Genomic DNA, 56006 nt, shown 5'->3' with positions numbered 1-56006 from the left:
TCGCGCGGCGGCACCGGCTGTGGCTGGTCCATGACGCGGCCCATGCGTTCGGGGTGACGCTCGATGGCCGGCCGATCGCCGCTTTCGGCGATGCCAGTGCCTTCTCGCTTCATGCGACCAAGGTGCTTCATACCGGCGAGGGCGGCTTTGTCGTCACCGGCGAAGCGAGGGCGGCGGAAAGATTGCGGCGGCTGAGGAATTTCGGGCTCGAGGCCGGGCGCATGGCAGGCCCCGGCATCAACGGCAAGCTGTCAGAGATGCAGGCGGCGATGGGACTGGCGCTGCTGCCGGATCTGCCGGCCGAGATCGCCGCCCGCCATGCCCTGCGCGCCCGCTATGACGCGGCGCTGGCCGGGCTTTCCGCGATCCGGGTGCCCGAGGGGCGGGCAGGGGCCAGCCCGGCGCTGACCACCTATGCCCTGCGGATGGATGCCGGGTTGCGCGCCCGGCTGCACTGGACGCTGGCCGAGGACCGGGTGCTGGCGCGGGACCATTTCCCGTTGCTCTGCGGTCCGGGCACGGCCTGGCCCGACGCGCCGATCGTGACCACCGCCCCCGCGCCGGTCGCGCCGCTGGTCGGGCCAGAGGTGCTGTGCCTGCCCTTTTATGGCCGGGTTTCGGACAGGGATGCCGACAGGATCGCCGCAATCGTCCGGCGTGTCGCTGATGAGGAGGAACGCGCATGAAATCCACCACCGAATTCGACGAGATCACCGTCTTCGGCGCACGGGGCCACAGCCTGATGATCCTGCGTAACATGGAGGAATACTGGCGCGGCCGGGTCCGTATCCGCGCGCTGATCGACGATATCGAGAACGGTTTCAGTCATCCCGGTCTCGGGGTGCCGGTGATTTCCTCGGCCACGCGCCTGCGGGACTATGCTGACCTGCCGGTATTGCTGACCGTCACCAGCACCTCGTTGCGCAAGCGCGTGGCAGCGCAACTTGCTGACGAAGGCGCGACGCTTGCCACCGCCATCTGTCCCGAACGGCCGCTGGTTGATCCGGTGGTGGATTATGGCGCGGGCTGCGTTTGTCTTCCCACCACCCGTATCGGGCCGGATGTCCGCATTGGCGCGGGCACGATCGTGCTGTCATCCCTGATCGCGCATGATGTCGAGATCGGCGATTTCTCTACGCTGGCAGGGGAATCCTTTGTATCTGGGCATGTAAAGATTGGCGCACAGGTGAACATCGCGCCGCGCGCGGTGATTTCCAACGGGCGCCGGACACGCCCGTTGCGGATCGGCGATGGCGCAGAGATTGGAACCGGCGCCGTCGTCGTGCGGGATGTCGCCTCCGGAGAACGGCTGATCGGGAACCCGGCCATGCCGATCCGCAACTGGGTCAAGTTGCAGCGGCTGTTGTCGTCTTCGCAAGGCGGCTGAGCAACGCATCGGCATAGGGCGCGAAGGCGGTCTCGGCCTTGATATGCCTGCGCAGCGCGCGGCGGCGGGCCGCGCTTGATGTGACGGCGCGCCCGGCAGCCGCCACGAAGGCCCCGACATCGCCCGGCGGCACGAAGTCGCCTATGCCATCGGTCATGCCGATGATGCCGATATCGGCCGCATAGCCGACAAACGGCGTGCCGGTGGCGGCGGCATGGATCACCGTGGTCGGCCCCGGATCCTGCCGCGAGGTCAGCAGATAGACATCCGCCGCGCGATACCAGGCCAGCGAATCCGCCACGAAGCCCGGCAGGGTCAGCTCCAGCCCAGCCGCCAGCGCCTGGTCGGCCAGTTCCCGCGCCCAGCCGTCCAGCGCCCCCAGCCAGATGAAGCGCGCCTCTGGATGGGTCTCGGCCAGCCGCGCCGCGGCTTCCAGAAACAGGTCGAAGCCCTTGCGCCGGTCCGCATGGCCCCCGCCGATGAAGACCGGCCCGCCTTGCCGTCCGCGCCATAGCCGCATCCGGCGGAAATCCCGCAGCGACGCCTTCGGCAGGATCAGGCCGGGGCGCACAGCTTCCAGCGGGCCAAGCTCATCCGCCAGGGCCTCGGCCATGCGCGGCATCGAGGCGATCAGCCGCGCGCCAGCGGCCTGTGCGGACCGCAGATGAGGCACGAATCCCTGGTCACGGATGTATTCCGCCATTTCATGCATCAGCAGCAGCGCGGGATGCCCGGCGCGGGCCGGCGCCGCCGCCATGTCCGCTGCCGCGGCAGTGTTCACCAGAACCGGGCTGCGCGGGGGAAGCCCTTCGACCAGCCCCTCCCAGTCCCAGCCTTCCGCCAGGATCAGGGCCGGGCCCAACTGGCGGAACCTGTCGATCAACGGCCCCGCCCTGTGCAGGGCAAAGACCGGCTGCCAGCCGCGTTCCGCGAAGGCCCTCGCCAGATCAAGGGTCAGGATCGGCACCCCGGCGGGCTGCGCATCGTGAAGGCAGAACAGAACGGATCGTGTCAGGCCCCCGGTCAGCCCGGCCATCGTTTCGCATGACAGGGACCGGCTGCGCGGATGGGGCAGGGGCAAGAGCCCGAGGCCCTGACCGGTGGTCACGAAATGCCGGAAGGGATGGCGCTGGTCCAGCGCAAGATAGCAGCGCTGATAGAAACCGGCATCGAACCCGGCCGAGGGCGAGCGCACTTCGGCATCTCCATGCTCGATGAAATGCAGCGCGGCGGCTGCCCCCAGGCCCGCCAGGTCGGGATATGTCGAGAGGTAGTATCGGGGATCGATCAGCGGATGCGGCTGCCGCAGCCTGCCGCGCCCGACCTGCCGCAGAAAATCCTCGGCCGCGGTGCGGGCCCCCTCCGCCTGCCATTGCGGATAGCGCTGTTTATAAAAGCAGGTCGAGAAATACGGGCCGGGATCGAAGCCCATCCGGTCGCCCTCGGCGATGAAATGGCGCAAGGCGTCCTTCTCGCCCACCGCGTATCTCTGCCGGTAGAATTCCGCATCGAAAAGAAGGTCGTACATGGCTGCTATCCTGTCCCAGGCCAGGACATGTCCGAGGCGCCCCGGCCGGGAAGGCGGATGATCAGGCGCCGCGTCCTGCTGCGGGGCGGATGGTTGTGCCGCGGGACCATTCCCAAGATAGAACCCTCCACGAATCGTTGTCCCTTGATAGAAGAAGGATGTTTGCAATCAAAGGTCTAGCCGCGACTTATTCTCTGGTGGCGCCTTGGAGATTCAGGACTTCGGCAACCGGGGTGGCCTGGGCGCTTTCGGGCGTGTTCCTGCTGCGCCAAGGCCTCGGCGGATTATCGCGACCCTGCGGCCACAGCGGGAACCCGCCAAGCGCAATTCAGGCAAGTGGCTTGTTTTCGCTTGGTGATTTTCCGGGGGTGGCCATCGTGCCGAGGATCGAGCAGATCGGGTTGGCCGTCCCGCGCTGTTCACCCTCCTTCGGGTCAGGGCGGAAGGCGAAACGAAATTGCAATGGAGTTTGAACGCAATGTCCATTCAACGCAAACCCCTGCGTGCCTTTGTCGCGATCGCCGCGCTTGCCACCACCACGGCTCTGGGCGCGTGCAAGGAAGAAGGTGCCGGGGGCGACGCCGCAATCAGCGATCCTGCCGCCACGGAAGCCCCGGCTCCGGCCCCGGTCGAATAGGTTTTCGCCTTGGCGGAAAACGCCCCGAGTTCAAACATGGCTGAGTGCCGGGGTCGCTGACAGATCGTCAGCGGCCCTTTTTCCTGGGATCGAGGGCCATCCCAGCCCTGCGCCGGATCATACGCAACTGAGTTGCGCAACGCTGATCCTGTCGGAGAACATTTTCCAACCCGTCAAGATGGGCAGGCTGCGACAGGTTGGTGAGGCAGCTGGCCCGCGCGGCTTTGCATTCCGGCGCGGCCGCCACCATATCGGCGAAGATGCAGACCCATGATGCGGAGGTCACCATGCTCAGGGCCATCTGTCTGTCCGCCGCGCTCGCGCTGCCCGTGCTGGGGATCACGCCGCTTCCGGCCGCGGCCGAGGTCGCCGTCACCTATGCCGCCCCCGACAGGTTCCGTGATCGCGAATTCCGGCAGGCGCGCAGCCGCGCATCGGCGCTGGCCGAGTTCGACAGGGAATTCGCGCGGCTGGCGGCGCGCTATCTGCCCGCCGGGCAGGATCTGGCGATCGAGGTGCTGGACATCGACCTTGCCGGGGATTTCGAGCCCTGGAACGTCGATCATCGCGATGTCCGCATCCTGCGCGACACGACCCCGCCGCGGATCCGCTTGCGATATACCCTTGCCAAGGGCGGGCGGGTGCTGGCGCAGGACGAGGTCCGTCTGACCGATCTGAACTACCTCTCCGACCCGGCCGCGCGCAACAGCGGCAAGCGCTTCGCGCATGACAAGCGCCTGCTGGAGGACTGGTTCAGGAAGACATTCGCCATCGCGCCCGCGGACCGCTCGCCTTCCCGAACCCCCGGCGCATAGCGGCCGCCCCGTCTCACTCGGGCCCGTCTCGCTCGGGATCGGCCACGCTCACCTGCGCCTCGCCCGATCGCGATCCGCAAATGAACGCTGCCCAGGGCGTGCCGTCGCACGTTCCTGGCCGGGCCAAGGAAGGGCATTGCGGCGCTTTCTGATTCCCGTTATCAGTAACGTAATAACATTACGTAAATGAGGATGCCATGCCCGCCAGCCAGCAAAAGCGCGACCAGCGCCTGCCCGTCACCGTCCTGTCCGGTTTCCTGGGGGCGGGCAAGACGACGCTGCTGAACCATGTCCTGAACAACCGCGAGGGCCGCCGGGTGGCGGTCATCGTCAACGACATGCCCGAGGTGAACATCGACGCGGACCTGGTGCGCGACGGGGCGGAACTGTCGCGCTCCGAGGAAAAGCTGGTCGAGATGACCAATGGCTGCATCTGCTGCACCCTGCGCGACGACCTGCTGGTCGAGGTGCGCCGCCTGGCCGGCGAGGGGCGCTTCGACTATCTGCTGATCGAATCCACCGGCATCGCCGAGCCGCTGCCCGTGGCGGCGACCTTCGATTTCCGCGATGCGAATGGCGACAGCCTCTCGGACGTGGCGCGGCTGGACACGATGGTCACGGTGGTCGATGCGGTCAACCTGACGAAGGATTTCTCCAGCCACGACTTCATCGCCGACCGGGGCGAATCCTTGGGCGAGGGTGACGAGCGCACGCTGGTCGACCTGCTGACCGACCAGATGGAATTCGCCGATGTCGTCGTGCTGAACAAGATCACCGAGGCCGGCCCCCAGCGGCTGGACCAGGCGCGCCGGATCGTGCGGGCGCTGAACCCCGACGCGAGGCTGATCGAGACCGATTTCAGCCGCGTCGATGCCGGGGCGATCTTCGACACCGGGCTATTCGACTTCGACCGCGCGCATCTGCATCCGATGTGGGCCAAGGAGCTTTACGGTTTCGAGGACCATGTGCCCGAGACCGAGGAATACGGCATCTCCTCCTTCGTCTATCGCGCACGGCGGCCGTTCCATCCGCAGCAGATCCACGCCGTCCTGAACGGCGATCTGCCCGGCGTGATCCGCGCCAAGGGGCATTTCTGGATCGCGAGCCGCCCGAACTGGGCGGTGGAGTTCAGCCTTGCCGGGGCGATCTCCAGCGTCAGGCCCCTGGGCGGCTGGTGGGCCTCGGTGCCGCGCGATCGCTGGCCGACCCACCCGGACTCCCTGAAGGAGGTCGCAAAGCTGTGGCAGGAACCCTGGGGAGATCGCCGGCAGGAACTGGTGTTCATCGGCGCGGGCATGGACAAGGCGGCGCTGACCGCCCGGCTGGATGCCGCCCTGGTCGAGGCCCGGGACTTCACGCCGCAGGCCTGGGCAAGCCTGCCCGACCCCTTCCCGCAATGGGGCCAGCGCCGCGTCGCCTGAGCCCGCCGCGGTGTCAGACATTGGGATGAAAGGCGGCAAAGGGGTCTTGCAAGACTGATAGGTAATAACATTACTGTTTGTGATCCACGCTGCCCCCAGAGACGCCCCAACTGACAGGAGAACCGCCATGAAGACCCGCGCCGCCGTTGCCTGGGAACCGAACCGCCCGCTGGAGATCGAGGAGATCGACCTCGAAGGCCCCAAGGACGGCGAGGTCCTGGTCCGCATCGTCACCACCAGCCTGTGCCATACCGACATGTTCACGCTCTCGGGTCGCGATCCCGAAGGGCTGTTCCCCGCCGTCCTGGGCCATGAGGGCGTCGGCATCGTCGAGGAGATCGGCCGCGGCGTCACCTCGGTCAGGCCGGGCGACCATGTCATCCCGCTCTATACCCCCGAGGACCCGGACTGCCCCTATATCAGGTCCGGCAAGACCAACCTGTGCCAGACCATCCGCGAGACGCAGGGGCGCGGCGTGATGCCCGACGGCACGTCGCGTTTTTCCTGGAAGGGCAGGATGATCCATCACTACATGGGCACCAGCACCTTCAGCGAATATACGGTCCTGCCCGAGATCGCGGTGGCGAAGATCTCGCGCGAGGCGCCGCTGGCCAAGGCCAGCGTGATGGGCTGCGCGGTGCCGACCGGCATGGGCGCGGTGCGGAATACCGCGAAGGTCGAGCCCGGATCGACCGTGGCGGTCTTCGGCCTCGGCGCGGTCGGCATGGCGGTGATCCAGGGCGCGAAGATGGTCGGCGCCGGCCGCATCATCGGCATCGACACCAATCCGAACAAGTTCGCGCTGGCCCGCAGCCTGGGCGCGAATGACTGCATCGACCCCGCGGATTTCCAGCAGCCGATCCACCAGGTGGTCATCGACATGACCAATGGCGGCGTGGACTATTCCTTCGAGTGCATCGGCAATGTGGGCGTCATGCGCTCGGCGCTGGAATGCTGCCACAAGGGCTGGGGCGAATGCACCGTGATCGGCGTCGCCGGCGCGGGCGAGGAAATCTCGACCCGGCCCTTCCAGCTGGTCACCGGGCGGGTCTGGCGCGGCTCGGCCTTCGGGGGCGTGCTGGGGCGCAGCCAGCTTCCCGGCATGGTCGACGAATGGCTGCGCGGCGATTTCGACGTCGATCCCTATATCACCCACAACATGACGCATGAGCAGATCAACACGGCATTTGATCTGCTACACGCGGGAAAGTCGATCCGCTCGGTCATCCATTATCAGCCGCAGGAGACGATGCGGGTCAACACGCTGGCGGGGATCATCATAGACGCATGACGGAAACCGATATCGCCATCCCGCAAGACCCCCATGGCATCGAGGCAGGGGACATCCGCGAATCCGCCAGCGGGCTGGTCCTGCAGCAGGTCGCGCAGCCGGGGGTCGGCGCGGCGGTCTGGCGCCGCCGCCGCTCGCCCGCCTTCGCCGAATGGGTCGAGACCATTCCCGCCGGACAACTGCCGGCGCTGCGCGCGCTGGTGGATGTCCGGGTGGTCGAACGCTGCATCCATGCCGCCTGCGACCTGTCCGGCTTGCCCGGCGGGACGATGCGCGACCTGCTGGCCAGCGACGTGGCGGCGCTGGCGCTGGTCTTCGCGCAGATCATGGGCAATCCGCTGCTGCATATCCGGCTTGAGGCGGTGACGACGGATGCCTGCCGGAAGTTCCACATCGACCAGATGCCCGCGCGGCTGCTGTGCACCTATCGCGGGCCGGGGACGCAATTCGGGCTGGCCGACGGAAGCGGCCAGGTCGTGCCGGCCGGAGAGATGCGGACCGGAGAGGCGGCGATCCTGCGCGGCGCCCTGTGGCCCGGCAAGGAGGTCACGCGGCTGCTGCACCGCTCGCCGCCCATCGCCGACAGCGGCGGGGTGCGGCTGCTGCTGGTGCTCGACCCCGCCATGGAGCCCGCCGACCGGGCGCGCAGGCTGCACTGATGCGCAGAAACCTTGTCACCTCGCTGCGCCGCCGGCGCAGGCCCTGTCCGATCGAGGAATATGACCGCCTGCCGCCCGAGCTGCGCAACTGGCTTGCCCAGGCGGCGCTGCCCTGGAGCCCGCATTCCGCGCTGCGCCTGTGGCGGAAGTACCTGCGCGAGAGCGCGGGAAACACCAGCGCCGCGCGCCAGCGCCTCGACATGATCGAGGCGCGGATGCTGGCGAAGGACGCCCCCCGGATCTGGGGCCTCGCCCCGCCCCCGGCGCGAAGCGGCCCGCCCGCGCCTGCCTGATTGCCCGCCCGCGACGGCCTTCGCGCATCCCAGGTCATTACGGATGCGGCCCCGATCCAACCCGTCGATGACCGGCGCAGACGGCCGAAAAGCCGGCCTCATTCGGGCCTTGCGCGCTACGGCGCGGGCGATAAAGGGTCATGGATCGGCACAAGTGACTTGGACAGCGGCAAACCGCAGGATAAATATGGTGCATTAGATCTGGATCGGCCAGCATCCTCGTCCGTCGTTCCGCGTGAATTGAAAGGATCAAGTGAAGATCATGTCGAAGCGCCCGAATATCCGATCTGGAGTTGTGTCTCCGCCGACTTCCAGCATCCCGGAGGGGGGCGATCGTGCCGCTTCCGGCGACGGCGGGGACCAGAACCACATACGGCTTGGCATCGCGCCGCTGGCGGCGAATCCCAGCCTGCGCGACCTTGCATATGAAGCCATCAAGAACGCCATCACCGGCATGGACATCTATGGCAGCCCCGAGGAATTCCGCCTGGACGAACGGCAGCTTTCGCAGGACCTGGGGGTCAGCCGCACGCCGATCCGCGAGGCGCTGACCATCCTCGAACAAGAGGGCTTCGTGCGGACGGTGCCGCGCCGCGGCGTCTTCGTCGTGCGCCTGTCGAAGCAGCAGATCATCGAGATGATCACCGTCTGGGCCGCGCTGGAAAGCATGGCGGCCTATCTGGCCGCCGACCGGGCCAGCAGCCGGGAATTGCGCATGTTGCGCAAGCTGTTCGAGGAGTTCGAATGCGCGCCGGATTCGGAGCATATGCACGAATATTCCGAGGCGAACATCAAGTTCCACCAGATGATCATCCGCCTGGGCGACTGCCAGCTGCTGGCCGAGATGTCGGCGAATCTGCTGATCCACGTGCGGGCCATCCGCAACGTCTCGCTGCGTCAGGACAACCGCGCCGAGCGGTCGCTGACCGAGCATATGCAGATCATCGACGCGCTGGAGGCCCGCGACGGCGAACTGGCCGCGCGGCTGGTCCGCCAGCACACGCTGGGGCTGGCCGCCCATGTCGACAAGCACGGACTGTTTTCCTAGCACGACTCGCGCAATGCCCCGCGGCGACGGCATCCGCCCGGCCGGCAGGACGGTGCATGGTTGACCGTTTGTGAAATCTGGTGTACCAAATACCAATGCATCTGCAGCCGCGAGACGGGCTCGGGCAGCCGGATGGACAGGGGGGGTACGCCGATGGACTTGCCGGAATACCAGGCCAAGGAAATACTGGCCCGCTATGGGGTCGCTGTCCCCGAAGGCGCCCTGGCGCGCAACGCCATCGAGGCCGAGGACCGCGCGCGGGCGCTGAGCTGCGAGAAATTCGCCGTCAAGGCACAGATCCATGCCGGCGGCCGCGGGCTGGCCGGCGGCGTCCGCTTCGCCGCGACGCCAAGCGCGGTCAGGGACGCGGCCGACGCGCTGATCGGCACGCATCTTGTCACCGAGCAGACCGGGCCGGCAGGCGAGGAGGTCGACCGCGTCTGGGTCGAGGCGGCGGTGGACGACCGGCGCAGCCTCTACATCGCCTTCGTGATCGACGCGCGCGAGCGCAGGGCACAGCTGTTCGGCGCGCGTGACGGCGGGGTCGCCTTCGAGGCGAGGGCGCAAAGCGATCCCGGCCTGATCGAGTCGCTGGAACTGCCGCCCGACGGCGATCTCTCGGGCGTCGATGTGGCGGGCTTCCTGGATCGCCTCGGCCTCGACGGCGCGGCCGCGCCGAATGCCGCGGCGCTGGTCGCGAAGCTGGTGCGCGCGGCGATGGAAACCGACGCGCTTCTGGTCGAGATCAATCCGCTGGCCATCCTTCCCGACGGGCAGGTGGTGGCGGTCGACGCGAAGATGGTGATCGATGACAGCGCGCTCTATCGCCACCCGGAATTCGAGGACATCGCCCGCGCGGCCCCACGCGACAGCTATGAGCGGGTGGCGCGCGAGAACGACATCAATTTCGTCAAGATGGACGGCGATATCGGCGTGGTGGTCAACGGCGCCGGGCTGGGGCTGGCCACCAACGACATGCTGATCGACGCGGGCGGCCGGCCGGCGAATTTCATGGACATCCGCACCACCGCCACCAGCCTGCAGATCGCCCGCGGAATCGGCGTGCTGCTGGGGGATCCGGCCGTCCGGGCGATCCTGGTCAACGTCCATGGTGGCGGCATGACGGTCTGCGACACGGTGGCCGAGGCGATCTGCATCGCCTATTCGCGCAGCGCCCGCAAACCGCCGATCGTGTTCCGCGCGGCGGGACAGAACGCGGCCTGGGCGCGCAGGATCATGACGGACCGCCGCCTGCCCGTCGAGCCTTTCGACGACATCGGCGGCGCGGTGAGGCGCGCAATCGCGCTGGCGAAAGGAGCAGGGTGATGGCGGTGCTGCTGGGCAAGGATACCCGCGTCCTGGTGCAGGGGATGACCGGGCGGGCAGGGACCTTCTATACCGATCTGGCGATGCGCTACGGCTCGACCTATGTGGCCGGGGTCCGGCCCGGCAAGGCCGGCACGACGCATCTGGACCTGCCGGTCTTCGACGGGGTGCGCGAGGCCGCCGAGGCGACCGGGGCCAATGCCAGCCTGGTGCTGGTGCCGCCCCACAAGGCGGCGGCGGCGATGATCGAGGCGATCGAGGCCGGCATCGGCCTGGTCGTCTGCGTGACCGAGCGGGTGCCGGTGCATGACATGCTGCGGGTGCGGGCGGCGCTGAACGGCTCCGAGACCCAGCTTGTCGGCCCGAACAGCCAGGGCGTGCTGGCGCCGGGCCTGTGCAAGATCGGCGTCATGTCGACTGCCGATGCCCAGCCGGGCCGGGTCGGCATCGTGTCGCGATCAGCCTCGCTGACCAGCGAGATCGTCGCGCAGACCACGGCCGCGAAGCTTGGCCAGTCGACCACGATCGGCGTCGGCGGCGACCCGATCCACGGCATCGGCTTCCGCCGCTGCCTGGAGCTGTTCAAGGACGATCCGGCCACCGAAGGCGTCATCCTGATCGGCGAGATCGGCGGCAGCGAGGAGGAGGCCGCCGCGGATTATCTCGCCTCGGTCGATTACGGCAAGCCGGTCGTCGCGCTGGTCGTCGGACGCCATGCCCCGGCGCAGCGCCGGATGGGCCATGCGGGCACGCTTGCCGTGCTGGGCGGCGGCACGGCCGATGCCAAGCTGCGGCGCCTGCAAGAGGCCGGCGCGGTGATCGCGCGGAACGCCGACGAGGTCGCCGGGCTGATGCGGAAGGCCCTCGGCCCCGCCTGACCGGCCCAGGAGCAGAGGGAGAGCGATATGATTCCAGAGACTATGTCCGCCATCGTCGCGCGCGAGCCGGGCGGGCCCGACCTATTGCAGCCCGCCCGCCGGCCGGTGCCGGTGCCCGGTCCGGGCGAGGTGCTGATCCGCGTCGCGGCCGCCGGCGTCAATGGCCCGGATCTGGTCCAGCGCAAGGGCCAGTATCCGCCGCCCAAAGGCGCCTCCGACCTTCTGGGCCTCGAGGTTTCGGGCGAGATCGTCGCGGTGGCAGAGGGCGCCGGCCCCTGGACCAGGGGCGAGCATGTGACGGCGCTGACCAATGGCGGCGGCTATGCCGAATATGTCGCGGTCGACGCGCGGCATTGCCTGCCGATCCCCGATGGCCTGGACAGGATCGACGCCGCCGGCCTGCCAGAGGCCTGTTTCACGGTCTGGAGCAACATCTTCCACGGCGCGGCCGTCGCGCCGGGCAAGCTGTTCCTGGTTCACGGCGGGGCGGGCGGCATCGGCTCGATGGCGATCCAGCTGGGCGCCGCGCTTGGCCTGCGGGTCCTTGCGACCGCCGGCTCGGCCGAGGATTGCGCCTTCTGCCGGGATCTGGGCGCCGAGCGCGCCATCGATTTCCGCGACGAGGATTTCGTCGGGATCACCCGCGAGGCCGGGGGCGCGGATATCATCCTCGACATCATCGGCGGCGACTATGTCGCGCGCAACATCAAGGCGGCGCGCCACGATGCGCGGATCGTCCAGCTGGCCTTCAACAAGGGCTCGAAGGTCGAGATCGACCTGATGCCCGTCATGCTGAAGCGGCTGGTCTATACCGGCTCGACGCTGCGCAGCCGCGCGCCCGAGTTCAAGGCCGAGGTGGCCGAGGCGCTGAAGGCGCGGGTCTGGCCGCTGTTCGCGCAAGGGAGGCTGCGGCCTGTCACCCATACGGTGCTGCCCTTGGCCCAGGCGGGGCAGGCCCATGCGATGATGGAAGCCGCCGGCCATCGCGGCAAGATCCTGCTGCGACCCTAGGCCGGGACGGCTTCCCGGCGTTCCGCCCCGGCGCAACCGCCGGGGCGGAGCGGTTTTCAGGCGCGCCCCATGGCCTTGAGCACCGCGCGGCCCAGATCGGCGGGGCTTTCGGCGACGGTGATGCCCGCCGACCGCATCGCCTCGATCTTCTCCTCGGCGCCGCCCTGACCGCCCGAGACGATGGCCCCGGCATGGCCCATGCGGCGCCCCGGCGGCGCGGTGCGCCCGGCGATGAAGCCGGCGGTGGGCTTCGAGCGCCCGCGCTTCGCCTCGTCCTGCAGGAACTGCGCCGCCTCCTCCTCGGCCGAGCCGCCGATCTCGCCGATCATGATGATCGCCTCGGTCTCGGGATCGGCGAGGAACCGTTCCAGCACGTCGATATGCTCGGTGCCCTTGATCGGGTCGCCGCCGATGCCGACGCATGTGCTTTGCCCCAGCCCGACATCCGAGGTCTGCTTGACCGCCTCGTAGGTCAGCGTGCCCGAGCGCGAGACGACGCCGACCGCGCCGCGCCTGTGGATATGGCCGGGCATGATGCCGATCTTGCAGGCGTCGGGGGTGATGATGCCGGGGCAGTTCGGCCCGATCAGCACCGCGCCGGATCCCTGCAACGCCCGCTTGACCTTCATCATGTCCAGGACCGGCACGCCTTCGGTGATCGCGACGATCAGCTCGATCCCGGCATCGATCGCTTCCAGGATCGCGTCGGCAGCAAAGGGCGGCGGGACATAGATCGCGCTGGCATTGGCGCCGGTCCGCGCCCGCGCCTCGGCCACCGTGTCGAAGACCGGCAGGCCGATATGCGTGTCACCGCCCTTGCCCGGCGTGACGCCGCCGACCATCATGGTGCCGTAGGCAAGCGCCTGCTCGGAATGGAAGGTGCCCTGAGAGCCGGTCAGGCCCTGGCAGATCACGCGGGTGTTCTCATCGACGAGAATGGCCATCATGCATACTCCTTCACTGCCGCGACGACCTTTTTCGCCGCATCCGCCAGATCGTCGGCCGCGATGACGTCGAGGCCGGATTCGTTGAGGATCTTCTTGCCCAGCTCCACGTTGGTGCCCTCCAGCCGCACCACCAGCGGGACCTTCAACCCCACCTCCTTCACGGCGGCGATCACCCCCTCGGCGATGACGTCGCAGCGCATGATGCCGCCGAAGATGTTGATGAGGATGCCCCTGACCTGCGGGTCCGAGGTGATGATCTTGAAGGCTTCCGTCACTTTCTCGGTGGTCGCGCCGCCGCCGACATCCAGGAAGTTCGCCGGCTCGGCGCCGTAGAGCTTGATGATATCCATCGTCGCCATGGCAAGGCCCGCGCCGTTGACCATGCAGCCGATCTCGCCGTCCAGCGCGATATAGTTCAGGTCGAATTTCGAGGCGGCCAGCTCCTTCGGGTCCTCCTCGGTCTCGTCGCGTAGGGCAAGGATCTCGGGCTGGCGATAGAGCGCGTTCGAATCGAAGCCCATCTTCGCATCCAGGCAGCGAAGCTCGCCCTTGTCGGTGACGATCAGCGGGTTGATCTCCAGCATCTCGGCGTCCTTCTCGACAAAGAGCCGGTAGAGCCGGCCGACGAGATCCACGCATTGGCGCACCTGCCGCCCTTCCAGACCCAGCGCGAAGGCGACGCGCCGGCCGTGGAAGCCCGAGATGCCGCTTGCCGGATCGACGGTGAAGGTGACGATCCGTTCCGGGGTTTCGGCGGCGACCTCCTCGATGTCCATGCCGCCCTCGGTCGAGCAGACGAAGGCGATGCGGCTGGTCTTCCGGTCGATCAGCATCGCCAGGTAGAGTTCGCGCGCGATGCCGGCGCCTTCCTCGATATAGATGCGGTTGACGGTGCGTCCCGCCGGCCCGCTCTGATGGGTGATGAGGGTGCGGCCCAGCATCCGCTGCACCTCGTTGGCGGCCTCCTCGACCGATCGGGTCAGCCGCACGCCGCCCTTCTCGCCCGCCGAGGCTTCCTTGAACCGCCCCTTGCCGCGTCCGCCGGCATGGATCTGCGCCTTGACGACCCAGACCGGCCCGTCGAGTTCGCTGGCCGCCGTCTTCGCCTCGTCCGCCTTCAGCACGACGCGCCCGTCCGAGACCGGCGCGCCATATTCGCGGAGCAGCTGCTTGGCCTGATATTCGTGAATGTTCAAGGCTTTCCTCCCTGATGTTCGGCACCGCCGCAGCCCGTCACCTGACGGATTGCGTCATCGCGGCACCAGCGGTGATTCAGCCCGCGGCGGGGCGGGCGAGGGCGGGCTTGGCTTCGCGGAATGGCGCCGCTTTCGCCCTGATTTGCATTGTTGGTATTCCAGATACCACATGGTAAGCTCTCGATCAAGCGCCATGGCATCGCGTCATAAAGTCCATATGAATTATGTTATATATCAATATATTGACTAGTGGCACTCATTGCCAATCTCGGGGCGCTCCGGCCATCCTCGAAAAGATGTTGCAAGCCAAATTTGTCTGGTCTATGGTATGCCAGATGGCAGAAGCAATGGGACAGGCCCATTGCCGAAAAGGGAAGGTCGGCTCGTGCGTGAGGGGCGTCACATGGCCAAAAGCATTCGGCTGAAGCCGCTGGCGGTCAGTTCCACGCTGAAGGACCGCATCTATGACGCGCTGCGCGACGCCATCCTGAAGATGAACATCTATGGCGAGGGCACCGACCTGCGGCTGGACGAGCGCAGGATGGCCGCGGAACTGGGCATCTCGCGCACGCCGCTGCGCGAGGCGGTGGCCCGGCTGGAACAGGACGGCTATGTCGAGATCCGGCCGCGCAAGGGCGTCTATGTCAGGCGCAAGTCGCTGGAAGAGGTGCTGGAGGTGATCGTGGTCTGGGCCGCGCTGGAAAGCATGGCGGCCCGGCTGGTGGTCGAGGTCGCCGACGATGCCCAATTGCGGGCGCTGCGCGAGTTCGGCACGGCCTTCGGCGGCGACGCGGCACGCGCCGATATCGGCGAATATACCGAACACAACATCCGCTTCCACCAGCGGATCCTGGATCTGTCGGGCTGCGCCATGCTGTCGACCATCGCCCAGGGGATGCTGCTGCACATGCGCGCCGTCCGGCAGCGGGCGATGGGGGAAAGCGACCGCGCGGGACGCTCGGTGGTCGATCACATGGCGATCATCGAATCGCTGGAACGCCGGGATGCCGATCTCGCCTCGCAACTGGTGCGCGAGCACACGATGCGGCTGCACGACCACGTCCGGCGCACCTGGACGAGACTGGAAACCCAATCGAGGGCGCGCGGCATGTCGGCGTGACGCCGGCAAGCCGCGGCACGAGGCCCCGGACATTTAGGATGCGAGAGGAGAGGTAGCATGAATCTGACAATCCAAGCGCGGCCCGCCGATGAGATCGAAGGCCAGGATGCGCCGCAGGCACTGACCGACGGCTTCCACCTGATCGTCGACGCCCTCAAGCTGAACGGCATCACCAATATCTACAACGTGCCGGGCATCCCGATCACCGATCTGGGGCGGCTTGCCCAGGCCGAGGGGATGCGCGTCATCTCGTTCCGCCACGAACAGCACGCCGGCTATGCCGCCTCGATCGCCGGCTATCTGACCCAGAAGCCGGGCATCTGCCTGACCGTGTCGGCGCCGGGCTTCCTGAACGGCCTCACCGCGCTGGCGAACGCGACGACCAACTGCTTCCCGATGATCCTCATCAGCGGCTCGTCCGAGCGCGAGATCGTGGACCTGCAGCAGGGCGATTACGAGGAGATGGACCAGCTGGCCATCGCCCGCCCGCATTGCAAGGCCGCCTATCGCGTGCTGCACGCCGAGGACATCGGCATCGGCATCGCCCGCGCCATCCGCGCCGCGGTCTCGGGCCGGCCCGGCGGCGTCTACCTGGACCTGCCGGCCAAGCTGCTGGCCCAGACCATGGATGCCGAGGAGGGCCGCCGGTCGCTGGTCAAGGTCGTCGATGCCGCGCCCCGGCAGATCCCGGCGCCCGACGCGGTGGACCGCGCCATCGAGGTGCTGCAGGGCGCCAAGCGCCCGCTGATCATCCTCGGCAAGGGCGCCGCCTATGCCCAGGCCGACGCGGCGGTCCGCGCCTTCGTCGAGACCTCGGGCATTCCCTACCTGCCGATGAGCATGGCCAAGGGCCTGCTGCCGGACGACCATCCGCAATCGGCGGGGGCCGCCCGCTCGCTGGCGCTGAAAGAGGCCGACACGGTCGTGCTGATCGGCGCGCGGCTCAACTGGTTGCTGTCGCATGGCAAGGGCAAGAGCTGGGGCCAGCCGGGCAGCAAGAAATTCGTCCATATCGACATCGAGCCGCGCGAGATGGACAGCAACGTGCCGATCGACGCGCCGCTGGTCGGCGATGTGGGCTCCTGCCTCGAGGCGCTGCTTGCCCGCATGGACGGCAGCTGGCAGGCCCCGCCCGCCGACTGGACCGGCAGGCTGGCCGAGCGCAAGGAGGCCAACATCGCCAAGATGGCGTCCAAGCTGAAGAAGAACTCGGCGCCGATGGATTTCCACACCGCGCTGGCGCCGCTGCGCCAGATCATCAAGGACCGGCCGGACGTCATCCTGGTCAACGAGGGCGCCAACACGCTGGACCTGGCCCGCGGCGTCATCGACATGTACAGGCCGCGCCACCGGCTGGACGTCGGCACCTGGGGGGTGATGGGCGTCGGCATGGGCTCGGCCATCGCCGCCGCGGTCGAGACCGGCCAGCCGGTCCTGGCGATCGAGGGCGACAGCGCCTTCGGTTTCTGCGGCATGGAGATCGAGACGATCTGCCGCTACAAGCTGCCGGTCTGCGTGGTGATCTTCAACAACAACGGCATCTATCGCGGCACCGACGTCAATCCCAGCGGCGGATCGGACGTCGCCACCACGGTCTTCGTCCCCGACTCGCGCTACGAGATGATGATGGAGGCCTTCGGCGGCACCGGCGCCTATGTCACCACCCCGGACGAGCTGGACCGGGCGGTGCGCCAGGCCCTCGATTCCGGCAAGCCGACCCTGGTCAACGCGGTGATCGACCCGGCCGCAGGCACTGAAAGCGGCAATATCGGCAGCCTCAACCCGCAAAGCGCGCTGACCAAGAAGGTCTGAGGCCCCCAGGGCCGGAAAACGCGGAACACATAAAGGAATATGCCATGAAAGCTCTCGACGGTATCAAGGTCCTGGACTTCACCCATGTTCAGTCCGGCCCAACCTGCACGCAACTTCTGGCCTGGCTGGGCGCCGACGTCATCAAGGTCGAACGCGCCGGCGTCGGCGACGCGACGCGCCAGCAGCTGGTCGACAAGCCGGGCGCGGACAGCCTCTATTTCACGATGCTGAACCACAACAAGCGCTCGCTGGAGCTGGACACCAAGAGCGCCGAGGGCAAGGAGGTGCTGACCCGGCTGATCGAGACCTGCGACATCCTGGTCGAGAACTTCGCGCCGGGCGCGCTGGACCGGATGGGCTTCGGCTGGGAGAAGATCCAGCAGATCAACCCGCGCATGATCATGGCCTCGGTCAAGGGCTTCGGTCCGGGGCGCTACGAGGAATGCAAGGTCTACGAGAACGTCGCGCAATGCGCCGGCGGATCGGCCTCGACCACCGGCTGGCGCGACGACCGGCCGATGGTCACGGGCGCGCAGATCGGCGATTCCGGCACCGGCCTGCACCTGGCCTTCGGCATCCTCGCCGCGCTGTTCCAGCGCGAGACATCGGGTCGCGGCCAGCGCGTCCTGGCGGCGATGCAGGACGGCGTCCTCAATCTCTGCCGGGTCAAGCTGCGCGACCAGCAGCGCCTCGCCGCCGGCCCGCTGACCGAATATTCGCAATTCGGCGAGGGGATCGAGTTCGGCGAAGCCGTGCCGCGCGCGGGCAATGACTCGGGCGGCGGCCAGCCGGGCCGGATCCTGAAATGCAAGGGCTGGGAGACCGATCCCAACGCCTATACCTATTTCATCACCCAGGCCGCCGTCTGGGAACGGGTCTGCGACGTGATCGGCAAGCCCGAATGGAAGACCGATCCCGACTATGCCACGCCGAAGGCGCGGCTGCCGCGGCTGAACGAGATCTTCGACGCGATCGAGGCCTGGACGATGACCAAGACCAAGTTCGAGGTCATGGACATCTGCAACCCGCTGGACATCCCGGTCGGCCCGATCCTCAGCATGAAGGAGATCGCCGAGGACCCGGACCTGCGCAAGACCGGCACGATCGTCGAGGTCGACCACCCGAAGCGCGGCAAATACCTGACCGTCGGCTGTCCCGTCAAACTGTCCGACAGCCCGGTCGAGGTCCTGCGCTCGCCGCTGCTGGGGGAACATACGGTCGAGATCCTCGAGGGGGTGCTTGGCTATAGCGGCGGCGAACTGGACCGGATCATCGGCTCGGGCGCGGTCGGCAAGGTCGGCGCCGTCGCGGCAGAGTAGGGCAGGGTGCCCCGGCGCCTTCTTTCGGAACGCCTCGGGGCGTTCCGCTCCTCTCATTCGCTCAGGTGAACGCATATGACCTATCGAATCCTGATTCTCGGGGCCTCCTACGGGTCGCTGCTCGGGACCAAGCTGCTGATGGCCGGACATGACGTGTCGCTGGTCTGCCGGGCCTCGACCGCCGCGCTGATCAACGACGAAGGCACCGAGGTGCGGATCCGCCTGCGGGGCGAAGACGAACACCGCCGGATCCGTTCCTCGGAGCTGCCCGGCCGGCTTGCCGCGCTGGTGCCCGACGAGGTCGATCCCGACGCCTTCGACATGGTCGGCCTGGCGATGCAGGAACCGCAATACGGCGTGCAGAGCATCCGCGAGCTTGTCGGCCGCATCGCCGCCGCCAGAAAGCCGTGCCTGTCGATCATGAACATGCCGCCGCTGGCCTATCTGCGGCGGCTGCCCGGCCTGCAGGTCGACAAGCTGGCGGCAAGCTTCTCGAATCCGGGGATATGGGACGAGTTCGATCCCGACCTGGTGACGCTCTGCAGCCCCGACCCGCAGGCCTATCGGCCGCCCGAGGAGGCGCCGAACGTGCTGCATGTCGGGTTGCCGACCAATTTCCGGGCCGCGAAATTCGGCGACGCGGGCGCCAATGCCATCCTCTCGGACCTGGAGGCGGATATCGACGCCGTGCGCCTGGACGGCAAGGACGTGCCGGTGAAGATCCGCGTCTTCGACTCGCTCTTCGTGCCGCTGGCCAAGTGGAGCATGTTGCTGGCCGGCAATTACCGCTGCGTCACCGGCAATGGCGTGCGGCCGATCCGCGAGGCGGTCCACGAGAACCTGGCGACGTCGCGCAAGGTCTATGACCTGGTCGACGACATCGCCCGCAGGCTTGGCGCGGCGCCCGAGGACCAGGTGCCGTTCGAAAAATATGCCAGCGCGGCCGAGCAGCTTCTGAACCCCTCGTCGGTCGCCCGCGCCGTCGCCGGCGGCGCGACCGAGATCGAGCGCGTCGACAAGCTGGTCCAGCTGATCGGCCGCGACCTGGGGATCTCGAGCCCCGAGATCGATCAGACGGTGGCGGTGATCGACGCGAGCCTTGCCGAGAACAGCGGCGTTCCTGCGGCCCGGAAGGCCTCGGGCTGACATCGCCGCCTGCCGGCGGCGCACCGCTTGCGCCGCGGGATGTCGCCGGGAACGAACCGGATATTCACCAGGAAATGGCCCACGAACCCTAGGTTCGTGGGCCATTCTTCATGGGCGCACCATCCTTCTTCGCAACGACGGTGCTTGCGTGAACCTGGAGCCAGTCCCCTCTCGCGGATGGGGCGGCGCTGCGGCCACCGATCTCGCTGATGCGCAGGCGCGACCTTGATCCCATCGCGACGATCGCCACCCCACATGCCCGCAGCTTCGCCATTGGCCGCGTTTCTGGCGGACGGGCGCGACGCCGGCGCTGCCCCGGAACTCTCCGACGCGGATCCCCGGTGGCAGCGGCATGCCACACACCGACCGCCGGGCAGAAGGGCCGCCCCGCAGCGGTGTCGCCCGCGCCGCATCTTGCCAAGATCCGCAGGCCGCTGATCGGGCGATCTTCCTTTCGCAGCTCGCATATCTCCCCCCGCGGCATTCGGCACGGCCGCGTCCCGATGCTGGCGCGGGGATGCCGTTCCGCACCCCCGCCAAAGCCTTGCGCCAATGGAAATCCGGGGCGGCCTGGTGGGCCACCCCGGATCAGCTTTCTGGACAGCGCCGCTATCGTGGTGCGGGTGCCAGCTGGTCTCCGACGACGATCTTTCCTCGGTCGTCCAGTATCACGCCGTTCTCGGCATGGTGCTTTCTCAATAGTGGTCGGAGGATGAATATGGCGGCGAATGCAGCGCAGAGATCCATCGCAGCCATCATGTAGAGCACGGTCGCCCAGGTTCCCGTCGCCTCCATGATCAGGTTGCCGATCGGAACCAGCAGGGCCGCCATCCCCTTCGCGCAATACAGCACGCCATAGATCTTGCCGATATGCTTGGTGCCGAAGGCGTCGCCCGCCGTCGCGCTGAAGAGGCTGTAGACCTCGCCCCAGGCCAGGAACACGATGCCCGAGAGGATCACGAAGGCCCATGGGTTATGCCCGAAGGTGCCGAGCGCAAGGATGCCCAGCCCCTCGATCGTGAAGGCGATGAACATCGTCTTCTCGCGGCCGATATGGTCCGAGATCCAGCCGAACAGCGGACGCGAGATGCCGTTCATCACCCTGTCCATCATCAGCGCCAGCGGCAGCGCGGCCATGGTGAAGAAATACACGTTGACCGGCATTTCGCGGACACCCAGGTCCTCGGCGATGACGCCAAGCTGCGCGACCGCCATCAGGCCGCCGGTGACCGTGCCGGTGAACATCGCCAGCATGACCCAGAAGACCGGGGTGCGCAGCGCCTCGCCCAGGGTATAGTCGCGGCGCGACTGCGCGACCTGGTTCGAAAACACGGTCTCGCCCGCCTTCGGCGCCCTGAGAAAGCCCGCGATCAGCAGGATGGCGGCGCCCTGGATCAGGCCGAAGGTGAAGAAGGCCTGCTGATAGCCGCTGTTCTGGATCATGTTCGCAATCGGCATGATCGTGATGATCGTGCCCGAACCGTATCCTGCGGCAGTCAGGCCGGCCGCCAGCCCGCGGCGGTCCGGGAACCACTTCAGGGCATTGTTGATGCAGGTCGCATAGACGGCCCCGACGCCGATCCCCCCCAGAATCGAGCCGAGATAGAAGCCGCTGAGCGACGTGGCATAGGAATTGACCAGCCAGGCCAGGCCGACGAAGAAGCCGCCGACCAGGACGACCACCCGCGGGCCGTGGCGATCGACGAAATGTCCGACGACGGGCGTGCCCCAAGTCTGGACGACGACGAAGATCGTGAATGCGGTCTGGATCGCGGCCCGCGTCCAACCGTGGGCCTGTTGAATTTCAGGGACGAAAAGCGTCCATGAGTACTGGATATTCGAGGCGGCAACCATACAGCCGACGCCTACGATGAGCTGAAGCCAGCGAGTTGCCGGGGGATTCCCCTGTCCCCCTACAGATGTATCCGTTGTGTCAGACATTGACCGTCCCTCCTCCATTCGAGCGGACATTGACCGTTCCACCTTCGCTAGAGCGACTGTTTCCGAGCGGCAACCAGGCCCTCGGCGCTTGACCGTTCACGAAGATGTACGCCGGCATCTTGGTATAATGGATGCCACATGGCAAGACGGAATTCGGCCGTCGCGCCGCGTATCGGTACCGATCAGTGCAGGAAACGGGCTTCGCTCCGAGACCCGCGAGGGATCTCAGAGCGCTCAAATGAAAGGACAAATTGTCGCAGGCGCGCCGGCCTGAAGGCGCGTGAAAAAAATTGGTCGCGACTGCTTGGGAACGGTGCTTGGGAGGCTTCGGAGGGGGGATTCGGCGTAAATCAGCGCATCAGCGAAGCATTCCTGGCGCCGCCCTGCGGCCGCTTTTTCGCGAAAAGCGGCACGTTGGGCAGGGCAGAGTCGTCAGGCCGAGAAATAGCGCCAGGATTCGTTCTTGGGCTCGATCGATTCCTTGCGGTCGTAGATCTCGCCCAGGACGCGCAGGACGCGATCCAGGATGGTGCGGGGGCCCGTCGGGCGGTGCAGCAGAGTGGTGGTCGGCATTGGTTCTGTCTCCTTGATGTCAAACCTGGCGTCCCTGGCCGGGATGCTTGGTTGCGTGATATATAACATGCCAGAATGGCTTCGGTAGGACCGATTCTGCATCGCGGCATTGCATCTGGCGCATGACTGCGGCCCGGCGCTCTTGCCCCAGGAAGCGTTGAGATTTGCCGCTGCCGATCGGCGACCGGAACGGCTTGGCGCACGCCGTCCCCGAGGCCCCCGAACAAATCCCCGCCGCGCCGCCGAACTCCTGCTTGACAGTTTGGCATGCCATATGCCACGATGATTGCGACGGGAGGTGATGTGCGGGCATTTACGCCGCTCCATGAGGGCGCCCGCTTTCGGAAAGCGTGACCTGTGTCCGGGGGGCCGTCGCCCCGCAGAATGTCGATGCAGGCAGAGATCTGGGCGAGACCTGCTCTTGCCCCCAGCGGTCGCCAGCACAGGCCGGCCCCGTACCCACCGGACCAAACAGGAACGAAGCCAGGAGGAAACGATGGCAGAACAAGCTCTGAAACTGCGCCCGCTAAGTGTCAGCCCAGAGGCCGGACAGCCCCAGGATGCGGTGCGCGCCATCCTCGACAAGGTCAAGGCCGAGGGCCGCGACAGCCTGACCGCGCCCGAGGGCAAGATCGTCTGCGACGCCTACGGCATCGCGGTGCCGCAGGAAGGCGTGGCGAAATCGGCCGCCGAGGCGGTCAGCCTTGCCGAGGGCATGGGCTATCCGGTGGTGCTGAAGATCGTCTCGCCCGACATCCTCCACAAGACCGAGGCCGGCGGCGTGCTGGTCGGGCTGCGCAGCAGGGAAGAGGTCGAGACGGGCTATGACCGGATTCTCGCCAATGCCCGCAACTACAAGGCCGACGCCCGGATCGAAGGGGTGCAGATCCAGCAGATGCTGACCGGCGGCCAGGAGGTCATCATCGGTGCGGTGACCGACGCCAGCTTCGGCAAGCTCGTCGCCTTCGGTCTTGGCGGCGTTCTGGTCGAGGTGCTGAAGGACATCACCTTCCGGCTTGCCCCGGCGACGCGCGAGGATGCCCTGTCGATGCTGGACGGCATCCAGGCGGCCGAGATCCTCAGGGGTGTGCGCGGCGGCGATGCCGTCGACCGCGAGGCGCTGGCCGAGATGATCGTCAAGGTCAGCCAGCTGGTCAGCGACTTCCCCGAGATCTCGGAGCTTGACCTGAACCCGGTCTTCGCCACCGCCTCGGGTGCCATCGCCGCCGATGTGCGCGTGGTGGTCGATTTCTCGCCCCAGCCGGCGCGGCATCGTCCCAGCCAGGAGGACATCGTCCGCCAGATGAACCGCATCATGAAGCCCGATGCGGTCGCGGTGATCGGCGCCTCGGCCGAGGACGGCAAGATCGGCAACTCGGTGATGAAGAACCTCATCAACGGCGGCTACAAGGGGACGATCTATCCGATCCATCCCAAGGCCGACGAGATCATGGGGCTCAAGGCCTACAAGTCGGTCAAGGACGTTCCCGGCACCATCGACGTCGCCGTCTTCGCCATCCCCGCCAAATTCGTCGCCGGCGCGCTGATCGAATGCGGCGAGAAAGAGATCCCCGGTGCCGTGCTGATCCCCTCGGGCTTTGCCGAAACCGGCAATGTCGAGGGCCAGGAGGAAATCCAGGAGATCGGCCGGAAATACAACATTCGCCTGATGGGTCCGAACATCTACGGCTTCTACTACACGCCGCAGAACCTCTGCGCGACCTTCTGCACGGCCTACGACGTGCAGGGAACGGCGGCGCTGTCCTCGCAGTCGGGGGGCATCGGCATGGCGATCATCGGCTTCAGCCGGTCGGCCAAGATGGGCGTCTCGGCCATCGTCGGCCTGGGCAACAAGTCGGATATCGACGAGGACGACCTGCTGACCTTCTTCGAGCAGGACGACAATACCAAGATCATCGCCCAGCATCTGGAGGATCTGAAGGACGGCCGTTCCTTCGCGGAAGTGGCGAAGCGGGTGTCGAAGAAGAAGCCCGTCGTCGTGCTGAAGGCCGGGCGCACCTCGGCGGGCGCCGCGGCGGCCAGTTCGCATACCGGCGCGCTTGCCGGCAACGACAAGATCTACGAGGACGTCTTCGCGCAATCGGGCGTCATCCGGGCCCGGTCGCTGCGCGACCTGCTGGAATATGCGCGGGGCGTGCCGGTCCTGCCGACGCCGCAGGGCGAGAACGTGGTCATCATCACCGGCGCCGGCGGGTCGGGCGTGCTGCTGTCGGACGCCTGCGTCGACAACGGGCTCAACCTCATGTCGATGCCGGACGACCTTGACGCGGCCTTCCGCAAGTTCATCCCGCCCTTCGGCGCGGCCGGCAACCCGGTCGACATCACCGGCGGCGAGCCGCCCAGCACCTATCGCAACACCATCAAGCTGGGCCTCGAGGATCCGCGGATCCACTCGATCATCCTGGGCTACTGGCACACGATCATCACGCCGCCGATGGTCTTCGCCGAACTGGTGATCGACGTGGTCGAGGAGATGAAGAAGAAGGGCATCCACAAGCCGATCGTCGCCTCGCTGGCAGGCGATGTCGAGGTGGAGGCCGCCGCCGAACATCTCTACGCACATGGCGTGCCGGCCTATGCCTATTCCACCGAGATCCCGGTGGCGGTGCTGGGGGCCAAGTACAAATGGGCCCGCGGCGCCGGCCTGCTCTAGGGATTGCCCGCAGCCTCCCTTGCGGGTGCGGAGGCGGTCGAGGACCCCGCCTCCGCGCATGGCGCGCCCTCCCGAAACGGAGTGGCGCGCCTTTTTTGGGGGGCGCCAGGAAAGGGCAGCGGGTCGGCGACCGAGGCCCCGTCAGTGGTAAAGCCCGGCGAACCGGTCGCGCAGCAGGTTCTTTTGCACCTTGCCCATGGTATTGCGCGGCAGCTCGTCGACGAACAGCACGCGCTTGGGCAGCTTGAACCTGGCCAGCCGCCTTTCCAGCATCGCCAGGACCTCGGCTTCCGGGGGCGCGGCGGGCCCCACGATCACCGCCGTCACGCCCTCGCCGAAATCGCGATGCGGCAGGCCGATCACGGCGGATTCGGTGACGCCGGGCAGGGCGTCGATCTCGGTCTCGATTTCCTTGGGATAGACGTTGTAGCCGCCGGTGATGATCAGGTCCTTGCCGCGCCCGACGATGTGCAGATAGCCGCGTTCGTCGAACCGCCCCAGATCGCCGGTGATGAAGAAGCCGTTCGCGCGCAGCTCGGCGGCGGTCTTGTCCGGCATCCGCCAATAGCCCTTGAAGACGTTCGGGCCGCGCACCTCGATCATGCCGATCTCGCCCCGCGGCAGTTCCGCGCCGGTCTCGGGGTCGGTCACGATGATCTCGACGCCGGGCAGGGGCATTCCGACCGTCCCCGCCACCCGGTCCCCGTCATGGGGGTTCGAGGCGTTCATGTTCGTTTCCGTCATGCCATAGCGTTCCAAGATCGCGTGGCCCGTCCGCGCCCGCCATTCGCGATGCGTATCCGCCAGCAGCGGCGCCGAGCCCGAGATGAACAGCCGCATCCGCGAGGTGGTCTCGGCGTTCAGCATGTCGTCCTGCAGCAGCCGCGTGTAGAAGGTCGGCACCCCCATCAGCACCGTCGCGCGGGCCATCGCCTCGAAGATGCGGTCCACGTCGAATTTCGGCAGGAAGATCATCGAGGCGCCCGAGAACAGCGTGACATTGGTGGCGACGAACAGCCCATGTGTGTGGAAGATCGGCAGCGCATGGATCAGCACGTCGTCGGGCCCGTATTTCCAGGCCGCGCGCAGCGCCATCGCGTTCGAGACCAGGTTGCCATGCGTCAGCATCGCGCCCTTGGACCGCCCCGTGGTCCCCGAGGTGTAAAGCAGCGCCGCCAGATCGTCCGGGTTGCGCGGCACCGTCGCGAAATCCGGCGCCGCGTCCCTGGCCGCGTCGGCCAGGCTGCCTTGCCCGTCCGCCGCCAGCGTCACCAGCCGCGCGCCCTGCGTGACCGGCGCAAGCCGATCGGCCCTGGCCGGGTCGCAGACGAAGATCGCCGGGGCGGCGTCGCCGGCGAAATACTCGATCTCGGCCGGGGTATAGCCGGTGTTCAGCGGCAGAAAGACCGCGCCCGCCCGGACGGTGGCAAGATAGAGGATGATCGCCTCGACCGATTTCTCGACCTGCGCGGCCACCCGGTCGCCGGGCGTCACTCCCAGCGCCACCAGCGCATTCGCCATCCGGCCCGTGCGCGCGACCAGTTCCGCATAGCTGATCCGCCGGCCCGCGACCGTCTCGATGGCGGTGGCCTTCGGGTCGAAGATGCCGCGCGCGAGGATGTCGAAAAGATTGTCGCTCATGGGGTTCCTTTCAGCTGGCATTCGGCAGGGCGCGGGATACGGCCGGCGCCGCCGCGACCGTGCCCCGTTCGGCAAAGGCTTCGTGGTTCGCCTCGATCCGGTTCAGGTCGTAGAGGTAGTTGACCATCAGCCCGTGCGACTGCTTCAGCCCGTTCGCCGAAACATCGCCCAGATGGTTCAGCCGGTCGAGCTGTGCGCCATTGCCCAGATGGAAGCGCGCCACCGGATCGGGCACGCGGCCCTTGCCGTCGCGGGCGCGCAGGAAATAGGTGGCGGCGGCGGCCATGAGCGGCGCGCGCAGCGCCTCGGCCCTGTCGGCATCCATGTGCCAGCCGGGTTCGTCCAGCACGGCGAAGGCCGCGCGCTGCTCCGCGTCCAGGTCCGATCCCTCGTCCCGGCGCTGCGCCGACAGCCAGGCGGCAAAGCCGGGCACCGGGGACAGCGTGACGAAGGTGTGGATCTCCGGCAGCTCGGCCTTCAGTTCCTCGACCACCTGCTTGATGAGGAAATTGCCGAAGGACACGCCCGCCAGGCCGCGCTGGGTGTTCGAGATCGAATAGAAGACGGCGGTGGTCGCCTCCTCGGCCTCGATCGGCTGGCGCTCCAGGTCCAGCAGGCCGCCGACATTGTCGGGGATCGAGGTGGTCAGCGCGACTTCGACGAAGATCAGCGGCTCGTCGACCATCTGCGGGTGAAAAAACCCGTAGCAGCGCCGGTCGGTCGGCTGCAGGCGATTGCGCAGGTCGTCCCAGTTCCGGATGGCATGGACGGCCTCGTAACGGATGATCTTTTCGAGGATCGCCGCCGGGGTGTTCCAGTCGATGTGACGCAGCACGAGAAATCCCCTGTTGAACCAGGATCCGAACAGATGCGCGAAATCGTTGTCCACGCGCTTCAGGTCGGGATTGCCGCGCAGATGGGTCAGCAGCTCTTCCCGCATCCCGACCAGCGCCGCCGTGCCGCCGGGGGCAAGGTTCAGGCGGCGCAGCAATTCCTGGCGGCGCGGTTCGGCCGCGGCGTGCAGATCCTCCAGCGCCTCGGGGTCGCGCTTAAGCGCGGCCAGCGCCGCCTTGACCGCCTCGGGGTCGGGGCCGAAGCGTTCGGCCAGCACCCGCAGAAAGCCCAGCCGCGCATCGCGCCCCGCATGGTCGAAGGCCGACAGCAGCCCGCGCGCCAGGGCCACCCCCGAGGCCTCGCCCCGGCGCGACAGCAGCGCCTCGGCCAGTTCGGAAAGCTCGGGCGGCTGCGGGGGCTCGGCGGTGTCGCGGCGCCACAACAGGCGGCGCCCGCGTTCGGTCAGGGTCTCGAACAGCTCGCCCAGGAAGGCGGGGCGGTTCTGACGCGGCGCTGCGGGTTTCATCGCAATCTCCTTGGGTTCAGGGGGCGGCTGCGGGGATCATCCCGGCACCACGACGAAGATCAGCCAAAGGACGACCGGCGCGATCAACGTGACCAGCGCACCATAGTTCAGCAGCCGGCGGAAGAAGACCTGCTTGTCCACGCCCTGGGCGTTGGCCAGCACCAGCGCGCCATTGGTGGAAAACGGGCTGACGTCGACGATGGTCGAGGCGACCGCCATCCCGGCGATGAAGCCGATCGCGCCGACGCCGGTATCGCCCTGCAGGAACGGCACGGCCAGCGGGATCAGCGAGCCCAGCACCGCGGTGGACGAGGCGAAGGCCGACACCACCGCGCCGATGAAGAACAGCATCAGCGCCGCCAGCAGGGGCGAGGCCATGCCCGCCACGCTGTCGCCCACGAAATCGATGGTGCCCATGGTCTCCATCACCGCGACATAGGTCGAGACGCCGGTGATCAGCATGATCTCGGGCCAGGCGACCTGCGCCATGGCGCGTTTCTGCATGGTCGGCGCCCACAGCGCCAGCGCCAGGCCGATGGTCAGCGCGACGAAGCCGATATCCAGCTTGAAGGCCAGGACCAGCACGGCCAGGGTCGCAAGGCCCGCCAGCGTCACGATCTGATACAGGTTGCCGTCGGGGTGGTTGCCCTCCTCGACCTCGGCGACCAGCCTGTTCGATTCGCCGCCGCCTTCTTCGCCGATGCGCCGCGACAGGGCCTGCGCCTCGCTGTCGCCGAAGATCTGCGGGCCGGTCGCTGGCTTGGCGATCAGCACATGCGGGACGCTGACCGGCTCGATCTCTTGCCGAAGGCGCATCAGCGCGCGGCCGCCCAGGACCATGAACAGGATCGCCGCCACCGCCGCGTTGACGAAGAAACTGGCCGCGAAGGTGGTCATCGGGCTCAGCGGCAACCCGGCCTTCTCGACCACGCCATTGGTGATGCCGCCATAGATGCTGATCGGCGAGAAGCCCCCGGCCTGCGCGCCATGCACCACCATCAGGCCCATCAGCAGGGGCGAGATGTGATACCGGAAGGCGAAACCCAGCGCGATGGGCGCGACGATGGCGACCGCGCCGGGGCTGACCGCCCCGACCGCGGTCAGCAGGGCCGAGATGCCGAACATGATCCAGGGGATCGCCGCGATCCGCCCCTTGACCGCGCGGACGGCCATGCGCACCAGCCAGTCGATGGTGCCGTTGTTCTGCGCAAGCGCGAACAGCCAGGTGATGCCGACCAGCGTCAGGAACAGGCCGCCCGGAAAGCCGCCGATGATCTCGTTCGCGCTTTGCCCGGCCAGCAGCGTGCCGACCAGGAACGCACCGACGAATGCCAGCACGCCCATGTTGATCGGCCAGATCGTGGCGATGACGAACATCGCGGCCAGAGCGTAGATCGATAGAAAATGCGGGGTCATGCGCGGCTCCTCCCTCCTTGCAATCTCCTTGGATCCACGTCGGGCGCGAATCCCTTCCCGCGCTTGTTATACGTTTTGTTGATCATGATGTATATAACATAAACAGCGATGGATGAAATGCGCCGCGCTGGCTATATTGGGGCGGCAAGGCCGGAGAGGGGACAGATGGCGCGCATTCCGAACACGCTGCGTATCCGCAACGCGCTGGAAAACGCCATCGTGCGGGGGGTCTATGCCCCCGGCGCCCGCCTTGACCCCGAGGCGCTGGAGCGGGAATTCGACTGCTCGCGCACCCCGATCCGCGAGGCGCTGCACCAGCTGGAGGCCTCGGGCCTCGTCCGGGTCTTCCCCAAGCGCGGCACCTTCGTCACGGAATGGAGCGCCGAGGAACTGGCCGAGCGTTTCGAGGTCATGGCCGAGATCGAGGCGACCTGCGGCAGGCTGGCGGCGCGGCGCATCCTGGAATCCGAGCTGCTGGCGCTGGAGGAAGCGCATGACGCCTGCCGCCGGCACGCCGAGGCGGGCGATGTCGAGGGCTACTATACCTGCAACTCGGACTTCCACCACTGCATCTATCGCGCGACCCACAACGCCTTTCTCGAAAAGGAGGCGTCGCGGCTGCACGCGATGCTGCAGCCCTATCGCCGGATGCAATTGCAGGTCCGAAACCGCATGGCGCGGTCGTTCTCCGAACATGATGCGGTGGTTGCGGCGATCCGCGCCGGCGATGCCGAAGGCGCCGCCACCACCCTGCGCGAACATGTCATCGTGCAGGGCGACCGCTTCCACGACCTGGTCGCCTCGCTGCGCAAGGACTAGCCGGCGGGCAGCACGCCTTGCCTCTTGTCCGCGCGGGGCCCGCGTCCTATTTTGCGGGGCGAAAGGACGAATTCATGCATCAGTCGATCCGCAAGCGCTAAGGACCCGGTTCTTCGGTTTCACCACCCTGCCTGCCGGCGGGGTGTCCTCTTGCACTTGCTGGACTGACATCATGAAAACCTTCCAGACTTTCGACCGCCCCGATGGCTGGGCCTCTGCCGCCGAGGCCTTCCGCGACGATTTCGCCGCCGGCGAGCCTGTCCAGATCGCCCCCTGGGGCGGCTATGCCATCCTGGGCCACCCCGAACTGGTCAGCCTCGCCCGCAATCCGCTGGCCGACGGCATGGCGCCCGATCCCGCCACGATGGCGGATACGCCCACGCTGCTGTCGCTGCTGAACCGGGCGATCTTCACCAAATCCGGCGATGTCCACCGGACCGAGCGGGCAGCACTGATCGCCGCCTTCAACACCGTGCCGCTGGCCGGGATCACCCGCGAGGCGGTGCGGCAGGCGCTGCCGCCCGGCCCGGCCAGGATCGAGCTGAGGGCGGGCCTGGTCGCGCCGGTCGTTCGCCGGGTCTGGGGCGAGATCATCGGGCTCGACCCGACCGCCGCCCTGCAAATGGAGGATGCGGTGCGCGACCTGGCCCATGTCCTGTCGCTCTCGCCCGATCCGGCAAAGGCCCATCTGGCCGAAGCGGCGGCCGGCAGGGTGCGGGACCTGTCGCTGGCGGCGCTGCAGGGCGGGACGCCCTTCTCGCAGAACCTGCGGGACCGGCTGGGCGACGGGCTGGCCGCCGACCTGATCGCGGGCATGGCCTTCGACGCGATCGAGTCGGCCGCCCTGGGCCTGGACGCGGCGCTGAGGGTCGCCTTCGCGCATCGGGGCCAGGTGACGCCGACGGCGCAATGCGCCAATGAATGCCTGCGCCTGGCCAGTTCCACCCCGATGACCATGCGGCTGGCGACGGGCAGGATCGCCCTGGGCGACCTGGTGATGGAGGCCGGGACCGTCCTGTCGATGGTCTGGGCGGCGGGCAATCACGACCCGCGGACCTTCCCTGCGCCCGAAAGGTTCGATCCCGACCGCCAGGGTGCCCGCCCGCTGATGTTCGGCATGGGCCAGCACGCCTGCCTGGGCCATGCGATCATCCGGGCGACCCTGGTGCAGCTGCTGGGCGTCCTGGAGACGCTCACCCCCGAGGGCGACGACCTGCCAGGGCGCTGGTCGCCATTCGCGAAGGATTATCTTCCCCCCCTCGGCATCCGTTTCGGGGGTGGGATGAGATCGTGAAGCTGCGGCAAGACGCGGCGTGGTCGGGGCCTGGGCGCGGCTGACGGCAGGCTTTCGCGGTCAGCGATAGCGGAAGATGTCGGCATCCGGGTCGGACTTGCCGGCAATCTCCGCCGCCACGATCTGCGCCGCGATCATCGAGAAGGTGATGCCGTTGCCGCCGAAGCCCATGACCGCGAAGCAGCGCTCGTATCCCGGCACGCGGTCGATGATCGGCAGGCCGTCATCGGTCACGCTGAAGGGCGCCGACCAGGCATAGGCGGGCCGGCCGATCGACAGGCCGGTCAGGTCGCGCAGCTTCCGGGCGATCACCTTCGCCTTGGCCGCCAGCTTCGCGGGATCGGCATTGGTCTCGGAAGCTTCCTCGTCCTCGCCGCCCGCGATGATCCGGCCGGTTTCGTCGGTGCGGAAATAGAGATAGGGATCGGCCGCCTCCCAGACGATGCTGTCCCGCATCCACCCCGGCAGGCCGGTCAGCGGCCGCGAGGCCAGCGCCCAGGTCGAGGTGACATGATGCGATTTCGTCTTCATCTGCGGCAGGTATTCATAGCCCGTGCAAAAGACCGCATGGTCCGCGACCAGCACCTCGCCCCTCAGCGTCGCCAGCGCGACACCGCCGGGCAGCTCGGCCATGTCGGTGATCTCGACGGGCGAGACGATCCGCGCCTTGCGCGCCAGTGCCGCCCGCAGAAGCCCCGCCGTCAGCTGCGCGGGATTGGCCGAGGCCGAGGCCTGCGACAGGATCGCGGCCGGGCGGTCCATGCCGAAACGGTCCAGCAGTTCGGGGCGCTTCAGATATTCGGCCTCGATGCCGATCTTTGCGCGCATCCGGGCTTCGCTTGCCAATGCCCGCGCGCCCATCTGGTTTCCGGCCAGGTAGAGCGCGGGCTTGGGGCGCATGTGGCAGTCCAGCCCCAGCTTCTTCGACAGCGCCACCAGATCCCCGACCGCGCGGGCCGAGCGCAGCCAGGCGCGGTCGGCATGATCCGGTCCGATCTTCCTGCGCAGCCGGCTCAGCGGCACGTCGATCTCATGCTGGATCATCGCGGTCGAGGCGGGGGTGGAGCCGCGCACCGGCGGGCGGCGGTCGAGGATCAGCACCGATTTTCCCGCCCGCGTCAGCGCCTCGGCCACCAGCGCGCCGGAAATTCCCGCGCCGACGACGATCGCGTCGAAACGGTCGCGACTCATCCGGCGCGCGGCCTTCACGGTGGAATGCGGCGTCTTCACCCAGAACGGGGTGCCGGTGCGCAGGTCGTCCTTGCGGGTGTCGGCATCGTGATCGGCCATGGCTTTCTCCCTCATGCGGATCGCGGCTCCGAAAGGTCATGGCGCGATCCCTGGCCTTTCGGGATCGGAAACGAACCAGCGTCGAAGCGGTTCCACCCGATGCGGCAGCGGCCGTTCATCCCGCCTTCCGCCAGGCCGCGGCAATGTCGCCGGCCATCTCCTCCCGCGCCCTGGCTTGCGCCGCATTCTCGCGCAGGCGCAGGATATGCGAGGGATGCCACGAGATCAGCACCGGCCCGCCATGAAGCCCGGTTTCCAGCCGGCCGCGCCGGGGCCCGAGGGGCGCGTCGTCGCCGGTCAGCGCAAAGGCCGCCGAGGCCCCCAGCGCCAGAACCACGCGCGGGCGGATGAAGGCAAGCTCCAGCCCCAGCCACCAGCGGCAATGCAGGATTTCCTGCCTGTGCGGGTTCTGGTGCAGGCGCCGCTTGCCGCGCGGGGCGAACTTGAAATGCTTGACGGCATTGGTCAGCCAGACCTGCGCCGGGTCGATGCCGGCCGCGGCCATGGCCTGCCGCAGAAGCCGGCCGGCGGGGCCGACGAAGGGGCGGCCCTCCAGGTCCTCGCGGTCGCCCGGCTGCTCGCCCACGATCATCAGCGCGGCGCCGGATAAGCCCTCGCCCCAGACGGTCTGCGTCGCCGTCTCGCACAACCGGCAGCGGCGGCATTGCAGCGCCGCCGCCCGCGCCTCGTCCAGGGTCGCGGGCAGGGCCTCGGCCTGCGGCATGGCCGCACGGTAGCGGGTCGAGATCGCCGCCGCGCCCGGCCGCGGCGCGCTGGCGCCCGCCTGCCGCATCCGTTCGACGCGGGATTCGGCGTCTTTCAGCATCTCGGGGATCAGCCGGGTCTCGGGCAGGTTCTTCCAGTATTTCCTGGGCATTTCCGAGCGCATCGCGTCCAGCTTGATCCGCGCGGGGTTGAAGATATTGGCGAAATAGGTCGCCCAGAGCGCCTCGGAGGCGTCCTCGGGCAGGTCGGGCCGCGTGCCGCCGGGATGGAATGTCAGCCTGCCGTTTTCGAACCGCGCCGTCAGCCGCGGCGTCGCGATCAGCCAGTCCATGTCCGCAAAGCGTCTGGCAAAGAAGCGGCTGCCGGGTTCCAGCGTGTCGTGTTCCGGCTCGAACCAGGCCGCGAAGCGGCGGCGGCCCTCCGAGGGCAGCTCGCGAAAGCGCAGGAAGGCGTGCATCTTGTGGATGTCGCGCCCGACCGCCTTCGCCATCAGGTTCAGCCTGCGCCCCAGCGGGTCGAGATGCGAGAGCGGGTCGCCCTCGTCCCGGTCGATCCGCCACAGCGCCTGATAGAGCAGCGCCAGCCGTTCCGGCGCGGAATGCCAGATCACCGACCCGGCCAGCCCGACGAAGCCCTGGGGCACGCGAGCCTGGTGCGGACCGGGCGCCTGGGGCAGGGGGCTGGCTTCGAAAAGCCCCCCGGCGCCGGTCCAGTCGATCTTCTCGGGCGGAATGCGATGGCTGATCGCGACCCGCGCCGCCGCGCGCCAGGCATCGAAGATGCCGCGCCGGGGCAGGGCGACGGCAAAGCTCACAGCAGCCGCAGCTGTTCGGGCGGCGCGGCGAAGCGGGCGCGCAGACCGGCGCTGTCGGTCAGCCCGCCGGGCGACCAGCCGGGCAGGCTGATGAAGGGCCGCGCCTTCTTCATCATCGCGCCCGTCCGTGCCAAGTCGTCATAGCGCAGGCTGCGGAGGCGCCGGGCCGCGATGATCCGGTCCACGGTCCGGGTGCCGAAGCCGGGCACCCGCAGCAGCATCTCGCGCGGGGCGCGGTTGACGTCCAGCGGGAACAGCCCGCGATGCCGCAGGGCCCAGGCCAGCTTCGGGTCGATCTCCAGGTCGAGATGCCCCGCCGTCGCGCCGGCCGCGATCTCGTCGGCGCTGAAGCCGTAGAAACGCAGCAGCCAGTCCGCCTGGTAGAGCCGGTGTTCGCGCAGCAGGGGCGGCTGGATCAGCGGCAGCACCGAGGAGGCATCGGGAATGGGCGAGAAGGCCGAGTAATAGACCCGGCGCAGCTTGTAGCCGCTGTAGAGCCGGGTCGCGCTTTGCAGGATCGTCACGTCGTCGGCGCCATCCGCGCCGATGATCATCTGCGTGCTTTGCCCCGCCGGCGCGAAAGCCGGGGCAGGGCGGCCGGTATGGGTCCGGTCCCGCGCGGCCTCGCCCTCCAGCCGCACCTGGGCCATGGCCGAGCGGATGGTTTCCGGGCGCTTCTCGGGGGCAAGCTTCCGCACGCTCGCATCCCGCGGCAGCTCGACATTGATCGACAGCCGGTCGGCATGGCGCCCGGCCGCACGGATCAGGTCAGGACTGGCATCGGGGATGGTCTTGAGATGGATATAGCCCTTGAACCCGTGTTCCTCGCGCAGGCAGCGGGCGATGCGGACCATGTCGCCCATGGTCTGGTCCGGCGAGCGGATGATGCCGGAGGACAGGAACAGCCCCTCGATATAGTTGCGCCGGTAGAATTCCAGCACCAGCGTCACGACCTCCTCGACGGAAAACCGCGCGCGTTCGACATTCGAGCTGACCCGGTTGATGCAATAGGCGCAGTCGAAGATGCAGAAATTGGTCATCAGGATCTTCAGCAGGCTGATGCAGCGCCCGTCGGGCGTATAGGCATGGCAGATGCCGCTGCCGCCCGAGGAGCCGAGGCCGCCCTTGCGGGAATCGCGCCTCTCGCCCCCGCTCGAGGCGCAGGACGCATCGTATTTCGCCGCATCCGAGAGGATCGCGAGCTTGTCCTGGAGGCTCATCCTTGCCATGGATGCAGGAATATATGTTCATGGAATGTTCGTCAATTGCGGCTGTGCAGGGATGCGGGCGACAGTAAACAGGGCGCTGCATGGCGGCTGACAGGGATTTCCTTGTAAATTTTAAATTATTACAAATATTTGTTATTTAAATATTAGGACTTACTTGAAGCTTTGGGGCCGATCCGAGAGTTCCGGCCCTCAAGCGTTCGGAGGGGTATTTGGGCAACGAAGAAACGCGCGGTCAGCCATTGTCGGGGGCGGCGCGCTGGATGATGGCGCGGAAGCGGGCGGCGGCCTGTTCGGGCAGATCCTCGGGGATCGTCGCGTCCGCGGCGGGGGCGTCGCCGACCTGCACCAGCATCACCATGCCCATGGCGTAATGCGGGATGCACTTGATGCCGTAGAAGCCGGCCTCGGTAAAGGTGATCTCGATTTCCTCGTTGATCTGGCCCTTGAAGCTGTCGGCCCCCGCGGGCAGCATCTCGGCCATCGACGCGGCGTTGTGGGTGGCGTGGGTGGCCAGGAATTTCACCCGGTCGCCAGGCTGCAGCCGCAGATAGTCCGGCTCGAACACCATGCCGCCGGTTTCGTTGCGATTCAGCATCTTGACTTCGTAAAGCTCGGCGGCGGCGGCCGGGCTGGCGAGAAGGCCGAGGGCCAGGATCAGGGCGCGCATGGCATCTCCTTTCGTCAGGTCACGTGATGGAAGCGAAGCACCCGCGAGCCGTCCTCGGGGTCGGTCAGTTCGGTGGCGCGCACCGCGAAGACGCGATGCAGAAGGTCCGGGGTCAGGATGGCGGCGGGGGTTCCCAGCGCGATCAGCCGGCCGCCCTGCATCACCGCCAGCCGGTCGCAGCCCATCGCCTGGTTGAGATCGTGCAGCGCCACCACCGTGGTCAGCCCCAGCCGGGCGATCAGCCGCAGGATCGCCAGCTGGTGGTGGATGTCCAGGTGGTTGGTCGGCTCGTCCAGCAGCAGCACCTGGGGGCATTGCGCCAGGGCGCGGGCGATATGGACGCGCTGGCGTTCGCCGCCCGACAGGGTGATCCAGTCGCGGGTCTCGAAGCCCTGCATCTCGACCGTGGCCAGGGCGGTGGCGACGTGGTGGTCATCCTCGGCGGACCAGGGGCGCAGGGCGTCCAGCCAGGGGGTGCGGCCCAGCTCTACCGCGTCGCGCACGGTGATGCGGTCCGAGGTGTCGGCCTGCTGGGCGACGAAGGCGAGGATGCGGGCGATGTCGCGCCGGCTCAGCCGGGACAGCGGGTGTCCGGCCAGCTCGACCCGGCCGGAGGAGGGTTTCAGCAGCCCCGACAGCAGCCGCAGCAGCGTCGACTTGCCCGAGCCGTTGGGACCGATCAGCCCCAGCACCTCGCCCCTGGCGACCTGCAGGGTGACGCCCTTTACGATGGCGCGGCCGCGCGTGTGCCAGCCCAGATCGGTGGCGCGGAGCATCATGGCGCGGACCGGCGCCGGATCAGGATCAGCGCGAAGACCGGGGCGCCGACCAGCGCGGTCACCACGCCGATGGGCAGGACCTGGCCGGGCACCATGACGCGCGACAGGATGTCGGCCGCGATCAGGAAGACCATCCCGATCAGCGCCGCGGCGGGTACCAGCCGCGCATGGCGCACGCCGACCAGGAACCGCGCGGCATGGGGCACGACCAGCCCGACGAAGCCGATCGAGCCCACGATCGAGACCATCACCGCCGTCGCCATCGCTGCGGCCAGGATCAGCACCGCCTGCACCCGGCGCACCGGCACCCCCAGCGAGGCCGCCGATTCCGCCCCGAAGGTGAAGGCGTCCAGCGCCCGCACATGCCACAGCCCGACCGCCACGGCCAGCAGCGCGGCGGGCAGGGCCAGCCGCACATCGTCCCAGCGCACGCCCGACAGGTTGCCAAGCAGCCAGAACATGATGCCACGCGCCTGTTCGGCATTGGCCGAACGCGCGATGATGAACGAGGTCAGGGCGTTGAACAGCTGCGAACCGGCGATGCCCGCCAGCACGATCTGGCCCGCGCCGCGCGCGCCTGCGCCGCCTCCGGCCAGCCGGGCAAGCATCGTCACCAGCGCGAAGGCCAGCAGCGCCCCGATCAGCGCGCCCGCCGACATCGGCAGGAAGGCCGCGCCCAGGCCCGCGACCGCGACCAGCACCGCCCCGGTCGAGGCCCCGGCCGAGATCCCCAGCAGATAGGGATCGGCCAGCGCGTTGCGCAGCAGCGATTGCAGGATCACCCCGCAGATCGCCAGCCCCGCCCCGCAGGCACCGGCGACCAGCGCGCGGGTCAGGCGATAGGCCCAGATGATGCCCTCGTCGATGGGATCGACCGGATAGCCCGCGTCCCACAGCCGGTTGGCCAGCACCTGCGCCACGGTGCCGACCGGGATCCGCGTCTCGCCGATGCAGATCCCGGCCAGCGGCGCGGCGACCAGGATCAGCACGATCCCCGCCGCGCGCAGCGCCAGCCCGCCGCGCCGCGCGGGTATCCCGGTCAGCGTCAGGCTCATTCCTTCAGCGCCGCCATGCCCTCGGCCAGCGTCTCCAGCCCATCGATCAGCCGGATCGAGGCATGCATCGCCTCGGCGTCCAGGATGACGATGCGGTCCTGTTTCACGGCACTCATGTGGCTGGTCACCGGGTCGCTTTTCAGGAATTCCAGCTTGCGTTCGTAATCGTCGGCCGGGAAGCGGCGGCGGTCCATTCGGGCCAGGACGATGACCGAGGGATCGGCCTTGGCGATGCTTTCCCAGCCCACGGTGGGCCATTCCTCGTCGGATTCGATCACGTTGCGCAGGCCCAGACGCTCCAGCATCCAGGCCGGGATGCCCTTGCGCCCGGCGACATAGGGGTCAAGCTCCATATCCGCCGACGAAAACCACACCACCGCCGAGGCGTCCGGCAGATCCAGCGCCTCGGCGCGCTCGACCACCGCCGCCTCTCGCGCCTTCAGGTCAGTGACGATCTCGGCGCCGCGTTCCGCGCGGTCCATGATCGCGGCCATCTCCTCGATCGACTTGTAGAGCGTCGCGATGTCGAAGGGCGCAAGGCGGGTGCCGTCGGCGCCGACCAGGTTGTCCTTGCCCTCGCAATCGGGGGGCATGATGTAGGTCGGGATCCCCAGGTCGGCGAATTGCTCGCGCGTCCCGACGACGCCCTGCGCGCCGACCATCCATTCGAACATCGTCGGCACGAAGCCGGGACGCTTGTTCACCACCGATTCGAAGCTGGGCGCGTTGTCGGCCAGCCGCTCGACCGTCGCATCGGCATCGGCGAATTCCGGCAGCACCTCGTTGAACCACAGCGAGGTCCCGGCCATGCGGTCCTGGACGCCGAGCGCGTAGAGCACCTCGGTCGCGGCCTGGCCGATGGCGACGACGTTTTCGGGCGGGCCGTCGAAGCTGATCGGAAAGCCGCAATTGTCGATGGTCAGCGGATAGTCGGTCTGGGCCTGCGCGGCGGATGCCGCACAGAGGGCGGCGGCCAGGGTCAGAGAGGCGAATCTTAGGCTCATGAAAGGCGTCCTTCGGCGGGGAAGGGACGGGGCCGGAAGCAGGCGCTGCGCAGGCGCGCAGGCACAGGCGGCAATCGGCCTGGCGGGTAGGGGGCGGACATGACGTGCCGCTGCCGTGATCCGGTCATCGCTGCTCCTTCCGGGGCACCCCGCCCGGTTTGGTTGACATGGCGATGGCAGGTCTCCTGACTCGCGGGTCGCGGCTTGCCCCGCCTTCCCGGCGCGGGATCGCGCCAGTGGCCGTGTGGGGCTCGCTCTCCGCCTACAGTTGCGGGGGCAGTCGCGGAATTGGCACCCTTGCGGGTGCCGCACCGCGTTCCCTTTTCACCCGGACGGCCTGGCCGGCCGGGAACCATCGCCGCCGGACATGCCGCATCGGGCAGGCCGGGTCAACCGCGCTGTTTGCGCCGCGATTCCCGGCCCGATCGCGGATGCCGGCGAGGGGGTCATGTCGGCGGCGCGCGGTTTCCGCCGCCGTTTCGGCCCGAGGAAAGCTCAGGCAGAATATCATGATATGACTTCAATATGCTGATATAAAATGATTATTCATGGGCAAAAACTCCGCCGAACTTCCTGCCAGACTAAAGTGGGAATTGTCGCGGGTCGGGAAGCCTCTACCATCTTATTATAGTCTTATCGTCTCTGGGAGGAGAACCGATGCGCGCCGCCATGCCGTTCCTGGCACTAGCCACTCTGTTCACGACCGCCGCATTCGCCCAGGATCCCGATGTCGAGCCGGTCAACAACGATGGTGTCCGCTGGTTCAACGCCGAAGAGATCCCGACCTACAAGATCGAGGAGGACGGCACCGTCGACTGGCCGACCTTTTCGGGCTATCGTCGCTATCATGCGGAATGCCATGTGTGCCACGGACCCGACGGCGAAGGGTCCACCTATGCGCCCGGCCTGAAGACCTCGGCCATGCGGATGGATTACTATGACTTCTACGCCGTCGTCGCCAGCGGCAAGCAGAGGGTAGGGGCCTCGGACAACCAGGTGATGCCGGCTTTCGGCACCAATCCCAACGTGATGTGCTATCTGGACGACATCTATACCTATCTGCGCGCGCGCGGCACCGAGGCGATACCGCGTGGCCGTCCCGCGAAACGGGCCGACAAGCCCGAGGAATATGCGGAAGCCGAAGCGAACTGCATGGGAGGATGACGATGCGGCGGATCCTTCCGGCCGTCCTGCTGACCGCGCTGGCAATGCCGGCGCAGGCGCAGGTGGCCGACCTGGTGGATCGGGCGGCATTCCGCGTCTGCGCCGATCCCGCGAATTCGCCGCTGTCGTCGCAGGACGGCAGCGGTTTCGAGAACCGGATCGCCGATCTGTTCGCCGAAAAGCTGGACGTGCCCGTGCAATACACCTGGTTCCCGCAGGTCATCGGCTTCGTGCGCCAGACGCTGAGCCTGGGCAGATGCGACGTGGTGATCGGCTTCGCGCAGGGTGATGAGCTGGTCCTGAACACCAACCATTATTACACATCGACCCATGTGCTGGTGGTGCGCGGCGACGGGGATCTGGCCGATGTCGACCACCTGTCCGACCCGGCGCTGAAGGGCCGCAGGATCGGCGTCGTCGCCGGGGCGCCGCCGACCACCCATGTCGCGCGGCTGGGGATGATGAAGGACGCCAAGCCCTATGACCTGATGACCGACCGCCGCGTCGAAAGCCCGGCCGAGGACATGCTGCGCGACGTGCGCGAGGGCGTGACCGATGCCGCCCTGCTGTGGGGGCCGATCGCCGGGCCGATGCTGAAGGACGACGCCGAGCTGAAGATGATCCCGCTGCTGAAGGAAACCGCGACGCCGCGGCTGTTCTTCCGCATCACCATGGGGGTCCGGGCCGGCGAGGATGTCTGGAAGCGCGAGCTGAACAGCATGATCCGCCGCCACCAGGACGAGATCGACGCGATCCTGCGCGAGGCCGGCGTGCCGCTGGTGGACGACTATGGCAAGGCGCTGAAACCCGAAGCCGAGCCCGCTGCCGCGTCCCAGGACCTCTGAGCGACCCGGCGCGACACCGACCGACATCGCTGAACCGACCCCGCCCGGACCTTCCGCGCGGGGCGATGCGCATTCCGCTCATCGCGACGGCGCGGGCGGACTGCACGCAGCGGCAGCCGCATGGACCAGCTCGCGGCGAAACCGGCCGGAAAATTCAGACAAAGGTATTATATTCTTTAAAAATAAGTAATTATTATATTCTTATTACCGAAAAACTCTTTGCCGATCCGGCCGCTCATGCCTCAATCCGGGCAGGGAGGATCACATGCGCGATATCCATCGACTCGCCGTTGCGAGTGTCGTCCTTTGCCTTGCCGCCGCGCTGCCCGCGCGGGCCGAGGTCGAATACCGGGCCGCGGTCCTCAGGGTCGATGCGCCGGGTCCGGCGCCGATCTCTCGGCTGGACCTGGTACCCGAGGATCTGGGCTTCGCCGGCGCCGAACTGGGCACGGCCGACAATGCCACGACCGGCGGCTTCATGGGGCAGAGCTTCACCACCGAAACCATCGCCGCGACGCCCGAGAGTGCCGAGGCCGAGATCTCGCGGCTCCTGGACGAGGGTGTCCCCTATATCGTCCTGCTGGCCGACGCGCCCATGACGCTGCGCCTTGCCGACCTGGCGGGCGACCGGGCGCTGGTCTTCAACGCCATGGCGCCCGAGGATTCGCTGCGCGGCGCGGATTGCCGCGCGAACCTGCTGCATGTGGCGCCGTCGGATTCGATGATCGCCGATGCGCTGGCGCAATACCTGGTCTGGAAGAAATGGACCGACTGGTTCCTGATCGAGGGCAGCCACCCGCAGGACCAGGCCCTTGCCGCCGCCTATCGCCGCGCGGCCGAGAAATTCGGCGCCCGGATCGTCGAGGAACGGGTCTACGAGGATACCGGCGGCGCCAGGCGCACCGACAGCGGCCATGTGCAGGTGCAAAAGCAGATGCCCGTCTTCACCCAGCGGGCGCGGGACCATCACGTCGTGGTCGCCGCCGACAGGGCAGGGGTCTTTGCCGACTGGCTGCCCTATCACACCTGGGACGCGCGGCCGGTCGCGGGATCCTCGGGGCTGGTGCCGGAAAGCTGGCATCCCGCGCATGAGGCCTGGGGCGCGACCCAGTTCCAGACCCGGTTCGAAAGGCTGGCGAACCGCCCGGCGCGGGACGAGGATTACCAGGTCTGGATGGCCCTGCGCGCGATCGGCGAGGCCGCGACCCGCACCCAGGGCGGCGATTTCGCGGCGATCCGGGATTTCATCCTGTCCGGGGATTTCGACCTGGCGGCCTTCAAGGGCCAGAGCCTGAGCTTCCGCGACTGGGACGGCCAGCTGCGCCAGCCGGTGCTGCTGAGCGCGGGCAATGTCGTGGCCTCGGTCAGCCCGCAGGAGGAATTCCTGCACCAGGTCAGCCAGCTGGACACCCTGGGCATCGACCAGGGCGAAACGGAATGCGAGCGATAATGGGGGGAAACCATGAGACTGGCGATACTGGCCTGCTGCACGGCGCTGACCGCCGGGCCGGCACTGGCCGACAAGATCTTCGTGTCCAATGAGAAGGGCAACACCATCACCGTGCTGGATTCCGACAGCCTTGAGGTGATCCACACGATCAGCGGGATGCAGCGCCCGCGCGGCATCACCGCCTCGCCCGATGGCAAGATCATCTATGTCTGCGCCTCGGACGACAACCTGGTGCGGGTCTATGACGCGGAAACCTACGAGGAGCTGCCCTCGCTGCCCTCGGGTCCCGACCCCGAGCTGTTCGTGCTGCATCCCTCGGGCAATCCGCTGTTCATCGCCAACGAGGACGACAATATCGTCACCGTGGTCGATGTCGAAACCCGGCAGGTCCTGGCCGAGGTCCCGGTGGGGGTCGAGCCCGAGGGCATGGGCGTCAGTCCGGACGGCAAGATCGTGGTCAACACCTCGGAGACCACGAACATGGCGCATATGATCGACACCGAAACCTATGAGATCGTGGCCAATGTGCTGGTCGATTCGCGCCCGCGCTTCGCCGAATACACGCCCGACGGCAGCCTGCTGTTCGTGACGGCGGAAATCGGCGGCACGGTCAGCGTGATCGACCCGGCCACGAACGAGATCACCAAGAAGATCGAGTTCGAGGTCGCCGGCGTTTTGCCCGAGGCGTTGCAGCCGGTGGGCCTGCGGGTCACGGCCGACGGCACCAAGGCCTATGTCGCGCTGGGGCCCGCGAACCGGGTCGCCGTCATCGACGTGGCCAGCCTCGAGGTCACGGACTACCTGCTGGTCGGCCAGCGGGTCTGGCAGCTGGGCTTCTCGCCCGATGGCAGGTTCCTTTACACGACGAACGGCAATTCCAACGACATCTCGGTCATCGATACCGAAACCGACACGGTGACGGTGTCGGTTCCCGTGGGCGAACAGCCCTGGGGGGTCGTGGCGGTGAAATCAGACTGAGGGGGAGAAAATGTTGAAGGCATGGATTATCGGGGCCGCGATGCTGGCCGCAGGCGGCGCCGTGGCGCAGCCGTTCGACTATGGCTTTGCCGGGCTGATGGCCAACAAGAACCGCGAGACGCTGGCACCGCTGACGCTGGGTTCGGGCAAGCCCGTGGCGGAAGAGGAATACGAGCTGAAATCGGGCACCTATTACAAGATGAACATCGTGGCCGACGGCTCTGCCGAGCTGGCGCTGTCGGGCGGCGATTTCTTCCGCGCGATCTGGATCAACGAGATCGTCATCAACAAGATCGAGGTCCGCCCGATGGGCGTGCATTCGCTGGAATTCGACGATGCGGGCGAGGCCGAGATCAGCTTCATCGCCATCACGCCCGGCAGCTATACGCTGTCGATCCCCGGATCCTCCGGGGAAAGCCAGCGCGCCGTGTTCCATATCCGCTGAACCCAACACAGGAGGAGTCCCATGAAACGCCTGCTTCTTGCCACCACGCTGGCCGCCTTCGCGGCGCCCGCCTTCGCCGACGAGGATCCGACGCCCGAACAGATCGCCCGGATCGACGAGGTGCTGGCCGATATGACCTGCGAGGTCGATCCCGACAATATCGAGGTCGAGGACGACGGCAGCTTCGACCTGGACGACGTGATGTGCGCCGACGGGCAATATGACATCAAGCTGAATGCCGATTTCACCGAGAAGGAGCGGCGCAAGGAATGATCCTCGATACGGGCGCGGGGGGTGATGCCCCCGCGCTTGACATCCAGGGCGTCAGCCACCGCTTCGGCGCAATCCAGGCCCTGCGCGACGTCAGTTTCCGCGTCGGGTCGGGCAGTTTCTGCGCCCTTCTGGGCGTGAACGGCGCCGGCAAGACCACGCTGTTCTCGCTGATCACCCGGCTTTACGATTCCACCTCGGGCCGGATCTCGGTCGCGGGTTTCGACGCGCGCCGCCAGCCGGGACGGGCGCTGGCCCGGCTGGGCGTCGTCTTTCAAAGCCGCGCGCTGGACGGCGACCTGACCCTGCGCCAGAACCTTGCCTATCACGCCGCCCTGCACGGTATCGGCGGGCGCGCCGCGAAGGCGCGGATCGCCGAGGTGCTGGCGCTGGTCGATCTGTCGGACAAGGCCGCGGCCCGCGCCTCGACCCTGTCGGGCGGCCAGCAGCGCCGCGCCGAGATCGCCCGCGCCCTGCTGCACCGGCCCCGGCTTCTGCTGCTGGACGAGGCGACGGCGGGCTTGGACCTGCGCGCGCGTGCCGAGGTTCTGGCCCTGACCCGCCGCCTGATCGCGGAAGAAGGCGTCTCGACCCTCTGGGCCACGCATATCTTCGACGAGATCGCGCCTTCGGATCATGTCGTGCTGCTGCACAAGGGGCAGGTCCTGGCCGATGCGCGGGCCGCCGACCTGGCCAGGGACGCGCCGCTGGCCGATGTCTTCCTGCGCCTGACCGGGGTGACGGAGGTGACGGCCGGAGAGGTGGCATGAAGGGCTGGCCCATCGCCTTCGCCGGCATCGCGCGGCGCGAATTCCTGCGCTTCACCCGCCAGCGGGAACGCTTCCTGGCGGCGCTGGTGCGCCCGCTGGTCTGGCTGTTCATCTTCGCCGCCGGCTTCCGCTCGGTGCTGGGCCTGTCGATCACGCCGCCCTACCGGACGTATGTCCTCTACGAGGTCTATGTGACGCCCGGCCTGTGCGGGATGATCCTGCTGTTCGCCGGCATGCAGTCCTCGCTGTCGATGGTCTATGACCGCGAGACCGGCGCGATGCGCAGCCTGCTGGTCAGCCCCTATCCGCGCTGGTTCCTCTTGGGATCGAAGCTTCTGGCCTCGGTCCTGGTGGCGGTGCTGCAGGTCTATGCCTTCCTGCTGATCGCCTGGTTCTGGGGCATCCGGCCGCCCTGGCTCGGCTATGTCACCGTCCTGCCGGCGCTGGTGCTGGCGGGGATGATGCTGGGATCGCTGGGGCTGCTGATCTCATCCGCGATCCGGCAGCTGGAGAATTTCGCCGGGGTGATGAACTTCGTCATCTTCCCGATGTTCTTCGCGTCCTCGGCGCTCTATCCGCTGTGGCGAATGCGCGAATCCAGCCCGCTTCTGCACGACATCTGCGCCCTGAACCCCTTCACCCATGCGGTGGAGCTGATCCGTTTCGCGCTTTACGGTCGGGTGGAACCGCTGTCCCTGGCGGTGACACTGGGCTGCCTGGTGCTGTTTTTCGGGGGCACCGTCTTCATGTATGATCCGGCCAAGGGCCTGTGGCGCGGCCGGAAAGGAGGAACGCGATGATCCGCAACGTCTTCTGTGCCCTGCTGCTGGGGGGGCTGGCCGCCGCCCCGACCTTCGCGGCCGGACCGCCCGATCCCGACTGGCCCTGCATCCAGCGCCGCCAGCCGTCGCTGTCGGTCGGCCAGATCTGGGGCGGCCCGCCCCCGGACGACAAGGCCGAGGCCCATGCCGGCGATGCCGATGTCCAGCGCCTTGCCAATGCGATCGCGCTGCGCCGCACCTCGATGGCCGAGGCCGAGGCGATGATCGCCGATTTCGCCGAAACCCATGACACACCCGCGCTGGTCGGGCTGTTCCTGGCGACGTTCGAGCATATCCAGCAGCAGCGCAACAAGGTCATGGCCGGCATCACCCGCTATGCCCATCAGCAAGAGGCGCTGGATGCCCGGATCAAGGAACGGCGCCGCGAATTCGCCCGGCTGAACACGGCCGAGCCGCCCGATTACGACGCCATCGACCGGATCGAGGAAGAGATCGACTGGTCCACCCGCATCTTCCAGGATCGCCAGCAATCGCTGACCTATGTCTGCGAGACGCCGGTGATCCTGGAACAGCGGGCCTTCGCGCTTGGCCGGGCCATTGCCGCGCATCTGCCGCGTTGACCCGCGGCGCCGCTTCGTCTCCATTGGGCCGGGGCCGTGTCGCAGACGGCCTGTCCGGGCGGTCCGCACGCGGGTTCCGCGACCTTGAAATCCACGCCCTGCTCAAGGCGATGAAGGGGATGCCATGACCTGCCAGCCAAGCCTTCGGACGCGCCTGTGGCTGGCGGCGGCGGTCCTGGCGCTGCTGGCGGTGACGGCGGCGGCCATCGGTGCCTGGGGGCTGCAGCGCACCCAGGCCCATGCGACCGAGGCGATGGCCGCGCAGCGCCGGATCGAGGCCTATGACGCGCTGTCGGCGCGCGTCAACGAATGGATGCTGGGCTGGCTTGCGCCCCCCGGCACCGTCTCGGGCGGGCCGAAGCCGGTTCCCGACAATGCCCCGGTCCTTGCCGCGCTGGATCACATCGACGCATTGATCGCGCAGGATGTGGAGGCCGCCGCCTCGGAGGTCGAGGCGACCGTGCGCGCCCGGCAAAGCCTGATCGCGGCGCGCCTGCGGGCATTGTTCCGGCAGCTCGACACCGCGCTTCGCGCCAATCCGCCGGACACTTCGGCCGGGCAGGCGGCGCTGGCCTTCCACGCCGCCCAGGCCCCGATCACCGTCGCCGCGCATATCGAGCACGAAACCCGCCGCCGCGACACCGCCCTTGCCGCGATGGAGGCGCTGCGCCGGCCGCTGCTGCTGGCGGCGATCGGCATCGCCCTTGCCGCCCCGCTGGTGCTGGCCGCGCTCTATCTTGCGGTGTTGCGGCCGCTGTTCTGGCGGCTGTCCCATGCCACGGCCTTCGCCTCCTCGATGGCGATGGGCGACCTGCCGCCCGGCGCCGGCGGGCGGGACGAGTTGGGGCTGATGTTCGCCCGGCTGCGGCAGATGGCCGCCCGGATCGAGCGCCGCCGCGCCAGGCTGGAAACCATCGTCGAGGAACGCACCGCCGCGCTGTCGGCCGCGAATGACCGCCTGGAACTGGTCGACCGCCGCCGCCGCAGGTTCTTTGCCGATGTCGGCCATGAACTGCGCACCCCGCTGACGGTCATCCTGGGCGAGGCGGAACTGGGCGCGCAGCATCACGACGAACAGACCCGCGCCTCGTTTAGCACCATCGGCACCCGTGCGCAGCGCCTGTTCCGGCGGATCGAGGATCTGCTGCGCATCGCCCGATCCGACAGCGGGCAGCTTGAACTGGCCGCCGACCGGGTGGAACTGGCGGCCACGGTCGAGGCCGCCCTGGCGGACCTGGCGCCGGTCCTGAAGCGCGCGGGCGTCACCGCCGATATCCGGCTTCCCGCGCTGGCGGTCAGGGGCGACGCGGACTGGCTGCGGCAGGTCTTCGCGGGGCTTTTCGAGAATGCGGCGAAATATGCCGGGCGCGGGGCGGTCGTCGCCATCCGCGGGCGGGCCGAGGACGGCCAGGCCCGGATAAGCATCGCCGATACCGGGCCGGGCCTGCCCGAGGGCGCGGGCGAGGCGATCTTCGACCGTTTCGCGCGCGGCGACGGAGGGGGCGGTTTCGGCGTGGGACTTGCCCTTGCCCGCTGGGTCGTGGAAACCTCGGGCGGCAGCCTGGGGCTGGCCGAGGCGGAAACCGGGCTGGCGCTGGAGCTGACATTGCCGCTGTGGAAGGAGGCATGATGGCGCATATCCTTGTGGTCGAAGACGATTCCGATATCGCCTCGCTGCTGGCGCGCGGCTTGGGCGCGGCCGGCCATCGCGTGGACTGGGCCGACACGACCGAGGCCGCCACCCGCCTCCTGGCCCGCAAACGCTGCGACGCGGCGATCATCGACATGATGCTGGGCGACGAAAGCGGTGCGACGCTGCTGGCCGAGCTGCGCTCGCAGGGTCACCGGATGCCCGCGATCATGCTGTCGGCGCTGAGCCGGGTCGAGGACCGGGCCGAGGGGCTGGAGGCCGGCGCGCAGGATTACGTCGTCAAGCCCTTCCAGCTGTCCGAGCTTCTGGCCCGGCTGGAGGTGCAGCTGCGCCGCGCCGAGCCCCGGCAGGCGCCGATCACCCTGGGGCGGCTGGTCTATGACCCGACCAGCCGGACCGCCACGCTGGCCGGGGCGGAAACCACCGCGCGGCCGGTGGTGATGACCGAGCGCGAGGGCGATCTGCTGGCCTATCTGATGACCCGGCCGGGACAGGTCCTGACGCGGGGCGAATTGTTCGACGCGCTCTGGGCGCAGCATGGCGGCTCGACCGAGAATGTGGTCGATGTCTATCTGGGCTATCTGCGCCGCAAGTTTTCCAATTTCGAACCCTACGGCCTTGCGCTGCGCACCCTGCGCCGGCGCGGCTTCGTCCTGTCGGTGGAGAACCCGGAATGAAAACACTGCTTGTCGCGACCCTGCTGTCCCTGGGCCTGCCGCATCTGGCAGCCGGAGGAGAGCTGTCGGACCTGATCATGGCACCGGGGCTGTTCGTGGATGCCGGCGCCCCGGACGGGCAGGGCGAGATCCTGCGCTATGCCCATAGCCGTCACCTGCCCGGCAGAGAACCCGCCGGCGCAGACACCGGCATCACGCTGCCCGAGCCGGTGACGGACGGGCGCGCGGTCCTGTCGCGGAACCCGCAGGAGGAAAAGCTGGCCCTGAGCCTGTCGGCGGACGGGACGCCGCTGCATGTCGTGGCCGAGTTTCCCGTCGATGGACCGAACCCCATCCTGTTGATGTTTCTGGAAAATGCCGTTCGGAACATGACCGCCCAGACCGGCGGCAGCCCGCATTACATCCGCAACCGCATCCGGGAAAGCCTGGCGGCCTCGGGGCAGGGCGCGGCGGTCGAGGGGCTGGCCGTCGCGGAACTGCACCCGTTTCGCGACGACCCCAACAGGTCCCGGATGGGTGATTTCGGCCAGTTGAAGCTGACGATCACCTATGACCCGGACGAACCGGCCCGCCTTGTCGAACTTATGGCGGATACCGGAACCGGGCAGGGAGGCTATACTGAAAGCATGAGCCTGATCGAGGAGGAGTGATGCTGAAATTTCCTCTGGCGCTGCTGCTGATGGTCGCCCCGGCGATGGCCGAGCAGGCGCTGAACGATTACCCGACCGAGGCGCGGGCGGAATATGTCTTCGCCTGCATGGCCGCCAATGGCCAGACGCAGGACGTCCTGCGCCGCTGTTCCTGCTCGATGGATGCCATCGCCTCGATCCTGCCCTACGATCGCTATGTGTCGGCGGAAACGGTGCTGCGGATGCGGCAGGGGGCGGGCGAACGGGCGGCGATGTTCCGCGGCAGCCCCGCCAGCACGGCCATGCTGGCCGACCTGCGCCGCGCCCAGGCCGAAGCCGAGATGCTGTGCTTCTGACCGGAAAGGACGGCGTGGGCGGCTAGATTTCCCGGCTGGCGGGGTCCGTGCCGCCGGCGCGCACCAACCCAGGACCGACAAGATCCGACAGGATCGTGTAGTCGTTCCTCTCCCTGCGGATGCGTCCGGCGATGATCGCGGCATGGATCCCCAGCCTCTCCGCATCGCTGCGAACCGCCTCGGCGGAGGGCGTCCTGCGCGACCGGCAGCTTTCCCAGTCCGCGCCGGGCATCAGGTTGGTCAGCGCGAATTGCTCGGCCTGCCGTTCGATGGCATCGCTGCGGCGACCTTCCTCGGCATCGAAGAAATCGAAGCGCAACCCGTCGAACAGGTGAAGAAACACATGGCCAAGCTGATGGAAGAGCGTGAACCAGAAGCTGTCCAGCCGGTCATGGCGCAATGTCATCGCGATCACCGGGCAGCCGCCTTCGCCCAGCATCGCCGCGCCGTCCAGATGCACGCCCGGCAGATTCGGTTCCATAACACAGATTATACCTTTTGCGGCCAGCAGATCGCGCACCTGCCGCGATCCCTCCGCCCGGCCGGCAAGCGCGGCAAGGTCGGGCAGCCAGCTGGTATCGCGGGTGAACTCGGCCGTGTCCGCCTTTTGCGTCCTGGCCAGTTCAAGGACGCGCGCCTGCCAGGCAAGCAGCGCATATTCGTCCGGCAAGCCCGCCGCGCATGATTTCTTGCGGTGATTGGCGGTCACGAAATTCGGTCCCGCGGCGTCCATGAAATAGGATCTGGCGCATTGGACCAGGTCGGCACCCTCCGGGGCGACGAACCAGCCCCGCCGGGCCATTTCCTCGACCGGGAACTGTTGCCATATCAGTTCCTCGACGCTTTCCCAGCAATGGACGGCGCTGTGCGGCCCCTGCCCCAGTTCGAACGACACCGAGACATGCACGTTCAGGACCCGGCAGATCTCGATCATCCGCGACAGCGGAACGCCCAGATAGCCCGTATCCTCGTATTGCCGCAGCAGATGCGGCTTGATCCCCAGCGCCGCGGCAAGATCGCCCTGGCTCATGCCGGCCGCGATGCGGGCCTGGATCATCGCCGAGGGCAACGTTTCCAGCGAGAAGGATTTCGAGAAGGTGACCTGCCCGGAATTCAGCAGGTCGTAATAGGAAATATCGGCCTCCAGATCCGATATGACGCTGCGCAGCCCCTCGATCTCGACATTCCTGATCCAGCCCTGCCCGAAATCCTTCCCCTCGGACCGGGCCAATGCGCCTTTCAGCTTCGCCAGCTCAGCGACCGAGATGCCATATTGCTTTTCGCTGTAGATCATGGCGCCACCTGTCATTGAAGCAATGGTTCCTCGCCGGTTCCGATCGGGGCGTTGCATGGCGTCATGACGGAGCCCGGGGGCCAGATGCGCTCGATGCCGCCCCGTGAAGGGCGGCATCCGGTGATCCGCGTGGCCGCGGGCGCCTCAGTTCGGCAGGCTGAAGACGGTCAGCTGCCCGCCAAGCGCGGTATAGTCGGACAGGGCCGCATAGCCGCCGACGGCGCCCAGGCCGTCAGTGGCGTTGGTCAGGCCCGCGGCAAGGCCGATGCCCGCCCAGCCACCGATGCCCGACAGCACGCCGACATATTGCTTGCCGTCATGCTCGTAGGTGAAGACGTTGCCGATCACGCCCGACGGGGTCTTGAACCGGTACAGCTCGTCGCCCGTTTCCGCGTCCACCGCCTTCAGATAGCCCTCCAGCGTGCCGTAGAAGACGACATCGCCCGCCGTCGCCAGCGCGCCCGACCAGACCGAGAACTGTTCGGGCAGCGACCACTTGATCTCGCCCTCGAGGGCGTCCCAGGCGATGAAGTTGCCCATGCCGCCATGGCTGTTCGGCGCGGGGAACATCGACAGGGTGGCGCCGACATAGGGCTGGCCAGCCGCATAGCTGACGCGGAACGGCTCGTAATCCATGCAGACATGGTTGGTCGGCACGTAGAACAGCCCGGTTTTCGGCGAATAGGTCGAGGGCTGCTGGTCCTTGGTGCCAAGCGCCGCCGGGCAGATGCCGGTGGTGTTCACATCCTCGCCATTCTGCTCGGTCGAGTATTCGGCGACCACCTGCGGACGGCCATAGGTCTCGGATTCGGGATCCATGTCGACATGCGTGGCCCAGTTGACGGCCGGGTCGTATTTCTCGGCCACCAGCAGCTCGCCGGTCTCGCGGTCCAGCGTATAGGCAAAGCCGTTGCGGTCGAAGTTGACCAGCAGCTTGCGCATCTCGCCGTCGATTTCCTTGTCGACCAGCAGGTTCTCGTTCACGCCGTCATAGTCCCATTCGTCATGCGGCGTCTTCTGGTAGAACCACTTGGCCATGCCCGTATCCGGGTCGCGGGCCATGATCGTCATCGACCACTTGTTGTCGCCCGGCCGCTGGCTGGGGTTCCAGGTCGAGGGGTTGCCGGTGCCGTAATAGATCAGGTTCAGCTCGGGGTCGTAGGTGGTCCAGCCCCAGGTCGTGCCGCCGCCGATCTGCCACTGGTCGCCTTCCCAGCTGTTCAGCGAGCTGTCGGCGCCGATGGGCGTGCCCAGATGTGTCGTGGCTTCGGGATCGACCAGCATTTCGTCGTCCGGCCCGGTCGAATAGGCGCGCCAGACCATGCTGCCATCGGCGGTGTTATAGGCCGTCATATGCCCGCGCACCCCGTATTCGCCGCCCGAGATGCCGACGATCACCTTGTCCCTGATGACGGTCACGGTGGCGGTGTTGGTCTCGCCCTTCGAGGGATCGCCGTTCACCACCGACCATTTCACGTCGCCGGTATTGGCGTCCAGCGCCACCAGCGTGGTATCGGCCTGGTGCAGGAAGATCGTCTCGTCGGCATAGGCCAGCCCGCGATAGACGGTGTCGCAGCACATCACCCCGATCACGTCGGGATTCTGTTCGGGCACATAGCGCCACAGGATCTTGCCGTCCTCGTTCAGGTCCAGCGCATAGACCATGTTGGGAAAGGGCGTGTGGACATACATCACGTTGCCGATCACCAGGGGCGAGCCCTCATGCCCGCGCAGCACGCCGGTCGAGAAGGTCCATGCGACCTGCAGATCGCCGACATTGTCCTTGGTGATCTGGTCCAGTTCGGAATAGCTGGTGCCGGCATAGTTGCTCAGCTGCATGGACCACTGTTTCGGGTCGTCCTGCCCGGCCAGAACCGAGTCATTGGCCATTGCCGGCACTGCAACCGAGACCAGAAGTCCGGCCAGAAGCCCAAGCGTTGCATTCCTCATCGTCATCCTCCCTGAAAAGCGATCTGTCCGAGAGTCCCGAACCCGTCCCGATGACAGGCCCCCCTCCCCTTGGGGGCCGCGCAGGTTCGTCTCTTATTCAACTCTTATAAAACGATGGTGAGTCTCGCCTTGTCAACGAAAGGTGCCATCCGCACAACGAAAGTATGACTGGGCCGGCATGGCCGGCGGAGGAACCCGCGTGCCCGCCACGAAAAAACCGCGCCCCTTTCCAGGGACGCGGCCGGGCCGAAATCGGCGACGGGCGGCGGTTCAGTCCGCACCTGCCTCGGCACCGGGGCTGACGCTCAGCAGATAGGCGACCAGGTCGGCGCGCTCCTCGGGCTTCTTGATGCCGGCGAAGGCCATCTTCGTGCCGGGCACCACGGCCTTCGGATCCTCGATGAACCTGTCCAGCTCCTCCGGCGTCCAGACATGGCCCTCCTCGCCCAGTTCGGTCATGGGGGCCGAGAAGGCGAAGCCGTCCACCGCCCCGGTCGTGCGCCCGACGATGTCATAGAGGTTCGGCCCCACGCGCGATGGTCCGTCCTCGGTGATCGTATGGCAGGCGGCGCATTTCCTGAAGGCCTTCTCGCCATTGGCCGCGTCGCCATCGGCGAAGGCGGGGGCGGCAAGGGCTGTCACCAGGGCCGCCATCAGGGCGGGGGCGATCATGCCGTGCTGGATGCTGCGCATATTGTTCCTCCTCAATATGTTCATCGGGCTCGGGGGCATTTGCGCGGCCGCACGCATGCAGCCGGGCGCCGGACGCACCGGCGACGTCGCCCGGGGTCCATGGATCACGTGGCATTCGGCCGCCAGAGGCCGGATTGCCGGTCGTCACGCTGCCGCCCGGCGCCGGGCGGGTCTTCGCATTCCACCGGACCGGGATCCCGTGGCGTTGATGTGGCTCATCTGTCCGGCGCAGTCTGACCGAAGCCAGACCGCCGGGCAATTCGGCCAAATGGTGTAGATCCCGGCCCTGCCGCGCGACCTTGGTTGTAGCGACCGGGGCCCGCGGCGGCAGGGTTCGGCCGAGATCTGCGAATCAGGCGCGGGAATCGGGCGGGCGGGAATAGATCGCGTGGTCGAGCGCCGCCAGCCGCGCCGCGGACAGGCCGATCCGTTCGCCCAGGCGGCGCGCCGCCAGCAGGTCGCCCCGCCGCCGCGCGCGCAGATAGCCGGCCCATGCGAGGGGCGAGAAACGGTCCCGGATCCGCCGCCAGCCCGCCACCGTCATGTCGGGCGCAAGACGCAGCGCCGCCAGCGCAAGGCCCAGAAGCAGCCCCAACCCCAGGCTGCCCGCCAGCGCCGCGACCTGCCCTGCCTCCAGCCGGCCGGTCGGCACCTGCCCGGTGTAGAAACTGGCATAGCCGATGGCCAGCGCCGGGATTTCCGCGACCTGCAACCGGCGCTGGCTGGTGTCGAACCAGGGGATCCTGACCGGCTCCAGCACGCCCGGCTCGCCGGTATGGGGGCGGAACTGCCATGTCCAGACCAGTTCGGCCACGGGTCCGTCGGCGGTCAGCAGCAGATTGCGCTCGACCGGCGGCGCGAAGGTGATCAGCCAGTTTTCCGACACCACCGGGCGCGGCGGCAGGTGCTCGGGCAGCGCCCCCAGCGCCCGCAGCGTCACGCGCCGCGTCACCACCTGCCCGTCGGCCAGCCGCGCGGCATCGGTGGAAAGCTCGTCGGTCAGCTCCAGCGCGCGGGCCGCAAGATGCCAGCCCCGCTGCGCCGGATATTCACCGACCGACAGCGCCAGCGGCTTGGCCGCGACCACCACGTCGCGGCGCTGGCTTTGTTTGTCGATCACCGTCAGGTGATGGCGCACGGGGCCGAAATGCAGCAGGCCCGCCCGTTTCGGCCAGACGGCCAGATGCCGCTCCATCACGATCTTCGCAGCGCCGTCGATACGTTCCTCGCGCCAGTCGTCGGGCCGGATCTGGATCCAGTCGAAGGCGTCGGTCGGGGCGATCTCCAGCTTTTCATTGGCGACCTTGCGGTCATAGACGGCGCGGATGGTGAGGGCCACCATCTCGCCCACCACCGGCTGCGCGGAGCCGGGATCGGCGGCCAGGATGGTCAGCCGCAGATCGCCCTCGGCCCTGAGCGGCGCGGCCGACAGGACCCACAGCAGCATCGCCAGAAGCCGCGTCACCATGGGTCGCCCTCCTCGGGGGCGGTCAGGCCCATCGACAGGCGGCGCTGCTGTTCCTCGGCCAGCCGCAGGCGCAGGAATTCGCCGGGATCGTCGGGCAAGGTCTGCAGCCATTCCGCATCGGCGACGCGGCGGCCCTCGTCCAGCGGGCGGCCAAGCCGCTTGATCTCGTCCACCGGCGATCCGCCCGGCACGGCGATGGCCGTCGCCGCGATCCGGCCCGCGGCATTCGCCTCGCCCCGGTTCGGAGGGATCAGCGCATTCACCGCATTGCGGTTTTCCCGCGCCTGGCTGTCGGCGGGATTGGCGAACAGCACCGCGTCGAAATAGGCCCGCGACAGCGGGTAATCGCCCGTTGCCGCCAGCGACAGCCCGCGATTATAGGTCGATCCGCGCCCCGCCCTGCGAAACGCGTCATCCGCCCCCGCATGATCGCCCGCACGATACAGCGCCACGCCCCGGACCGCCGGGTCCTTGAGCAGGGGCGCCGCCAGCCGGGGCAGCCCGGTGGCCAGCGCCAGCTTCGCCAGGGGCTCGGCCCCGGCAAGGGCAAGCGCCGCGACCCCGCCAAGCGCAAGGAGGGCCGCAACCTTCATCTGCGCCTCCGAAACAGCGGGAAGACCGCCAGAAGCGCCAGCGGCAGAAGGAACGGGCCAAGGTCGCGGAAGCTGTGGCGGGTGCTGTCCTCGCGCGCAAGGCGGGCGGTGCGGGCGGTGGCGATGCGCGCCATCAGCGCGGGGGCCTCGGCTGCGGGCAGGGCGTCGCCGCCGCCGGCGCGGGCCAGCCGGGCCAGGGCGTCGGGCGCCGGGGGCGGCGCGCCCTCGGCCGCGCGTGGCAGGACCAGCGCCCAG

At 67.7% G+C, this 56006-nt stretch carries 53 protein-coding genes, 1 pseudogene and 1 riboswitch (1 of these 55 running past the window's edge); of the genes and pseudogenes, 32 read left to right on the top strand and 22 right to left on the bottom strand.

Going from position 1 to position 56006, the window contains the following annotated elements; genetic code table 11:
• Both C9E82_RS17690 and C9E82_RS17685 read left to right on the top strand, forming a co-directional pair.
• Nucleotides 1–686: the 3' portion of a DegT/DnrJ/EryC1/StrS family aminotransferase gene (locus C9E82_RS17690; RefSeq protein WP_119900808.1), read on the top strand. 448 nt of this gene lie to the left of the window's left edge; 686 of the gene's 1134 nt are visible here — the last part of the coding sequence; its start codon lies off the left edge, out of view; the stop codon is at nucleotides 684–686.
• A complete protein-coding gene (locus C9E82_RS17685; protein WP_119900809.1) occupies nucleotides 683–1387 on the top strand; it encodes an LbetaH domain-containing protein in 705 nt (234 codons plus the stop codon). The genes C9E82_RS17690 and C9E82_RS17685 overlap by 4 nt, the downstream gene beginning before the upstream one ends.
• On the opposite strand, the gene C9E82_RS17680 is transcribed toward C9E82_RS17685, so the two are convergent.
• Nucleotides 1347–2915 (bottom strand): glycosyltransferase, encoded by a 1569-nt coding sequence (locus C9E82_RS17680; protein WP_119900810.1) that lies wholly within the window; start codon nucleotides 2913–2915, stop codon nucleotides 1347–1349. The genes C9E82_RS17685 and C9E82_RS17680 overlap by 41 nt on opposite strands.
• A gap of 478 nt (nucleotides 2916–3393) precedes the next feature.
• Here C9E82_RS17680 and C9E82_RS24605 point away from each other — a divergent pair, with 478 nt between their 5' ends.
• Nucleotides 3394–3552: a hypothetical protein gene (locus C9E82_RS24605; protein ID WP_170162179.1), complete on the top strand. Its 159-nt coding sequence runs from the start codon at nucleotides 3394–3396 to the stop codon at nucleotides 3550–3552.
• Between the two features lie 67 nt (nucleotides 3553–3619).
• Here the strand turns inward: C9E82_RS24605 and C9E82_RS24825 are convergent, their stop codons facing one another.
• Complete coding sequence (locus C9E82_RS24825; RefSeq protein WP_170162178.1) at nucleotides 3620–3853, bottom strand: hypothetical protein; 234 nt, start codon at nucleotides 3851–3853, stop codon at nucleotides 3620–3622.
• Between C9E82_RS24825 and C9E82_RS17675 the strand changes: the two genes are divergently transcribed.
• The 9 genes from C9E82_RS17675 (at nucleotide 3840) to C9E82_RS17635 (ending at nucleotide 12294) form a co-directional block, all read left to right on the top strand.
• On the top strand, nucleotides 3840–4367 hold the full coding sequence (locus C9E82_RS17675) for a DUF3016 domain-containing protein (protein WP_240643689.1): 528 nt from the start codon (nucleotides 3840–3842) through the stop codon (nucleotides 4365–4367). The genes C9E82_RS24825 and C9E82_RS17675 overlap by 14 nt on opposite strands.
• Nucleotides 4368–4564: 197 nt before the next feature.
• Nucleotides 4565–5788, top strand: a complete 1224-nt coding sequence (locus C9E82_RS17670) for a GTP-binding protein (RefSeq protein WP_119900811.1) — start codon at nucleotides 4565–4567, stop codon at nucleotides 5786–5788.
• A gap of 127 nt (nucleotides 5789–5915) precedes the next feature.
• Entirely contained in the window at nucleotides 5916–7079 is a 1164-nt protein-coding gene (locus tag C9E82_RS17665) for an S-(hydroxymethyl)glutathione dehydrogenase/class III alcohol dehydrogenase (protein ID WP_119900812.1), read from the top strand.
• On the top strand, nucleotides 7076–7738 hold the full coding sequence (locus tag C9E82_RS17660; RefSeq protein WP_119900813.1) for a DUF1826 domain-containing protein: 663 nt from the start codon (nucleotides 7076–7078) through the stop codon (nucleotides 7736–7738). Before C9E82_RS17665 ends, C9E82_RS17660 begins: the two co-directional genes overlap by 4 nt.
• Nucleotides 7738–8031: a DUF6525 family protein gene (locus C9E82_RS17655; RefSeq protein ID WP_122449338.1), complete on the top strand. Its 294-nt coding sequence runs from the start codon at nucleotides 7738–7740 to the stop codon at nucleotides 8029–8031. The genes C9E82_RS17660 and C9E82_RS17655 overlap by 1 nt, the downstream gene beginning before the upstream one ends.
• Before the next feature lie 295 nt (nucleotides 8032–8326).
• Entirely contained in the window at nucleotides 8327–9079 is a 753-nt protein-coding gene (locus C9E82_RS17650) for a GntR family transcriptional regulator (protein ID WP_221035997.1), read from the top strand.
• 153 nt (nucleotides 9080–9232) lie between these two features.
• Nucleotides 9233–10405, top strand: coding sequence for a succinate--CoA ligase subunit beta (locus C9E82_RS17645; RefSeq protein WP_170162025.1), 1173 nt, complete (start codon nucleotides 9233–9235; stop codon nucleotides 10403–10405).
• Entirely contained in the window at nucleotides 10405–11283 is an 879-nt protein-coding gene (sucD, locus tag C9E82_RS17640) for a succinate--CoA ligase subunit alpha (RefSeq protein WP_119897316.1), read from the top strand. The genes C9E82_RS17645 and sucD (C9E82_RS17640) overlap by 1 nt, the downstream gene beginning before the upstream one ends.
• Before the next feature lie 27 nt (nucleotides 11284–11310).
• Nucleotides 11311–12294, top strand: coding sequence for an NAD(P)H-quinone oxidoreductase (locus C9E82_RS17635; RefSeq protein ID WP_119897315.1), 984 nt, complete (start codon nucleotides 11311–11313; stop codon nucleotides 12292–12294).
• Between the two features lie 56 nt (nucleotides 12295–12350).
• Here C9E82_RS17635 and sucD (C9E82_RS17630) read toward each other — a convergent pair whose 3' ends face one another.
• Nucleotides 12351–13238: a succinate--CoA ligase subunit alpha gene (gene sucD, locus C9E82_RS17630; protein WP_119897323.1), complete on the bottom strand. Its 888-nt coding sequence runs from the start codon at nucleotides 13236–13238 to the stop codon at nucleotides 12351–12353.
• Nucleotides 13238–14470, bottom strand: a complete 1233-nt coding sequence (gene sucC, locus C9E82_RS17625; RefSeq protein ID WP_276312082.1) for an ADP-forming succinate--CoA ligase subunit beta — start codon at nucleotides 14468–14470, stop codon at nucleotides 13238–13240. Before sucC ends, sucD (C9E82_RS17630) begins: the two co-directional genes overlap by 1 nt.
• A gap of 370 nt (nucleotides 14471–14840) precedes the next feature.
• On the opposite strand from sucC, the gene C9E82_RS17620 reads away from it, so the two are divergent.
• From C9E82_RS17620 to C9E82_RS17605, 4 genes are all read left to right on the top strand, one after another.
• Nucleotides 14841–15557, top strand: a complete 717-nt coding sequence (locus C9E82_RS17620) for a GntR family transcriptional regulator (RefSeq protein ID WP_119897313.1) — start codon at nucleotides 14841–14843, stop codon at nucleotides 15555–15557.
• A 57-nt stretch (nucleotides 15558–15614) separates the two neighbouring features.
• Nucleotides 15615–17369: an oxalyl-CoA decarboxylase gene (gene oxc, locus C9E82_RS17615; RefSeq protein WP_119897312.1), complete on the top strand. Its 1755-nt coding sequence runs from the start codon at nucleotides 15615–15617 to the stop codon at nucleotides 17367–17369.
• A 44-nt stretch (nucleotides 17370–17413) separates the two neighbouring features.
• The gene (gene frc / locus C9E82_RS17610) at nucleotides 17414–18688 is read left to right on the top strand and encodes a formyl-CoA transferase (RefSeq protein ID WP_119897311.1); all 1275 of its coding nucleotides are present in this window, start codon (nucleotides 17414–17416) and stop codon (nucleotides 18686–18688) included.
• Between the two features lie 75 nt (nucleotides 18689–18763).
• Nucleotides 18764–19834: a ketopantoate reductase family protein gene (locus tag C9E82_RS17605; protein ID WP_119897310.1), complete on the top strand. Its 1071-nt coding sequence runs from the start codon at nucleotides 18764–18766 to the stop codon at nucleotides 19832–19834.
• 609 nt (nucleotides 19835–20443) lie between these two features.
• On the opposite strand, the gene oxlT is transcribed toward C9E82_RS17605, so the two are convergent.
• Both oxlT and C9E82_RS24600 read right to left on the bottom strand, forming a co-directional pair.
• A complete protein-coding gene (gene oxlT / locus C9E82_RS17600) occupies nucleotides 20444–21775 on the bottom strand; it encodes an oxalate/formate MFS antiporter (RefSeq protein WP_119897309.1) in 1332 nt (443 codons plus the stop codon).
• A gap of 432 nt (nucleotides 21776–22207) precedes the next feature.
• Complete coding sequence (locus C9E82_RS24600) at nucleotides 22208–22348, bottom strand: hypothetical protein (protein ID WP_170162024.1); 141 nt, start codon at nucleotides 22346–22348, stop codon at nucleotides 22208–22210.
• A 496-nt stretch (nucleotides 22349–22844) separates the two neighbouring features.
• Between C9E82_RS24600 and C9E82_RS17595 the strand changes: the two genes are divergently transcribed.
• Nucleotides 22845–25022, top strand: coding sequence for an acetate--CoA ligase family protein (locus C9E82_RS17595; protein WP_119897308.1), 2178 nt, complete (start codon nucleotides 22845–22847; stop codon nucleotides 25020–25022).
• 141 nt (nucleotides 25023–25163) lie between these two features.
• Here C9E82_RS17595 and C9E82_RS17590 read toward each other — a convergent pair whose 3' ends face one another.
• The 3 genes from C9E82_RS17590 to C9E82_RS17580 are packed head-to-tail and all read right to left on the bottom strand — an operon-like array spanning nucleotide 25164 to nucleotide 29439.
• Nucleotides 25164–26663 (bottom strand): malonate--CoA ligase, encoded by a 1500-nt coding sequence (locus C9E82_RS17590; RefSeq protein WP_119897307.1) that lies wholly within the window; start codon nucleotides 26661–26663, stop codon nucleotides 25164–25166.
• Between the two features lie 10 nt (nucleotides 26664–26673).
• Nucleotides 26674–28023, bottom strand: a complete 1350-nt coding sequence (locus C9E82_RS17585) for a malonyl-CoA decarboxylase (RefSeq protein ID WP_119897306.1) — start codon at nucleotides 28021–28023, stop codon at nucleotides 26674–26676.
• A gap of 36 nt (nucleotides 28024–28059) precedes the next feature.
• A complete protein-coding gene (locus tag C9E82_RS17580) occupies nucleotides 28060–29439 on the bottom strand; it encodes an SLC13 family permease (protein WP_119897305.1) in 1380 nt (459 codons plus the stop codon).
• 165 nt (nucleotides 29440–29604) lie between these two features.
• Here C9E82_RS17580 and C9E82_RS17575 point away from each other — a divergent pair, with 165 nt between their 5' ends.
• Entirely contained in the window at nucleotides 29605–30258 is a 654-nt protein-coding gene (locus C9E82_RS17575) for a GntR family transcriptional regulator (RefSeq protein WP_119897304.1), read from the top strand.
• Nucleotides 30259–30430: 172 nt separating this feature from the next.
• Nucleotides 30431–31552: a cytochrome P450 gene (locus C9E82_RS17570; protein WP_170162023.1), complete on the top strand. Its 1122-nt coding sequence runs from the start codon at nucleotides 30431–30433 to the stop codon at nucleotides 31550–31552.
• Between the two features lie 60 nt (nucleotides 31553–31612).
• Here the strand turns inward: C9E82_RS17570 and C9E82_RS17565 are convergent, their stop codons facing one another.
• The 7 genes from C9E82_RS17565 to C9E82_RS24820 all read right to left on the bottom strand — a co-directional run bounded on the left by C9E82_RS17565 (nucleotide 31613) and on the right by C9E82_RS24820 (nucleotide 39116).
• Nucleotides 31613–32857: an NAD(P)/FAD-dependent oxidoreductase gene (locus C9E82_RS17565; RefSeq protein ID WP_244936037.1), complete on the bottom strand. Its 1245-nt coding sequence runs from the start codon at nucleotides 32855–32857 to the stop codon at nucleotides 31613–31615.
• A gap of 100 nt (nucleotides 32858–32957) precedes the next feature.
• Nucleotides 32958–34382, bottom strand: a complete 1425-nt coding sequence (locus C9E82_RS17560) for a UdgX family uracil-DNA binding protein (protein ID WP_119897301.1) — start codon at nucleotides 34380–34382, stop codon at nucleotides 32958–32960.
• A complete protein-coding gene (locus C9E82_RS17555; RefSeq protein ID WP_119897300.1) occupies nucleotides 34379–35611 on the bottom strand; it encodes a putative DNA modification/repair radical SAM protein in 1233 nt (410 codons plus the stop codon). The genes C9E82_RS17560 and C9E82_RS17555 overlap by 4 nt, the downstream gene beginning before the upstream one ends.
• A 232-nt stretch (nucleotides 35612–35843) precedes the next feature.
• Complete coding sequence (locus C9E82_RS17550; RefSeq protein ID WP_119897299.1) at nucleotides 35844–36278, bottom strand: pseudoazurin; 435 nt, start codon at nucleotides 36276–36278, stop codon at nucleotides 35844–35846.
• A gap of 14 nt (nucleotides 36279–36292) precedes the next feature.
• Complete coding sequence (locus C9E82_RS17545; RefSeq protein ID WP_119897298.1) at nucleotides 36293–37057, bottom strand: ABC transporter ATP-binding protein; 765 nt, start codon at nucleotides 37055–37057, stop codon at nucleotides 36293–36295.
• Nucleotides 37054–38112, bottom strand: a complete 1059-nt coding sequence (locus C9E82_RS17540; protein ID WP_119897297.1) for a FecCD family ABC transporter permease — start codon at nucleotides 38110–38112, stop codon at nucleotides 37054–37056. Before C9E82_RS17540 ends, C9E82_RS17545 begins: the two co-directional genes overlap by 4 nt.
• A complete protein-coding gene (locus C9E82_RS24820) occupies nucleotides 38109–39116 on the bottom strand; it encodes an ABC transporter substrate-binding protein (RefSeq protein ID WP_119897296.1) in 1008 nt (335 codons plus the stop codon). The genes C9E82_RS17540 and C9E82_RS24820 overlap by 4 nt, the downstream gene beginning before the upstream one ends.
• A 158-nt stretch (nucleotides 39117–39274) precedes the next feature.
• Nucleotides 39275–39488: riboswitch (cobalamin riboswitch) on the bottom strand.
• 285 nt (nucleotides 39489–39773) lie between these two features.
• Between C9E82_RS24820 and C9E82_RS17530 the strand changes: the two genes are divergently transcribed.
• From C9E82_RS17530 to C9E82_RS17470, 13 genes are all read left to right on the top strand, one after another.
• A complete protein-coding gene (locus C9E82_RS17530) occupies nucleotides 39774–40280 on the top strand; it encodes a c-type cytochrome, methanol metabolism-related (protein ID WP_240643468.1) in 507 nt (168 codons plus the stop codon).
• Between the two features lie 2 nt (nucleotides 40281–40282).
• Entirely contained in the window at nucleotides 40283–41125 is an 843-nt protein-coding gene (locus C9E82_RS17525; RefSeq protein ID WP_119897295.1) for a substrate-binding domain-containing protein, read from the top strand.
• Nucleotides 41126–41390: 265 nt separating this feature from the next.
• Nucleotides 41391–42575, top strand: a complete 1185-nt coding sequence (locus C9E82_RS17520) for an ABC transporter substrate-binding protein (protein WP_119897294.1) — start codon at nucleotides 41391–41393, stop codon at nucleotides 42573–42575.
• Nucleotides 42576–42587: 12 nt separating this feature from the next.
• Complete coding sequence (locus C9E82_RS17515; protein WP_119897293.1) at nucleotides 42588–43553, top strand: PQQ-dependent catabolism-associated beta-propeller protein; 966 nt, start codon at nucleotides 42588–42590, stop codon at nucleotides 43551–43553.
• Between the two features lie 10 nt (nucleotides 43554–43563).
• Nucleotides 43564–43998 (top strand): cupredoxin domain-containing protein, encoded by a 435-nt coding sequence (locus tag C9E82_RS17510; RefSeq protein ID WP_205962145.1) that lies wholly within the window; start codon nucleotides 43564–43566, stop codon nucleotides 43996–43998.
• A 21-nt stretch (nucleotides 43999–44019) separates the two neighbouring features.
• Nucleotides 44020–44271 carry a PepSY domain-containing protein gene (locus tag C9E82_RS17505; RefSeq protein WP_119897292.1) on the top strand — a complete coding sequence of 84 codons (252 nt, stop codon included), beginning with the start codon at nucleotides 44020–44022 and terminating at the stop codon, nucleotides 44269–44271.
• Nucleotides 44268–45038 carry an ATP-binding cassette domain-containing protein gene (locus C9E82_RS17500; protein ID WP_119897291.1) on the top strand — a complete coding sequence of 257 codons (771 nt, stop codon included), beginning with the start codon at nucleotides 44268–44270 and terminating at the stop codon, nucleotides 45036–45038. Before C9E82_RS17505 ends, C9E82_RS17500 begins: the two co-directional genes overlap by 4 nt.
• Nucleotides 45035–45838 (top strand): ABC transporter permease, encoded by an 804-nt coding sequence (locus C9E82_RS17495; protein WP_119897290.1) that lies wholly within the window; start codon nucleotides 45035–45037, stop codon nucleotides 45836–45838. The genes C9E82_RS17500 and C9E82_RS17495 overlap by 4 nt, the downstream gene beginning before the upstream one ends.
• Nucleotides 45835–46440: a hypothetical protein gene (locus tag C9E82_RS17490; protein ID WP_119897289.1), complete on the top strand. Its 606-nt coding sequence runs from the start codon at nucleotides 45835–45837 to the stop codon at nucleotides 46438–46440. The genes C9E82_RS17495 and C9E82_RS17490 overlap by 4 nt, the downstream gene beginning before the upstream one ends.
• Before the next feature lie 124 nt (nucleotides 46441–46564).
• Nucleotides 46565–48070 (top strand): sensor histidine kinase, encoded by a 1506-nt coding sequence (locus C9E82_RS17485; RefSeq protein WP_119897288.1) that lies wholly within the window; start codon nucleotides 46565–46567, stop codon nucleotides 48068–48070.
• A complete protein-coding gene (locus C9E82_RS17480) occupies nucleotides 48070–48768 on the top strand; it encodes a response regulator transcription factor (RefSeq protein WP_119897287.1) in 699 nt (232 codons plus the stop codon). Before C9E82_RS17485 ends, C9E82_RS17480 begins: the two co-directional genes overlap by 1 nt.
• Nucleotides 48765–49418: a hypothetical protein gene (locus C9E82_RS17475; protein WP_119897286.1), complete on the top strand. Its 654-nt coding sequence runs from the start codon at nucleotides 48765–48767 to the stop codon at nucleotides 49416–49418. Before C9E82_RS17480 ends, C9E82_RS17475 begins: the two co-directional genes overlap by 4 nt.
• Complete coding sequence (locus C9E82_RS17470; RefSeq protein WP_119897285.1) at nucleotides 49418–49753, top strand: hypothetical protein; 336 nt, start codon at nucleotides 49418–49420, stop codon at nucleotides 49751–49753. Before C9E82_RS17475 ends, C9E82_RS17470 begins: the two co-directional genes overlap by 1 nt.
• A 22-nt stretch (nucleotides 49754–49775) precedes the next feature.
• On the opposite strand, the gene C9E82_RS17465 is transcribed toward C9E82_RS17470, so the two are convergent.
• The 6 genes and pseudogenes from C9E82_RS17465 to C9E82_RS24595 form a co-directional block, all read right to left on the bottom strand.
• The gene (locus C9E82_RS17465; protein WP_119897284.1) at nucleotides 49776–51047 is read right to left on the bottom strand and encodes an XRE family transcriptional regulator; all 1272 of its coding nucleotides are present in this window, start codon (nucleotides 51045–51047) and stop codon (nucleotides 49776–49778) included.
• 144 nt (nucleotides 51048–51191) lie between these two features.
• On the bottom strand, nucleotides 51192–52997 hold the full coding sequence (locus tag C9E82_RS17460; RefSeq protein ID WP_119897283.1) for a methanol/ethanol family PQQ-dependent dehydrogenase: 1806 nt from the start codon (nucleotides 52995–52997) through the stop codon (nucleotides 51192–51194).
• 270 nt (nucleotides 52998–53267) lie between these two features.
• On the bottom strand, nucleotides 53268–53690 hold the full coding sequence (locus C9E82_RS17455; RefSeq protein WP_240643467.1) for a c-type cytochrome: 423 nt from the start codon (nucleotides 53688–53690) through the stop codon (nucleotides 53268–53270).
• Between the two features lie 352 nt (nucleotides 53691–54042).
• On the bottom strand, nucleotides 54043–55158 hold the full coding sequence (locus C9E82_RS17445) for a BatD family protein (protein ID WP_119897281.1): 1116 nt from the start codon (nucleotides 55156–55158) through the stop codon (nucleotides 54043–54045).
• Complete coding sequence (locus tag C9E82_RS17440) at nucleotides 55152–55751, bottom strand: tetratricopeptide repeat protein (protein ID WP_119897280.1); 600 nt, start codon at nucleotides 55749–55751, stop codon at nucleotides 55152–55154. The genes C9E82_RS17445 and C9E82_RS17440 overlap by 7 nt, the downstream gene beginning before the upstream one ends.
• A pseudogene (locus C9E82_RS24595) lies at nucleotides 55748–56006 on the bottom strand (VWA domain-containing protein); the annotation flags it as partial. The pseudogene C9E82_RS24595 and the gene C9E82_RS17440, both read right to left, overlap by 4 nt.

This window comes from Paracoccus sigandri (assembly GCF_003709565.1).
Lineage (GTDB): Bacteria > Pseudomonadota > Alphaproteobacteria > Rhodobacterales > Rhodobacteraceae > Paracoccus > Paracoccus siganidrum.
The sequence above is the reverse complement of the archived record's forward strand: the minus strand, read 5'-3'. Positions and strand labels throughout refer to the sequence as shown.

Bases quoted from the DNA above. Each gene is read 5' to 3' on its own strand.
- C9E82_RS17685 (WP_119900809.1), top strand. From the start codon at position 683: ATGAAATCCACCACCGAATTCGACGAGATCACCGTCTTCGGCGCACGG.
- C9E82_RS17680 (WP_119900810.1), bottom strand. From the start codon at position 2,915: ATGTACGACCTTCTTTTCGATGCGGAATTCTACCGGCAGAGATACGCG.
- C9E82_RS24605 (WP_170162179.1), top strand. From the start codon at position 3,394: ATGTCCATTCAACGCAAACCCCTGCGTGCCTTTGTCGCGATCGCCGCG.
- C9E82_RS17675 (WP_240643689.1), top strand. From the start codon at position 3,840: ATGCTCAGGGCCATCTGTCTGTCCGCCGCGCTCGCGCTGCCCGTGCTG.
- C9E82_RS24825 (WP_170162178.1), bottom strand. From the start codon at position 3,853: ATGGCCCTGAGCATGGTGACCTCCGCATCATGGGTCTGCATCTTCGCC.
- C9E82_RS17670 (WP_119900811.1), top strand. From the start codon at position 4,565: ATGCCCGCCAGCCAGCAAAAGCGCGACCAGCGCCTGCCCGTCACCGTC.
- C9E82_RS17665 (WP_119900812.1), top strand. From the start codon at position 5,916: ATGAAGACCCGCGCCGCCGTTGCCTGGGAACCGAACCGCCCGCTGGAG.
- C9E82_RS17660 (WP_119900813.1), top strand. From the start codon at position 7,076: ATGACGGAAACCGATATCGCCATCCCGCAAGACCCCCATGGCATCGAG.
- C9E82_RS17655 (WP_122449338.1), top strand. From the start codon at position 7,738: ATGCGCAGAAACCTTGTCACCTCGCTGCGCCGCCGGCGCAGGCCCTGT.
- C9E82_RS17645 (WP_170162025.1), top strand. From the start codon at position 9,233: ATGGACTTGCCGGAATACCAGGCCAAGGAAATACTGGCCCGCTATGGG.
- sucD (WP_119897316.1), top strand. From the start codon at position 10,405: ATGGCGGTGCTGCTGGGCAAGGATACCCGCGTCCTGGTGCAGGGGATG.
- C9E82_RS17635 (WP_119897315.1), top strand. From the start codon at position 11,311: ATGATTCCAGAGACTATGTCCGCCATCGTCGCGCGCGAGCCGGGCGGG.
- sucD (WP_119897323.1), bottom strand. From the start codon at position 13,238: ATGGCCATTCTCGTCGATGAGAACACCCGCGTGATCTGCCAGGGCCTG.
- C9E82_RS17620 (WP_119897313.1), top strand. From the start codon at position 14,841: ATGGCCAAAAGCATTCGGCTGAAGCCGCTGGCGGTCAGTTCCACGCTG.
- oxc (WP_119897312.1), top strand. From the start codon at position 15,615: ATGAATCTGACAATCCAAGCGCGGCCCGCCGATGAGATCGAAGGCCAG.
- frc (WP_119897311.1), top strand. From the start codon at position 17,414: ATGAAAGCTCTCGACGGTATCAAGGTCCTGGACTTCACCCATGTTCAG.
- C9E82_RS17605 (WP_119897310.1), top strand. From the start codon at position 18,764: ATGACCTATCGAATCCTGATTCTCGGGGCCTCCTACGGGTCGCTGCTC.
- oxlT (WP_119897309.1), bottom strand. From the start codon at position 21,775: ATGTCTGACACAACGGATACATCTGTAGGGGGACAGGGGAATCCCCCG.
- C9E82_RS24600 (WP_170162024.1), bottom strand. From the start codon at position 22,348: ATGCCGACCACCACTCTGCTGCACCGCCCGACGGGCCCCCGCACCATC.
- C9E82_RS17595 (WP_119897308.1), top strand. From the start codon at position 22,845: ATGGCAGAACAAGCTCTGAAACTGCGCCCGCTAAGTGTCAGCCCAGAG.
- C9E82_RS17590 (WP_119897307.1), bottom strand. From the start codon at position 26,663: ATGAGCGACAATCTTTTCGACATCCTCGCGCGCGGCATCTTCGACCCG.
- C9E82_RS17585 (WP_119897306.1), bottom strand. From the start codon at position 28,023: ATGAAACCCGCAGCGCCGCGTCAGAACCGCCCCGCCTTCCTGGGCGAG.
- C9E82_RS17580 (WP_119897305.1), bottom strand. From the start codon at position 29,439: ATGACCCCGCATTTTCTATCGATCTACGCTCTGGCCGCGATGTTCGTC.
- C9E82_RS17575 (WP_119897304.1), top strand. From the start codon at position 29,605: ATGGCGCGCATTCCGAACACGCTGCGTATCCGCAACGCGCTGGAAAAC.
- C9E82_RS17570 (WP_170162023.1), top strand. From the start codon at position 30,431: ATGAAAACCTTCCAGACTTTCGACCGCCCCGATGGCTGGGCCTCTGCC.
- C9E82_RS17565 (WP_244936037.1), bottom strand. From the start codon at position 32,857: ATGAGGGAGAAAGCCATGGCCGATCACGATGCCGACACCCGCAAGGAC.
- C9E82_RS17555 (WP_119897300.1), bottom strand. From the start codon at position 35,611: ATGGCAAGGATGAGCCTCCAGGACAAGCTCGCGATCCTCTCGGATGCG.
- C9E82_RS17550 (WP_119897299.1), bottom strand. From the start codon at position 36,278: ATGCGCGCCCTGATCCTGGCCCTCGGCCTTCTCGCCAGCCCGGCCGCC.
- C9E82_RS17545 (WP_119897298.1), bottom strand. From the start codon at position 37,057: ATGATGCTCCGCGCCACCGATCTGGGCTGGCACACGCGCGGCCGCGCC.
- C9E82_RS17540 (WP_119897297.1), bottom strand. From the start codon at position 38,112: ATGAGCCTGACGCTGACCGGGATACCCGCGCGGCGCGGCGGGCTGGCG.
- C9E82_RS24820 (WP_119897296.1), bottom strand. From the start codon at position 39,116: ATGAGCCTAAGATTCGCCTCTCTGACCCTGGCCGCCGCCCTCTGTGCG.
- C9E82_RS17530 (WP_240643468.1), top strand. From the start codon at position 39,774: ATGCGCGCCGCCATGCCGTTCCTGGCACTAGCCACTCTGTTCACGACC.
- C9E82_RS17525 (WP_119897295.1), top strand. From the start codon at position 40,283: ATGCGGCGGATCCTTCCGGCCGTCCTGCTGACCGCGCTGGCAATGCCG.
- C9E82_RS17520 (WP_119897294.1), top strand. From the start codon at position 41,391: ATGCGCGATATCCATCGACTCGCCGTTGCGAGTGTCGTCCTTTGCCTT.
- C9E82_RS17515 (WP_119897293.1), top strand. From the start codon at position 42,588: ATGAGACTGGCGATACTGGCCTGCTGCACGGCGCTGACCGCCGGGCCG.
- C9E82_RS17510 (WP_205962145.1), top strand. From the start codon at position 43,564: ATGTTGAAGGCATGGATTATCGGGGCCGCGATGCTGGCCGCAGGCGGC.
- C9E82_RS17505 (WP_119897292.1), top strand. From the start codon at position 44,020: ATGAAACGCCTGCTTCTTGCCACCACGCTGGCCGCCTTCGCGGCGCCC.
- C9E82_RS17500 (WP_119897291.1), top strand. From the start codon at position 44,268: ATGATCCTCGATACGGGCGCGGGGGGTGATGCCCCCGCGCTTGACATC.
- C9E82_RS17495 (WP_119897290.1), top strand. From the start codon at position 45,035: ATGAAGGGCTGGCCCATCGCCTTCGCCGGCATCGCGCGGCGCGAATTC.
- C9E82_RS17490 (WP_119897289.1), top strand. From the start codon at position 45,835: ATGATCCGCAACGTCTTCTGTGCCCTGCTGCTGGGGGGGCTGGCCGCC.
- C9E82_RS17485 (WP_119897288.1), top strand. From the start codon at position 46,565: ATGACCTGCCAGCCAAGCCTTCGGACGCGCCTGTGGCTGGCGGCGGCG.
- C9E82_RS17480 (WP_119897287.1), top strand. From the start codon at position 48,070: ATGGCGCATATCCTTGTGGTCGAAGACGATTCCGATATCGCCTCGCTG.
- C9E82_RS17475 (WP_119897286.1), top strand. From the start codon at position 48,765: ATGAAAACACTGCTTGTCGCGACCCTGCTGTCCCTGGGCCTGCCGCAT.
- C9E82_RS17470 (WP_119897285.1), top strand. From the start codon at position 49,418: ATGCTGAAATTTCCTCTGGCGCTGCTGCTGATGGTCGCCCCGGCGATG.
- C9E82_RS17465 (WP_119897284.1), bottom strand. From the start codon at position 51,047: ATGATCTACAGCGAAAAGCAATATGGCATCTCGGTCGCTGAGCTGGCG.
- C9E82_RS17460 (WP_119897283.1), bottom strand. From the start codon at position 52,997: ATGAGGAATGCAACGCTTGGGCTTCTGGCCGGACTTCTGGTCTCGGTT.
- C9E82_RS17455 (WP_240643467.1), bottom strand. From the start codon at position 53,690: ATGCGCAGCATCCAGCACGGCATGATCGCCCCCGCCCTGATGGCGGCC.
- C9E82_RS17445 (WP_119897281.1), bottom strand. From the start codon at position 55,158: ATGGTGACGCGGCTTCTGGCGATGCTGCTGTGGGTCCTGTCGGCCGCG.
- C9E82_RS17440 (WP_119897280.1), bottom strand. From the start codon at position 55,751: ATGAAGGTTGCGGCCCTCCTTGCGCTTGGCGGGGTCGCGGCGCTTGCC.